This window comes from Embleya sp. NPDC050154 (assembly GCF_044460165.1).
Classification (GTDB): Bacteria; Actinomycetota; Actinomycetes; order Streptomycetales; family Streptomycetaceae; genus Embleya.
In genome coordinates this window covers 112,847-170,039 of the sequence record NZ_JBITJP010000020.1, presented here as the reverse complement: position 1 = coordinate 170,039, position 57,193 = coordinate 112,847, and the positions used below count along the sequence as shown (strand labels likewise).

Sequence of the window (57,193 nt, the reverse complement as noted above, 5' to 3'; positions counted from 1 at the left end):
GGGCTGCCCTCGGCCCACGCGGTCGCCGGGTCGCCGTCGAAGGCGTTCACCGGGTCGTACTGCGGCAGATGGAAGAGCCAGTTGCCGCTGCTGGACGCGGTCACCGACGCGGCCCCGCGCAGCACGGCGGTGCTCTGGTGGGCGGCCCCGTCGACGGGCAGGATCTGCTTCGGCGCGGATCCGGGGTTCTGCGTGCTGTCCGGCGGGTTCCGCTCGCCGGCGGTGTACGGGTAGGACGTGTTGGAGTTGACCAGGCCGAAGCGGGTGTCCGCGCGGCGCAGTCCGTCCGCGACGAACTGCGTGCCGGGCCGGTCGATGCCGGGGTGGGCGTCGCCGGTGAGCACGGTGGGTCGGTCGCGTAGACCGGGATCGGCGGACAGTTGCAGCAGCGCCTCCGGGCCGCCGCTGAGCAGCGCGGTGTCGGCGACCGCCCGACCGCCGACCCGTCCGGGCCGAGGCGTGCCCGGGGCGGGCTCGTAGATCTCGACGGCCTGCAGGCGGGTGAACAGCCCCTGCACCTGGACCGGCGTGCCCTCGGGGATTCGACCGCCGGTGATCAACGGCCCGAAACCGGTGACCCGGTGGTAGCCGGAGGCCTCCAGGGTGCGCTTGACGGTGACCGGCGGCACGTAGCCGATCTGGTCCGGGTCCAGGTCGTTGCGGACCACCACCGCGTACAGGCCGGCCCGGGACAGGAAGTCCGCCAGCCCGGGCACTTGGCCGCCGGTGAGCAGGGCCTGTTCCACCGCGTCCGTCATCCGCCGCGCGCCGGGCGTGCCGAACGGGACGAAGTCCCGCTGCGCCCAGGGCGAATCGGCCAACGGATCGAGTGGCTGGTCGATCGGCGAACCCCAGGTGTACAGCCCGTGGGCGGTCGCGGGGACCACCAGTGCCCGGCTGTCCGGGGAGTGTTTGTCCAGCCAGTCGGCGGTGTGCCGCCAGTGGTCGGGCAGCTTGGTGAAGGCACCCGATTGCAGCACCGTGCCGTTGAGGTACGGCCAGGCCAGGCCGGGCAGGATCAGCAGCGCGGCGAGCGCGGGCGCGAACCGGCGGGCGGGTCGGGGCAGCGCCGGTTCGTTCGCGCTCACCGTGCCCACCAGATGGGTCAGCCCGAGCACCAGCGCCAGGGCCAGTCCGGGTTCGAACTTGTAGATGTTGCGGAACGGACGCAGCCACCCGTCGAGCCAGTCGCGGGCCGTGCCGTGGAACGGCGCGCCGAACGAACCGCCGTAGCCGGCAAGGGCGATCAGCGCCACGATCAGCACGGTCAGGATCAGCCAGCGGCGCTCGGGAAGGTCGCGACGGGCCAGCCCGGCCAGGCCGAGCGCGGCGGCGAACGCCGAGCAGAGCACGGTGACCACGGCGGTGGCCACGGTCCAGCCGGCCGGCAACCACGGTTCACCGAAGTTGAGATAGGCGACCCAGTCGCCCGCGCCGCGCAGCAGTTCGGTCGCGGACATCGTGCTCGTGGTGGTCTCGGCCTGCTCGATGTACGGCATGAAGTTCTCGCCGTACACGCCGAGCAACAGCAGCGGGATCACCCACCACGCGGTGGCCAGCAGCACCCCGGGAATCCACCAGCCGATCAGTGCCCACTTGCGCGGCCCGGCCGGGCGGGTGAGCAGATACAGCCCCACCGGCAGCAGCGCGGCCAGCGTGGAGGCGGCGTTGACCCCGCCCATGAACGGGATCAGCAGTGCCGAACGGGCCGCGGCCGTACGCGGGTTCAGGTGTGGCGAGGTCAGCGGCAGCAGCACCCACGGCAGCAGGGCGCCGGGCAACACCGCGGCCGAGGTGGAACCGATCACGATGGTGAAGGTCGGCCACAGCGCGTACGCCACCGCGCCCAGCAGTCGGCTGCGCGCGGTGCCCACGCGCAGCCGCTCGGCCAGCCGCAGCGCGCCCCAGAACGCGGCCGTGACGATCAGCGAGAGCCACAACCGCTCGGCGAGCCAGATCGGCAGGTGGATCAGGTCGGCGAGAGCGTAGAACGGCAGGATCGGGAACGCGTAGCCGATGTACTGGTCGGCGATGCCGCCGAAGCCGGCCCGGTCGTGCCACAGGTTGCCCAGGTCGCCGATGAAACCCCACGGATCGGTGACCACGCCCAGCTTGGTCTCGAAGGTCATCTTTCCCGGCGACACGGCCAGGAACGCGACGAAGACGACTGCCCAGAAGGCCGGCAGCCGGATCCGCCGGCGCGACCGGTCGGCCGGTGGTTCGGCCGGCGCCGGCTCGGCGGGCGGCCGGCCGGGCCGGGCCGGGGGGAGGGACAGGGTCGTCTCAGTCACGAGTGCCTCCTGCGGAGCGCGCGCGATGCCCGGGGGCCGGGACGCCGGCGGCGGGATCGAGGAACGCGTCGGGCGATGGCGCCGTCACGGGCACCGCCGAAGAATGAGGAGCAGGTTCCAGGTGATGACCTCGCGCAACCCGGGAACGCGGGTGACCGCGCCGGGCAGAAACGGCCAGTAGCGCGAGCGGGCCGACGCCACCACCACGTCCGGACGGGCCCGGACGTGGCGCAGGGTGGGCCCGATGTGCACGGCGAACAGGTTCTCGCCCAGGGTGTGCTTGGCGGCCCGCCCGGTGCGCCGCGCGTACCGGGTACGGGCGCGTTCGGCGCCCAGATAGTGCCAGGGCGCCCACTCGTGACCGCCCCACGGGGAGTACCAGTTGGTGAAGGAGACGTAGATCAACCCGCCCGGGCGGGTGACCCGGACCAGTTCGCTCAGGAAGGTCTGCGGATCCGCCACGTGCTCCAGCACATTGGACGAGAAGCACACGTCGGCGACCCCGTCCGCCAGCGGCAGCAGGTACCCGTCGGCGACCACGGCACCCACGGGCGGGGTGCCCCGCGCGGCCAGCTCCGCGGGGTCGGGTTCGAACAGGTACGCGTTGGCGCCGCGTCGGCGGAACTCGCGGGTGAAGTGCCCGCTGCCGCCGCCCACGTCGACCACCACCCGACCGCGGAGCCGCATGTGCCGTTCGACCTGATCGGCGGCGTCGCGGGCGAGCAGTCCGTAGCACCGGTCCGGGTCCTGCGGCTCCTGCCGAAAGGCGCGAAAAAGCGCGATCGACCGGCGCAGGGACGGGTCCTTCACGCGGTCACCACCCAGTGCCGCGTCCGGGGACCGGGGCGGGCGCGGCCTCGGCGGCCACGGCCCGGAACCGGTGGACCGTGCGGGCCCAGCGAAACCGGGCGGCGCGCAGTCCGGCGGCGGCACTCATCGCCGCGCGGCGCTCGGGGCTGAGCGCCAGCGCGCACCACGCGGCGGCGAACGAGCTCTCGCCGCGGGCCAGCACGCCGGTGACCCCGTCGTCGATCGAGTCGCGCAGGCCCGGGATGTCGAAACCGATGGCCGGCGTGTGCCGGGCCGCGGCCTCGGTGACCACCAGACCCCAGCCCTCGACCAGCGAGGGATGCAGCAACAGCCAGGCCGCGCACAGCAGTCGGTGCTTCTCGGTCTCGGACACCCGGCCGGCGAAATGTACGCCCGGCCCGGCCGAGGCGCGCAGCCGATCGCCTTCCGGCCCGTCGCCGACGATGACCAGCCGGCCACCGGTGACCGGCCGGACCCGATCCCACAGGCGCAGGAGCAGGTCGATGCGCTTGTACTCGACCAGGCGCCCCACCGCCACGAACAACGGCTCGGGCGACTTGGGAACCCTGGGGGCGGGTTCCTCGACGCCGTTGTGCACGACCCGGATGCGATCCGGCGGCACGCCGATCGCCCGCAGCGCGGCGGCGGTCGAGCCGGACACCGCGACGATCAGATTGTCCCGATGCGCGCCGGCCAGCCCCCAACGCTCCAGCCGTCGGCCCAGCCGCGCGGCGGGGCTCGGAAACCGCATGCCCCACAGGTCGGTATGGACGTGGTTGACCAGGCACAGGGTGGGGCCCCGGTGCCACAGCGGAGCCAGGTACGGCATGCCGTTGCAGACCTCGACCAGCAGGTCGCAACCGCCGACCCGACGGTCGAGGGCGCGGTGCGCGCGCAGGTAGTGGTCGGCGTCGCCGCCGGCCGAGACCACGCGGTAGTCGCGGTCGGCGGCCGGTCCGCCGCAGACCAGGGTCACCTGGTGACCCCGGGCGGTGAGACCGTCCGCCAATCGATCGACCAGCAGTTCGGAGCCGCCCGCGGCCGGGTTCGCCAGGTCGCGGCGGGCCAGGAAGACGATGCGGCGAGGGTGAGGGGTCCGGTCGGACGCGGAACCGCGCGGTGAGGAATGCAACGGTGCCGGGCCGGTCACCGGACGCAGCGCGGAAGGCACGTGCTGGGGCATGTGAGCTCCAACTCGTAGCGGGCCTGGAACGAACGCGGAAGGGTGCACGGGAAGTGCGGGATGTGCGGGGTGAGTTCGTAGTTTTCGCCACCAAGTGCGCCGAAGCTACTCACCCAGGTGACAACTTTGACGTTCCGCACGACCGGAGAATTGTCAGTTCGGTGCCGGTCTGCCCGAGTCGCGCCGCCGGATCGGCCCGGTACGGCGGTGCGGCAACCAACGGAAACGGGCGCGCCGGTGTGGATCGGCACCCGGCTCGTGCCCCGGCTCGGCGTCGGGTTCGGGGCGGGGACGGGTGCCGGCTCCGCGGACCAGGAGCAGCACTCCCAGCGCCGTGAGCAGGGCCCCGAGCGCGCTCGCGGCCAGTGGGGCGGTCTCGCCGACCAGTTCCAGTTTGGCGCCGTCCTCCTCGGCCGAGTCCACCTGCCGGCGCCGGGTCTCCTCGGTGAACCGGATGTTGTCGCTGTCCAGCAGCACCACCGAGGCGGAGTTCGCCCCGGGTGCGCGCAGGGTCTTGCGCGGGGCGATTTTGGCGTCGATCACCCGGCCGGTGCGCGGGTCGACGACCAGGTCGACGCCGGCGTTGGCGTACCACTCCTCGGCGAGCACCTGCGGCTGCGCGGGCAGGCCGACCAGGGTGCCCGGCACCTGCCGGCCGCCGACCCGGGTGTCCTGGACGACGCCGGTGAAGCGATAGCCGCGGTGCCCGCGGACCTTCACCGTGCCGCGGTAGTCCAGCGGTACCGCCGCCCCCAATGTCTCGTCCCACCAGCGGTATCGGCGCTTCTCCAGGTCGAACGGGAACTTCAGGAACGCCTCGCCCTGGATCGCGGGCGTCTCCCCGCAGCAGTGCACGGGCGCGTTGGTACGCCGGTCGGTCACCCAGCGGGCCAGCGTCCACTGGAAGGACCGACGCGGGTCGTGCGCGGCCAGCGTGGCCGGAGTGTCGATCGTCGTCGACACGTCCCACACCGCCCGACCGCTGCGCTCGGCAGCCGCGACATCGCCCACCACGCGGCGGGTCACGGTGAGCGTCTCGCCGTGCACCGGCCGCAGCGAGCCGGTGTCGAAATAGCTTCCGGTACCGGCGAACACGACGGTGTCGTCGATGTCGACGGGGGTGCGTTTGGCGTGCGGCTCGACGTACCAGGCCAGCATCGCGGCCAGCACGAGCAGGAAGACCCCGGCTCCGAGCAGAGCCAGGGAGAGGATCGAGGAACGGGAGGAAATGGCGCGGCGCATCCGGCACTCCTGACGGCAAAGGGCCTCGGGGACGTGCACGTCTGTCTCAGGCCGGGAACCGTAGGCGCACCCTTGACGGAGTGTCAATACACCTCGCACACTGTGCTGATATAGAGCCGGTGCATGGGAACGGGCGGGGTGCCCTCCGATCGAGAGGCTCGTCGAAGCATGCGCAGACTGCTCGCCGCCGGCTTGACCGCGATCGTTGCCGCCGCCCTCGCCGTGGCCGCCGCGCTCGGCATCGTCGCCGCGTTGAACGCCACGCCCGACCAACCCAACGTCCCACTCGTGTCCTTCCGCACCGACCCGACGGCGCCGAACGCGCAGCCCTGATGCCGGCGCCGCCGGCAGGCAAACGGGTCCGGTCACGGGCGCACGGCCCCGGCGACGGTGTCGAGCGCCGGCCGCGAGGGAAAGGCGACATGACGGTGCGCACCGCCTGGCGGGACGTGCCTCGGCCGCGACTGTGTCGGTTCGCCGATCTGGCCATGGCCGAGATCCCCGACCTGGCGCAGGACATCCTGCGCGACATCCGGGTCGAGTACCCGGGACTGCCGCTCGTGCCCGACGAGTCCGGCGAGCCGATGGCGCTGGTCGCCATCCGGCGCGCCCTGGTCGACTTCGTCGAGCACCTGCTGGACACCGACGACCGGCAGCACGAACGCCTGGAGCTGTTCGAGCTGTTCGGCCGCGTCGAGGTGCTCCAGGGCCGAAGCCTGGATTCGCTCCAGGCCGTCTACCGGCTCGGCGTACGACTCGCGTGGCGGCGACTGGCCGAGATCGGCCAGCAGGTGGAGATCCCGCCGCCCGCGATGTACGAACTCGCCGAGGCCGGATTCGAATACCTGGACGGCCTGGTCGCCCAGTCCGTGCACGGCTACGCCGAGGCCGCCGCCCGGCAGGTCGGCGAACGCCTGTGGGCGCAGAAGCGATTGATCAAGATGATGCTCACCGAATACGGCACCGAACCCGCGAGCGCACTGGCCGAGCACGCCGCCCGGATCGGCTGGCCACTACCCGAACAGGTGGCCGTGGGCGTGCTGTTGCGTCCCGCACCGGACGCGGTTGCCCCGGCGGTGGGCCGGGACGTACTCCTGGACATGGAGTGCGAACGACCCCGGATGATCGTGCCCGACCCGGACGCGGCCGGCCGGCCCGAACTGCTGCGCCGGGCGATGACCGGCTGGACCGGCGCGATCGGCCCGTCCGTCCCGCTCGCCGACGCGGCCAAGTCGCTGCACTGGGCCTGCACCGCACTGCGCCTGATGGAGCGCGGGCACCTGCCGGACGGGCGGGTGATCCGCTGTACCGAGCACACCGAGGCATTGGTGCTGCTGCCGCCGGAGGAGCTGATCGAGGATCTGGCCCGGCGCTGCCTGGCACCGCTGGACAACTGCTCGCCCACGCACGCCCGGCGACTGGCCGAGACGCTGCTCGCGTGGCTGGAGACGCGCGGCGGCGCACCGGAGATCGCGGCCCGGATCGGGGTGCACGCGCAGACCGTGCGGTATCGGCTGCGGCAGATCCGCGAACTGCTGGGCGACGAGATGGACGAGCCCGATCGCCGCTTCGAACTGGAACTGGTGCTGAGGGCACGTCGGTTGCGTGACGAGCAGGAGGGCCTGGACCGGAACTGAGGCTCTGCGAAATGGAGTTCGATGGCCACGCGCCGATTCGGGGCGGGCGCCGTCGGAGGTCACGGGCTCGTGGGGCGCGCCGAAGCGGTTGCCGACGCCGAGGTCGGGACTGCGGTCGGCGACGAGGACGGAGCCGACGTCGACCACGGTGTCGGCGGGCGCCACTCCCGGACGTCCGGCCGGCTCTCATGCGGATTCGGTGAGGCGAACGGGCCCGCGCGCTTGTTCATCGGGGCCGGCGCGACCACGACGAGGATCACGGTGAGCACGGTCAGTGCCAAGCCGATGGGGTCGCGGACGTTGTAGGTGTAGCGGTCCGTCCCCCACCTGTCCCGCTTGCACACCGGCTCGTCGTCGTCCCACACACCGGCCACCCTGCGCCGGGCAATCGAACGTCCGTACCGGCTCCCTCCGAGCTGCTTCGGCCCGTCGGCGATGCCCGGGATCCGTGGGGCGTCGCGCCGCGTCGGGTGCCGCCGACGCCCTCCCGGGCGACTCGGGACATCGGCCGGCGAATCGGGGCCGTGGGCTCATCCGCCCGGGACGGTGGGCGGCGCACCGTTGGCATGTGACCAACCAGCCGACGGACCACCCGGCAGCTCGTGAACCCGCTGCCGACCACGGCACTCCCGGAAGGACCAGGACCATGTGCCGGCATTCTCCCCCATGTCCCGCCGCATCGGCCTCCGACCACCTGGCGGCACACGTCGTACAGAGCCATCCCGAACAGGGCTGGAGCCTGCTGTGCAACGGCGTGGTGATCTTCGAGGACACCGGCGCGCTGCTGCCCGACGGTGCGATCGAGGCGCCGCATCGGGTGTGCGGTCCCCGGGCGATGTCGATGGAAGCCGCCGGATAGGCGGGCGGCCGGACGGCCGAGGCGCCGAGGCGCTTAAGGGCCGAAGGGCCGAAGAGCAGAAGCGCAGAAGCGCGGAAGCGCGGAAGCGCGGAAGCGCCGAACAGCGATCCGGGGGTCTTCGGGAGCCGACTCCCGAAGACCCCCGGATGTATCACCCCTCCGTAGCTCCGGATCCTCGCGAAGGCTCCGGACCAGGCAAGGAAGACAGCTCGTGAGTACTCTGTGCCGGCCCGCCGTGGCCGTCCCCGAAAACGTGATCACCATGGACGAGTCGCTCGACATCGCCCGGCGACTGCACGCGGACAACCCCCGGCTGCCGCTCGCGCTGCGGCTGATCGCGAACACCGGTGTCCGCCGACGACATCTCGTCCAGCCGATCGAGCGGACCCTGCGACACCCCGGCTTCGAGGCCCGCAACCTGCTCTATCAGGAACAGGCCAAGTTGCGCGTGCCGCCGGTGATCCGCCGGGCGCTCGCCAACGCGGAGGTGGAGATACGCGACATCGACCTGCTGATCTACGTCTCGTGCACCGGGTTCAGCATGCCGTCGATGACCGCCTGGCTGATCAACGAACTGGGCATGCGCTCCGATACCCGCCAACTGCCGATCGCCCAGCTCGGCTGCGCGGCCGGTGGCGCCGCGATCAATCGGGCGCACGACTTCTGTACCGCGTATCCCGAGCTCAACGCGCTGATCGTGGCGTGCGAGTTCTGCTCGCTGTGCTACCAGCCCGACGACGCCGACATCGGGTCGCTGCTCTCCGACGGCCTGTTCGGCGACGCGGTCGCCGCGGCCGTGGTGCGCGGAGCGGGCGGTACCGGCGTGCGGCTCGAACGCAACGGTTCGTACCTCATCCCACACACCCAGGACTGGATCTCCTACGCGGTCAAGGACACCGGATTCCACTTCCGCCTGGACAAGCGGGTGCCCACCACGATGGCGCCGCTCGCGCCGGTCATCGACGACCTGGTCGCCCGACACGAATGGGACGCCTCGGCGCTGGACTTCTACGTCGTACACGCCGGCGGGCCGCGGATCCTGGACGACCTGAGCAGGTTCCTCGGAGTGGTTCCCGAGGCGTTTCGACACAGCCGGGCGACCCTCACCGAGTACGGGAACATCGCGAGCGCGGTGGTCTTCGACGCCCTGGACCGGTTGTACGCGGCGGGCGGACCCGCCGTCGGCGGACGCGGCATCGTGGCCGGTTTCGGCCCCGGGATCACCGCGGAGATGGCCCTCGGCACCTGGGTCGCCGGCGAACCGGCCGGCGTCGGGGTCCGGCGGCCGACGAACGAGGAGGTGCCGTCATGGTCGACGGCCTGATCATGCCGCCCGGAGCGGGTCGACGACTGGTCACCGCCGCGCAGGAGGTCACCTACAAGGTGACCGGCGCGCATGCCCGACACACCTCGACCTTCGAGGTGGTCGTGCCACCCGGCTTCGACGTCGGCGCGCACGTGCACGCGCGGGGCGAGGAGTTCTTCTACGTCCTCGACGGCGAACTCGACGTGCTCGCCTTCGAACCCCGCCGGCGCACCCGCGACGACTGGCGCGGCTGGCGCTCGGAAACCGGCCGGGGACCGGTCCGGGCCGGGGCCGGGAGCTGCATGTTCGTACCGCCGGGCTGCCCGCACGCGTTCGCCAACCCGACCGCACGGCCGGCCAGGATGTTGTTCCAGTCGACGCCGGCGCCCGACCACGAACGCTACTTCGAGGAACTGATCGAGATCTTCGGCGCGGGGGAGCGGGTCGACTCCGAGCGCGTGGCCCGACTGCGCGAGAACTACGACGTCCAACAGATCACCCCACTGCGGCACGCGTCGCCGAGGGCCGGCGGCATCGCCGGTCCCGGGTCGGGCGCCGGACCCGGTGCCGGTTCGAGGGCCGGATCGGGGGCCGGACCCGGTACCGGATCGAGCGCCGCGCCGCACCCGGACCAGGGGAGACCGCGATGAACACCGCTTCCGTACCCGCCGCCGAGCAGCCGGCGCCGGCCGACTGGCTGGCCTGTCCGAGCTGCCGGGCGCTGGTCTACCGCAAACGTTTCGAGCGCGCCGACCGGGTGTGTCCCGGCTGCGGCACGCACACCCCGCTGGACGCGGGCCGGCGGCTCGACGCGCTGCTCGACCCGGGCAGTGCCCGACCGCTGACCCCGACCGAGACCGTGCACGACCCCCTGCGCTTCGAGGATCTCAAGCCGTACCCGGACCGCCTGGCCGCCGCCCGGGTGGCGACCGGACACGACGACGCGGTCCGGGTGGCGCTCGGCACCGTGGTCGGGCACCCGGTGGTGCTGGCCGTGATGGACTTCGCCTTCATGGGCGGCAGCCTGGGCGTGGCCGCGGGCGAGGCGGTCACCACGGCCGCGGACGCCGCTTTGGCCCGGCGGGTACCGCTGATCCTGGTCACCTCCTCCGGCGGGGCCCGGATGCAGGAGGGCGCGCTGGCCCTGATGCAGATGGCCAAGACCTCGGCGGCGATGGCCGAACTGGACGAGGCCGGCATCCTGACCGTCACCGTCGTCGCCGACCCGACCTACGGCGGCGTGGCCGCGTCGTTCGCCACGCTGGCCGATGTGGTGGTGTGCGAACCGGGTGCGCGGATGGGCTTCGCCGGACCGCGGGTGATCGAGGAGACCATCGGGGAGCGGCTGCCGGAGGGTTTCCAGACGGCGGAGTTCCTGCTGCGACACGGCCTGGTGGACGCGGTCCGCCCGCGTGGCGAGCTACGCCGCACGCTCGCGGTCCTGCTGGCGTCGGCACGGGGGGCGGACGGGGCGGAGCGGGCCGGCGGGGGCGATGGGGCCGGCGAACGCGAAGGAGCGGGTGCACCCGAGCGGGTCGAGGCGGAGGAACGGTCGGGCGTGCCCGATCGGGCCGAGGTCTTCGACGGGTCGGGTGGGTCGGATGGGTCGGGTGGGCCGGGTAAGGCGGATGGGGCGGATGCGTGCGATCGATCCGACGGGACCGGGACCGGGTCGCCCTCTGCGACCCTCGCGTGCCGTCGGATCGACCCGGCGCGCGGCGCCCCGTCGACGCCGATGTCGGGTCCCGCGCCCGTCGAGCCGCCCGTTCGTCCGGCGCACGAGGTGGTCGCCGCCGCGCGGGACCTCGGTCGGCCCACCACGCGTGACCATCTCGCGTATTGGATGGACGCGTTCGTCGAGCTGCGCGGCGACCGGGCGGGTGGCGACTGCCCGGCGATCGTCGGCGGCCTGGGCCTGGTGGACGGCCGCGCGATGCTGGTGCTCGGGCACCAGAAGGGCCATACCACCGCCGACCTGGTCCGGGCCAACTTCGCGATGGCCTCGCCGGCCGGCTACCGCAAGGTGGTCCGGCTCGCGCGTCTGGCGGAGAAGCTCGGCGTGCCGTTGGTGACCCTGATCGACACGCCCGGTGCCCACCCGGGGATCGAGGCCGAACAGCAGGGCCAGGCCGGGGCGATCGCCGCATGCCTGCGCGTGCTCGCCGGACTGCGGGTGCCCGTGGTGGCCGTGGTCACCGGTGAGGGCGGCAGTGGCGGCGCGCTCGCGCTCGGTGTCGCCGACCGGGTGCTGATCAGCGCGAACGCGCTGTACTCGGTGATCAGTCCGGAGGGTTGCGCGGCGATTCTGTGGAAAACCCGGGAGCAGAGCCCGGCGGCTGCCCGCGCGCTCGGCCTGGACGCACGCTCGCTGCTCGAACTCGGCGTGGTGGACCGGGTGGTCCCCGAACCCGAGGGCGGCGCGCATACCGATCCGGCCGCCGCGAGCCTGGCCCTGCGGGACGCGGTCCTGGAGACGGTGGCCGAACTCGCGGCGGTCGAACCGGCCGAGCGCGTCGTGCTGCGCCGGCGGCGGTTTCGGGCCTTCGGGTTGCCCGCCGTGCGGCCGGCCGGCGCCGGCGACCCGGACGACGGCAACGCCTACGACTTCGAGGAGGAATCGGCATGACCGGCACCGACGGCGAAGGCCGCGCGGCAAGCCTGACCGCGCTGCGCAGCGCGCTGGGCCACGTCCTGAACGATGCCCCGCGACCGCCCACGCGGATCGTGGTGCGTTCCGGAGGGGAGAGTATCGAGGTCGCGTGGTCCGACCCGTCGGGCGCGCCCGGGCCGTCGCCGGCCGCGTCCGATTCCGAGCCCGTTGCCGTTGCCGCGAGGGCGGCCGAACCGGACCGGCCCGCGGAGACCGCGCCGGCGGGCCAATCCTCGGGCCATCTCGTCCGCGCCCCGCTGGTGGGCACCCTCTACCGCGCGCCGGAGCCCGGGGCGGCGGCGTTCGTCGAGGTCGGCGACGTGGTCCGGGCCGGCCAACAGGTGGCCATCATCGAGGCGATGAAGCTGATGAACCCGATCGAGGCGGACCGCGACGGCCGGGTCACCGCGGTGCTGGTCGAAAACGGCCAGGGCGTCGAGTACGACCAACCGCTGCTCGAACTCGAACCAGAACCCGATGCCGACTCCGACGTTGCGAGGTGACCCGCCGTGTTCGACACCGTACTGATCGCCAACCGCGGTGAGATCGCGCTCCGCGTGGTGCGAACCTGCCGGGACATGGGCATCGCCACCGTGGTGGTGCACTCCTGCGCGGACCGTGACTCGGCCGCCGTACGCGCGGCCGACCACCACGTGAACATCGGCCCCGCCGACCCGCATCGCAGCTATCTGTACGCGCCGGCGGTGATCGAGGCGGCCCGCAACACGGGCGCGCAGGCGATTCATCCCGGCTACGGATTCCTGTCCGAGGACCCCGACTTCGCCACCATCTGTGCGGAGAACGGGATCGTCTTCGTCGGTCCGGCCCCGGAGGTGATGGCCCGGCTCGGCGACAAGTCGACGGCCCGGCGGATCATGGCGGACGCGGGACTCCCGGTGCTGCCCGGCTCGCGCGAGCCGGTCGGCACGGCCGACGAGGCCGCCGAGGTGGCGCGGGCGATCGGGTTCCCGCTGATCGTCAAGGCGGTCGCGGGTGGCGGCGGCCGGGGCATGGCGGTGGTGCCGGACGCCGGCGCGCTCTTGCCCACCTTCCGCGCCACGCGCGCCACGGCCCAGGCGGCCTTCGGCGACAACCGCGTCTACCTGGAGCAGTACCTGGCCGGCGCCCGGCACATCGAGATCCAGATCCTTGCCGACGCGCACGGGAACGTGGTGCATCTCGGTGAGCGCGACTGCTCGGTACAGCGCCGACACCAAAAGCTCGTCGAGGAGTCGCCCGCCCCCCGCCTGCCCGCCGAACTGGCCGAACGGCTGGCCGCGCACGCGGTCGCCGGGGCCCGGGCGGTGGGGTATCGGGGAGCGGGCACCTTCGAGTTCCTGGTGCGTGGCGAGGACGCGGCGTTCATCGAGGTGAACTCGCGGATCCAGGTCGAGCATCCGGTGACCGAGACGGTGACCGGCATCGACATCGTCCGCGAGCAGCTGCTGATCGCCGCCGGCCGACCGCTGGACTTCGGTCAGGATCGGGTGCACCGCCGCGGGGTCTCGGTGGAGTGCCGGATCAACGCCGAGGACCCGGCGCGCGATTTCGCGCCCTGCCCGGGCACGCTCACCGCGTTCGAGGCGCCGGCCGGTCCGTTCGTCCGGGTGGACACCCACGCGTTTCCCGGAGCCCGGGCTCGGCCGGAGTACGACTCGCTGCTGGCCAAGATCGTCACGTGGGGGCCGGATCGCGACCAGGCGCTGGCCCGGATGCGGCGTGCGCTGCGCGAACTGCGGGTCGAGGGCCCGGGTGTGCACACCACCGCGCCGCTGCTGGCCGAGGTGCTGGACGAACCGGACTTCCGAGCCGGACGCCACGACACGACCCTGCTCGACCGCCGTACCGCACCCTGAAGAAAGGCGCGTGCCATGTCCGCTTTCGGGACCACTCCGATGCCCCCGTCGCCCGCCCGCGTGTTGGCGATCTCCGGTTCGCTGCGCGCGGAATCGGCCAACACCCGACTGCTGGCCGCGTTGCCCGCGCTCGCGCCACCGGGCATGTCCTTCGACGTCTATCCGACGCTGGGCGAACTGCCGTTGTACAACCAGGACTTGGACGTGCATCCGGCGCTGCCGGCGGTGCGGAGGTGGCGCACCGCGATCAGTCGGGCGGACGGGTTGGTGATCGCCACGCCGGAGTACAACCACTCGATTCCCGGGGTCCTGAAGAACGCGGTCGACTGGGCCTCGCGCCCGCGCGGCGACGCGTCCCTGTGCGGGAAGGGCATCGCCGTGATGGTGGTGACGGCCAGTCGGCTGCACGGGTTCCGCGGGTTGACCGACACGGTGCGGATCCTGACCGGGCTGGGCAACCTGGTGGTCCCCGATCCGGAGGTGGTGGTGGGCGGCGCGCCCGAGGCGCTGACCCGCGACGCCGACGGCTCGGTACGCCCGGCCGACCCGCTGGTCGCCGCCCGGATCCGCGTCCAACTACAGGCCCTCTCGGACGTCATCCGCACCGGCGCCGCGTCCGCAGCCCTGGTTGCCCCGGCTCACGACCGCCGAAGGGCGTGACCGCGCGCCGCGCCTCGGTCACCGTCCTGCGCGTACGGGTCGCCACGGCGGGTGGGCGTGATTGCATCGGCGCCGGATCCGCAGCCCTGGTTGCCCCGCATCGCCACCGCCGAAGGGCGTGACCGCGCGCCGCGCCTCGGTCACTGTCCTGCGCGTACAGGTCGCCACGGCGGGTGGGCATGATTGCACCGGCGCCGGATCCGCAGCCCTGGTTGCCCCGCATCGCCACCGCCGAAGGATGCGGTTGCGCTGCCGTGCCCGGGTTGCCGTCCGGTGGGTGCCACCGTCTTCGGATCGCCGCGAGCGGGCGGGCGGATGTGACCGGCACCGGCGCGGGGTCCGCTGCCGTGGTCGCCCCGGCCCGCCACCGCCGAGGCGCGTGGCCAACTACCGCCCCACTCGGGTCACACCACCCGGCGGCTGCCATCGTCCCCATACCGCCACGAGTGGGCGGTTGGGCGTAATGGGCACCGGCTGCGCATCCGCGGCCCGGGCCGACCCGCCCCGCCACCGTCGAAAACCGCGACCATCCGCCGGCCTCCCGGGTTGCCGTCCGGTGGGGGCTGCCGTCCGCGGCTTGCCGCGCGTGGGCGACCGGACGTGATCGGCAGCGGTGCTGCGCCGGTGGCCCTGGTCGGTCCGTTTCGTCGTTGCGAGGGGCATGACCACGCTGCCGTTCCGGGGTCGCCGTCCGATGGGTGGCGTCGTCTCCGAGTGGCTGCGAGGGGGTGATGGGACGTGACGAGCACCGGCTCGCATCCGCGACCCGGCCGGCCCGCCCCGCGTCCCCGCGCCCGCGCCCCGCGTCCCCGCGCCCGCGCACCGCGTCCCCGCGCCCGCGCCCCGCGTCCCCGCACCCGCGCCCCGAGTGCGCCCGGGTGTGCCGCCGCCCCCGCCGTCGGGGACGGTGGGGGCGGCGGGCCGATATGGGGTTGGGATCGCTTCAGGCGATCGGCGGGTGGTGGGTGTCCGGTTCTTCCGGGCGACCGGGACCGGGGGCGTCGGCCCGATGCGGCGGGTGGCCGCCGTCCGGGGCGTCCGGTTTCGGCGGAGCGGGCTCCACGCTGTCGCACGGATTGTTGGGCGGGTGGCAGCCGAGCGGCCGATCGGGGTCATGCGATCCCGGCGGCGGGTTGCCACCTTTCGGGCGTGGGTTCGTCGACATTTCGATCTCCGTGCTTCGAAGGGGACAAGGTGACCGTTTTCGATCACCGCTCCTCCACTCTCGCTCGGCCCGACCATGCCCGCATGTGGTCACGGTCCCGGGTTGGTCCCGGGTTGGTCCCGGGTGTCGGTCCCGGGCCGGGGGATGACCGCACGGACCGTGGTGCCGTGTTCGTCGCTGGTGGCGGTGAAGCTGCCGCCGAGTTCCTCGGCGCGTTCGGCCATCGAGGCCAGGCCGACACCGTCGGAGGCCGCGGTGCGGTCGCGGTCCCGGTGTCCGACGCCGTCGTCGACCACCTCCAGGGTGACCCGGGTGTCGGAGACCCGGACGCCGAGGGTGGCGTTTCGGGCCCGCGCGTGCCGGACGACGTTGTGCAGCGCCTCGCCGCAGATCCGGTAGACCGCGACCTCCAGGGCGGCGGGCAGCGGCGGCGGCGGGTCCGGGTCGAAGGTGACCCTGATCCGCGGGTGGGCGCCGTCGCCGCCGTCGAGCCGGGACGCGGACTCCCGGAGCGCGTCGGCGAGGCCGAGTCGGGCCAGTGCGGCGGGCGCGAGGCCGTCGGTGATCCGACGCAGTTCGGTGATCGCCTCGCCGATGCTGCGCGACGCGATGGCCAGGGTCCCCTCGGCCGGGGTGCCCACGGGTACGCAGGCCCGCGCGGTGTCGACCTGAAGCCGAGTGCCGGAGAGCGCGGGGCCCAGGCCGTCGTGCAGGTCGTGGCGCAACCGGCGGCGGGCCTCCTCACGGGCGAGCACGATGTGCTCGCGGGTCTCCTGGAGCTCCTCGTACAGGCGCAGCGACGCGATGGCGGGCGCCGCCTGGTCGGCGAGGAAGCGCAGTACCTCCAGATCCTGGCGGTCGAGCGTGTCCTGCCCGGCGCGCGGCGGCGCGGAGAGCCGGCCGATGACCACGCCCTCGTAGGTGAGCGGGAAGTCGACCCGGTCGGCGTCCGGGTCGCCGATCCGGGCGAGTTCGCGTTCGCCGTGCCGGGTGTCCACCACCACGCCGGCGCCGGGCAGGCCCAGGGTGTACACGACGGTCTGGCACAGCAGGGTCGGCGCCGCGCCCGGTGCCACCGCCCGGCTCAGCCGTTCGGACAGGTCGCGTACGACCTGATAGGGCCGGGCCCGTTCGCCGTAGTAGAAGCGGTCGACGACCCGCATCGCCCACCCGATGGTCGGCCGCAGCAGCGCGCCGATGACCAGCGCGCCGGCCGCCATCACCAACGCGCCGGCGGTGCGCGCGCCGGGCAGTACGGCGGACAGCGCGACGGCCACCGCGAAGTAGCCGCCCATCAGCACCGCGGCCAGCGAGAACGCGGCCAGCACCTTGCGCGTGGACCGGTCGAGGTGCCACTGCCGGTCCCGGGCGAAGGCGTACGCGAAGCAGAGCTGCCACACCAGCACGCCCGCGTAGAGGAGGAATTCATAGAGCAGATCCGAGAGTTCGAGGTGGTAGCCGAGGAAGAGCACGGCCAGCCACAACAGGTAGGGCAACAGCGGTAGGACTCGCATCGGCTGCGGCCCCGGCAGGCGCACCCAGCACACCGTCATCACGAGCAGACTGGCCAGGATCACCAGCGGCGGGATCAGCTCCAGGCGCGGGGTCAGCCACTCGTTCAGCCATCGCTGGACGGCGGCCCAGGCGCCGTGGCGCAGGAAGCTGGGCAGGCCGTACCAGGACGACTCGGCGTAGTCGTTGTAGGCGTGCAGGACACTCCACAGCGCCACGAGCACCGCGTACGCCCGTACGAACCAGGATTCGGGCAGCGTCCCGCGCGGCAGCCACAGCGGCAGCGCGTACATCCCGAACAGGAACACCGCGTCGGTGACCAGCCACAGCGAGATCGCGAAGGCGGCCCAGCCGGGGCCGGCCCCCGCGAACACGGCGGTGAACAACACCGCGCTCGACAGCGGATAGGCCAGGCCCGTCCACAACAACACCCAACCCAGGCCGGGCATCGAGCGCCGCGCGATCACGAACAGCCCGGAGAGCGCGAAGGCGATGCCCTGGAGCGTGGACACGCCGATCAGGGCGGGCCGCGGCGGCATCCGGGCATCGTCGAGGTGGGTGATCAGCAGGATCAGCGTGATCAGTCCGGCGACCAGCGAGATGCCGCATACCGCGTAGGCCCGGTCGAGGCCGGAGCGTTGCTCTCGGATGCCGATGGGCATGTGGCGCCTCCTCACGGGACGTCGTCGGACGACGGCGCGAACGAGTGGAGCCGGGGGGACCGAACCACGCCGGTGTGATCCCGGTGCGGACGGGCCGGCGCGGTTCGGACATCCAAGAATGGCCGGGGCCCGGTCCCGAGGGCACGAGGCACCGGTCCCATCGAGGTCCTGAAGCGGACCCGGACGGTGTCCCGAGTTGGGCTCGGGGCGGGTCCGCTCGGGGCGCGCCGCGCGGCCGGCTCGGCGGCCGGCTCAGTCGGCACCCAGGCCGAAGTCGCGGGCGTGGGCCACCGCCTCCGCGCGAGTGCCGACATGCAACTTCTCGAAGATGTGCGTGATGTGGTTGCGCACCGTCTTCTCGGCGAGGAACAGCCGACGGGCGATGTTCCGGTTGTCCAGGCCGCGGGCGAGCAGGTCGAGCACCTCGCACTCGCGATCGGTCAACTCGGGAAAGACCCGTTCTGCACCGCGTGGCGCGCCGCTCGCCAGCAACGCGGTCAGGCGGGGCACGGTCTGTGCGCCGAACACCGCGCCGCCGGCGGCGACCGTGCGCACCGCGTGCAGGACCTCGTCCCGCCCGGCGCCCTTGACCAGATAGCCGCCCGCCCCGGCGCGCATAGCCGCGAGCAGGCTGCCGTCGTCGTCGGACATGGTCAGCACCAGGACCGGTACGCGGGGCGTGTCGGCGGCGATCCGGCGGGTGGCCTCGATCCCCGAGCCGTCCGGCAGGGACAGGTCCATCACGACCAGATCGGGACGCCGCTCGGCGATCACCTCGGGCACCGCGGCGGCCGTCTCGACCTCCGCCACCACCGAGATGTCGCCGGCACTCTCCAGGGCGGCCCGCAAACCCGCCCGAAACAACGGATGGTCGTCGACGATCACGACACGCACTACCTCGGACCCGCTCTCCCCAACCACGCGGTACATACTACGCGTGATCCACCGGCTACTTCAGGTGAATTCGGCGCGCGCCGAGGTATGTTGTCCGCGCCCACTTCCCCGCGTCGAGGCGGGTGGGGCGTGCGGCGGGTCGAACGCGAGACCGGTCGTGTGAGGCGGGTGGGGCGCGGTGCGGGTCGGGTGCGCAGTGGGTGGGTCGGGCGCTGGGTCGGGCGCGAGACGGATGGGGTGTGTGTCGCACCGGGCGCGAGGCGGGTCCGGCGTGCGGCGGATCGAGGGCGAGGTGGGCTCGTGCGCGGCGGGCTCCGGTGTGCGGCGGGCCGGGCGGGCCATGCGGGTCGTGCGGGCGGGAGACGGGCGGATCGACGCAGGGCGGGTGGAGAGCGGGTGGGGCGCGCGGCAGGTCGGGTCAGTCGCGCCGGCCGGGGGTGCGGCCCGGGCCGGGTGGTCCGGCGTAGGCCTGGGTGATGCCCAGCCAGCGAGTGGCCTCGGCGCCGTGCGCCCGGACCGCCAGGTCGTCCGGGTGCCGGCGCCGGGTGACCAGGAGACAGAAGTCGAGCAGCGGTCCCGTCACCCGCTCGGCCGCGTCCTCGGGGCCGTACGTCCATGGGCCGCCGACTTCGGGCCCGCCGGTCAGCTCCACCCGGAACTCCCGCTCGGGTGGCCGCAGACCGTGCACGGCGTAGGCGTAGTCGCGGGCCCGTACGCCGATGCGGGCGACGTATCGGAGTCGGGCGGTGGGCGGGCGGCGCACGTCGAGCGTGTCGGCGACGTCCTGGCCGTGCGCCCAAGTCTCCATGATCCGGGCGCCGGCCATCGACGCGGCGCTCATCGGCGGGCCGTACCAGGGCAACCGCCGTCCCGTCGGGAGCGCGGCCAGCGCGGCGGACACGGTGCGGCGACCGGCTCGCCAGCCGGCCAGGATGCGCTGGGGCGGTGCCGCCGCGGCGCGGTTCGCCGCGCGGTCGACGAAGCCGTCCGGGTCGGCCGCGGCGTCCGCGACGGCGAACGCGAAGCCGTCCGGATCGGTCGCCGCCGACACGACCTGGTCGTCGGTCCAGGCCAGGTGGGCGATCTGGTGGGCGATGGTCCACCCGGGCGCGGGGGTGGGTGCGGCCCACGCGTCCGACGTCAGCTCGCCGACGAGCCGGTCCAACGCGGCGCCCTCCGCGTCGAGATCGGCCAGGACGGCCCCGAGATCCACCATCGTCCCCGTCCTTCCGCCATGGACGGCACCGGCACCGGCACCGCTCCGACACCACACACCCCGGCAGCGTTCCATCGGCCCCCATCCACACACAAGCCCACCACGCCGCCCGGCGACCGCCACCGGCGCGTGCCGCTCCTCGGGGTGAGGCAATTGGTCCAGACCTATTGACAGTTCGCTCGCCTCGGCGGTCAACTCGTCCTGCACACAGGCACCCCCGGCACCCTCGGGTGCGCCCGGACGGCCTGCGCACGCCCTGCGCCGAGGCAGCCTGACGTCCCATCAGGCGATGCGGTGCCGACCCGGGTCCACCCTCCCTTCCAGGCACGCCCATGCCCGCAGGCACTCGCCCGGGCCGGTACGGGAGGAACACCCCACGATGGCACCGAAACGTCCCCCGAACACCCGCGCGGCGCAGGCCGTTCCGCGCGGCAGGCGCACCCCGCGCCGCTTCGTCACCGCCCTGCTCACCGCGTGCGCGATGGCCTCGGCCGGTCTGATCGCGCTCGCCGCGCCCGCGCCCGCCGCCGCCGAACTCGTGGTGAACGGCGGCTTCGAGTCCGGCCTGTCCGGCTGGACCTGCTCCGGCGGCACCGGCAGCCCCGTCACCAGCCCCGTGCACAGCGGTACCGGCGCGCTCAAGGCCACCCCGGTCGGCGGCGACAACGCCCGATGCAGCCAGACCGTCGCGGTGCAACCCGACTCCGAGTACACCGAGACCGCGTGGGTCCAGGGCTCGTACATCCACCTCGGCGCGACCGGCACCGGCACCACCGACGTCTCCACCTGGACGTCCTCCGCCGCAGGCTGGCAAAAACTCACCACCACGTTCCGCACCGGCGCCCGCACCACCAGCGTCACCATCCACCTCAACGGCTGGTACGGACAGCCCGCGTACCTCGCGGACGACGTCTCGCTGGTCGGCCCGGGCGGGAGCACCACCATCCCGGCCGTACCCACCGGACTGGCCGTGACCGGCACCACCGCACGCGGCGTCTCGCTCGGCTGGACCGCGGTGCCCGGTGCGACCGCGTACGACGTCTACCGCGCCGACACCAAGGTGGCCACGGTCACCGGCAGCACGGCCGAGATCCCGGGCCTGACCCCCGAGACCACCTACACCTTCTCCGTCGCCGCCGGCAACAGCGCCGGGACGTCCGCGCGTTCCGCCCCGGTCACCGCCACCACCGGTCCCGACGGCCCCACCGGCCAGGACCCGACCGGCCTGCCCAAACGGGTGATGACCGGCTACTGGCACAACTTCGTCAACGGCTCCACGAACCTGCGCCTGCGTGATGTCCCCACGTCCTACAACCTGGTCGCGGTGGCGTTCGCCGAGGCCGACCGCACCCGCTGGGGCGCGGTCACCTTCGGAGTGGACCCGGGCCTGTCGACCGCACTCGGCGGGTACACCAATGCCGACCTCAAGGCCGACATCGCGACCATGCACGCCCGCGGCCAGAAGGTGATCCTGTCGGTCGGCGGCGAACTGGGCGCGGTCTGGGTCGGCGACAACGCCTCCGCGGCCATGTTCGCGAGCACGACCACCGCACTGCTGCGCGAATACGGGTTCGACGGCGTCGACATCGACCTGGAGAACGGTGTCAGCCCGACCTACATGGCGACCGCGCTGCGCGCCATCCGGGCGCAGATCGGCACGAGCCTGATCATCACGATGGCCCCGCAGACGCTGGACATGCAGTCGAACCAGGCGGCGTACTTCCAACTCGCCCTGGGGATCAAGGACATCCTGACCATCGTGCACATGCAGTACTACAACTCCGGAACCATGTTCGGCTGCGACCAGAAGTTGTACGCGCAGGGCGGCGTCGACTTCCTCACGGCGCAGGCCTGCATGCAACTCCAGGGCGGGCTGCGCCCCGATCAGGTGGCCCTGGGCGTCCCGGCCACCGGGCGCGCGGCGGGCAGCGGGTACGTCCCGCCCGGCGTGGTGAACAACGCGCTGGACTGCCTGGCCCTGGGCAACAATTGCGGGAGCTACCGGCCCACCACCACTTGGCCCGGCATCCGGGGCGCGATGACGTGGTCGGTCAACTGGGACGCGACCGCGGGCTATGGCCTGGCCAACTCCATCTCGGCGCACTTGCGCACGATGCCCTGACGCCGTCCGTCCGCACACCGGGTCACTCCCTTCGAGGACCACGGCAACTCGGCACCACGCCACTACAGCTACAGCGGACGAAGGTCCGCCCACAGCGCGACCGCACCGGTCGCGAGCGGCGCCGTCGGCACGGCGGCGCCGCTCGCCCACCACAACCCCTGCCCGGCCCGCAACGTCGGCGCGGGCGCGTCTCCTGCCGGCGTGTCGGGCGCGTCCGGTGCGGACAGCACGTACAGCACACCGGCGTGACCGGCGGGTGCCGCCACCGGCGCGGCGATCCGGTGCACCCGCGCGGCCCATCGCCCACGCCGGGTCATGATGTTGAGCACTCGGGTACCGGCGCCGAGCACGGTGGCCCGAACGGCCGACTCGCCGGAGAACGCGAAGGGTTCGCCGGTTCGGTCCAGCCGGTGGTCGAGTCCGTCGTCCCCGACCAGCCGCACGCCGCCGCCCGCGAGGAGGGTGATCGTCCGGTCCACGCCGGGGAAGGCGGAGAACGGTCCGTCGGCGGAGATCGTCGCGATGCTCGCGCGCCAGTCGAAGTCCGCCGGGTCGGCCGCGGCCTGCGTGGCGATCTCGCGGGTGTCGCCGCCGCCGTTGCGCCACCGGCCGACCGGTAGCGACTCGACGTCGAAGAGGTTGCTCACGCGGGTGCCTGTCTTCCGGTCGGGGGCGATGCGGCACCGCCATGATGCCGGCGCGCCGTCCGCTGTCCGGCCGCGCATTCCGTGCCCGGCGGCCCGCAGCCCCGGGACGTGCGGATCCGCGGGGTTCAGTCGCGTTTGGCCACGGTGAGCAGCACCGCCGAGTCCTCCAACGCCTCGAGGCTGTGTCGCGCCTTCGGGGCGACCAGGAAATCGCCGGAGCGTCCCTCCCACGACGTTTCGCCGGCGATCAGTCGGACCCGCCCGCGAAGCACCACCATGGTCGCCTCCCCGGGATTCTCGTGTTCGGCCAGCGCGGTGCCCGTCGTCAGCACGATCAGGGTCTGCCGGAGCATGTGCTCGTGGCCGCCGTACACGGTATGGGCACTACGCCCCGTCGACGCGGCTGCGGCGAGCTTGAGCAGTTCGCGGACCTGAGCATCCAAGGAGAGCTTTTCCATGCTCACAGTGTGCACACGCCCCCTCACCAAAACCCCGAACGACCCAACCGGATCGCCGCCGGACCGTCCCACACCGCTGACCATGGCTACTGTTCGGGCCATCCGCCGGCCTCCCGTCGGTGGCGGCGGGAGTGGAGCGGGCATGCGGGTGGCGGTGCTGATCGGGCTTCAGGCCGCGGGCAAGTCGAGTTTTCATCGGGCCGTCCTGGCCGGGACGCATGTGCACGTGAGCAAGGACCACTTTCCCCGCGCGCGGAACCGGCAGCGCCGCCAACAACGGCTGATCGAGGAGGCGTTGGCGGCCGGGCGGGATGTCGCCGTGGACAACACCAACCCCGCGCCGGAGGATCGGCGGCCGATCGTCGAACTCGCGCACGCCTGGGGGGCCGAGGTGGTCGCCTATTGGTTTCCGCCCGATCCGGTCGGATCGTTGGAGCGCAATGCCGTGCGGGAGGGGAAAACCCGTGTCCCGGAGGTGGGGGTTCGTGCCACGCTGGCCCGGCTGCGAGCGCCCGGCCCGGACGAGGGGTTCGATGCCCGGTACGTCGTGCGGTTCGACGGCGCCGGCGGGTTCGTGGTCCAGACGCTGAGCGAGGGGTGATTCGGGATGGATGCCGACCGGTTCGAGGCGAGCCAACGGTCGCGTGAGTGGTTCCACTCGCTGGTGCTGCTGCCCGGCGCGTGGACCGTGATCCGGGTGGACGGCCGGTCCTTCTCCCGCTTCACCGAGCAGCACTTCGACAAGCCCTTCGACGAGCGCTTCGCCGCGCTCATGGGCGAGACCGCGCAGGCCCTGTTCACGGAGCTGGACGCCCGCTACGCGTACACCGAGAGCGACGAGATATCGATCCTGCTGGACCCGTCCTTCGACATGTTCGGCCGTGAGGTGGAGAAGCTGGTCTCGGTGACCGCCGGGATCGCGTCGGCGACGTTCACCCACCGCGCGGGGATCCCGGCCCACTTCGACAGCCGGATCTGGATGGGGACGGGTGTCTCCGATGTGGTCGACTACTTCTCCTGGCGCCAGGCCGACGCGGCCCGTTGCGCGCTCAACGGCTGGTGCTACTGGACGCTGCGCAAGGACGGCAGGTCTGCCCGGGCGGCCACCCACGATTTGGCGCGGTTGTCGAAGGCGGACAAGAACGAACTGCTCTTCGCGCACGGCGTCAACTTCGACAAGCTGCCCGCGTGGCAGCGACGCGGGGTCGGGGTCTGGTGGGAGAGCTTCGAGCGGATCGGCTACGACCCGGTCCGCGAGATCGAGGTCTCGGCCACCCGGCGGCGTGTGCGGGTGGAGCGGGAGTTGCCGATGAAGGACGAGTACCGCGCGCTGATCGCCGCGCTCGCCGATCCCACCCCCTGAGCCGGCCGAGAGCGTGTCTTCGATCCCCCGTCGTGGAGCTCGGCGGGGGATCGAAGACCCTAGCGGCCCCCGCACCGCCTTGCTCGGACGTCAGGCCGGTTCGGCCGGCGCCAGGGTGGCCGGAGTCGGCGCCTGCGTCGACTCCGGCGACCGCCGGCGCCGCTCCACTCGGTCCAGGTTCAGCCGCAGCAGCATTGTGACCAGTGCGGCGAGCGCGAAGCCGGCCCCGACCCAGGCGAGCCCGCGCGGCCCCGCCGCACCGAGCAGCCGGCCGCCGATGGTGGTGCCCACGGTGATGCCCAGGTTCGAGAAGGAGATGAACAGGCTGTTGCCGAACTCCGGGAAATCCCGGGCTTCGCGGCTCAGCCAGTACTGACTGACGATCAGGCCGCCGGAGTGCACCGCACCCCAGATCGGTACCGCCACCACCATCACCGCGGCGTACGGGCCGACCGCGTAGAGCAGCACGTAGACGGCCAGACACAGGACCGGGAACAGCAACACCGTGCGGATCGCGGCACGGCGCAGCAGCGCGCCGAACGCGAAGTTGCCGAGGATCATCACGATGCCGAAGGCCATCAGCAGCGCGCTGATCCAGGAGCCGTCCAGGCCGGTGACCTCACCCAGGAACTCGGCGAAGTAGCCGTAGACCGAGAACATCGCCGCGAAGACGAGGACCACCGACAGGATGGTCAGCCACATCCGGCCGCTGCGCAGCACATCGACCTGGGCGCCGTAGGTGTGTCGTCGCTCCACCGGCATGGCCGGGAGGTAGCGCAGGATGCCCAGGAACGCGATCAGGTTGACCGCGGCCCCGAACCAGAACGCCGCCTGGAGCGACAGGTGCTCGGCGAGGTATGAGGTCAACGGCACGCCGAGGGCGAAGCCGACGGTGACGCCGGCGAACACCCGGGTCGTGGCCCGGGTCGCGTCGCGTGAGGGCACCAGTCGGGCCGCGGTGGCCAGGGCGACCGAGAAGAACACCGGGTGGAACACGGCGGGGATGATCCGGAAGGCGAACATCACCTCGAACCGGGTGGTCAGCGCATATACGGCGTTGGACACGGCGAACACGGCGATGGCCGTCGCCAACACGGTCTTGCGGTTGATCCCCGACGCGAGCAGCGTCATGAACGGCCCGGATCCCGCGATCACCAGGGCGAAGACGCCGACGAGCAGGCCGGCGGTCGAGGGGCTGACGTCGAGTTCGGCCGCGACCTGGGGCAGGACGCCGACGATGCCCATCTCGGTGGTGATGATCCCGAACACGCCCAGGGCGAGGGTCGTGATCGTGAGGGAGGTGTTCTTCATCGTCGCCTTTCGGGGTCCGGCCGGGGCGGGCCCGCCGAACCGTCTGTGATACATATCGAGATATGTAGATGCATCGAGGCGTGGGGACGCCCCGTGTGGGCGTGGGCCGGCCCAAGCCGAACCGCGTCCGGTCCCGGTTGGTCGGAGCCCGGGCCCGGTCCGCTCGGAGCCGGAGTCCGGTCCGGTCAGAGCTCCGTGCGGACGTATTCGGCGAAGTCGGCGATCGCCTGTTCGTTGCGGCGGTAGTACGTCCACTTGCCGATGCGCTCGGAGTCGAGCAGCCCCGCGTCCTTGAGCGTTTGGAGATAGCCGGAGACCACCGACTGGGCGAGTCCGGCCCGCGCCTGGATGTCACCGACGCAGACGCCGATATGGAAGCCCAGGCCCTGCTGCCGGTAGGAGTCCTCGTCGAAGTACTTCGCCGGGTCCTTCAGCCAGCGCATGAACCGGAGCCTGGCCGGATTGGCGAGTGCCTTGTGTACGGCCAGCGGGTCCACGGGGCTGCCTTCCCGGGGTGTGCGAAGCCCCTGTGTGGTGCGAACACGGCGCGGATGCGGTGCGAATCGGATCTAGTTTTCTAGATATGTGAGGACCGTGTCAACCCGCGATCGGATCGGGCGCACAGTCGGAGAAATATGCGGTAAATATTCGGGAATATGCGGGTTAGTCACAGGTGCGACGGCTATCAACCAAGGGACCGCGATTCCTTGGAAAGAGGGTGGTGGACGTGTCCTCGTCGACAGCGCCATCGATTGAAAAGCACCCCGACCTCATGGACCTGCGAGCTCGCTCCGAGCGGGCCACTACCGGCCCGGTGGCGCAGGTGGCGGAAGCACTCGGTGTCCTGTGCGGTGTCTACCTGGCGGCCTCCCCGTGGATCGTCGGGTTCAACAACTTCACGACCCTGGCGACGGCCAACCTGATCACCGGTGTCGCGCTCGCGTTCCTGATGGGCGGCTTCGTCTCCGCCTATGAACGCACGCACGCGATGAGCTGGGCCGCGTTCTGCATCGGCGCCTGGACGATCGTCGCGCCGTGGGCCGTGACCGGCGCCGTCGACACCACCCGCACCATCACCAGCAACGTGATCGTGGGTGGCGTGGCGTGCCTGATGGCACTCATCCTCGCCCTGCGAGGTGTCGTCGGGTTGCGCCGCTTGTAACGATCCGAATCCGAGCAATTCGAACCAGCGATCCGATCAATCAGTGATCCGATCCGAGTCATCCGAAGTCTGAGTGATCCGAACCCAAGACCGGGCCGCCGGTCGGTCCCACCGGCGAACGGTTCGCCTCGGTGGATATCGCCCGGCGCACCTCGCCTCTCGGCCCCGTTCCGCGGTCCCGGGTGGGAGGTGGACGTCGTGGACGGACCGTCGCTTTCGGGACGGGAACGCCGCACCCTCGCGCGACTGGAGGAATCCCTCGCGGAGGACGAGCAGTTGGCCGAACTGCTGCGCGTCTTCGAGGACCCGATACCGCAACCGGATCGGCGCCGCCGTCGCGTCGGTATCCGCGCACCCGATTGGACGGCGATATCGAAGTGGACAGCCGTGGGCCTGTCCGGCGCCGCGCTCGGACTGTTGGTCGCCGCAGTGCTCGGGGGAGACCTGACCGTCGCGTCGGCCGCCATCTACGTCACGGTGGCGGCGCTGTCGGTGATCGGGGTTTTCGCCTATCTGCGGTGGTGGCGCCGGGACGGTGCGGGCGCCGGGCATGTGCCGCACCGGGCGCATCCCACCCACGTACACGGGTGGACCCGTGCGTACCATCCTCGGGCCACCGACGCTCCCGACCATCGAGCCATCGATCCGGACGACCCGGGACGGGAGCGGTGATCGAGGCGGCGGAGGCGGCCGAGGGGGCCGACGGGTGATCGAGCCGGTGCCGCCGGGCCGGGTGACCGAACCGCCGTGTCGGCCTATCCGAGCACCCGGATCGGCCGGCCGGAGCGGAACGCGGCGATGTCCTCGACCGCGTCGCGGTAGAAGATCTCGTACAACTCGCGGGTGACATAGCCGATGTGCGGGGTGAGTACGACGTTGTCCAGGTCGCGTAGCGGGTGATCGGCGGGCAGCGGTTCGGTGTCGTACACGTCCAGCGCCGCGGCGGCGATCGATCTCGCGCGCAGCGCGGCCACGAGCGCGGCCTCGTCCACGACGGGTCCGCGCGAGGTGTTGACCAGGATCGACGAGGGCTTCATCAGGGCCAGTTCGGCGGCGCCGACCAGGCCCTGGGTACGGCGGCTGAGCACCGTGTGCACGGAGAGCACGTCGGCGCGGGCGAACAACTGCTCTCGCCCCACCGCGGTCACGCCGTGTTCGCCGGCCCGGTCGGCGGTGAGGTTGTGGCTCCAGGCCACACACTCCATCCCGAACGCCTGCCCGATCCGAGCCACCTCCGTGCCCAGCCGGCCCAGGCCCAGCAGGCCGAGCACCTTGCCGCGCAGCCCGACACCCAGGCCCACCTGCCAGCCGCCCGCGCGCATCGAGCCCCACTCGGCCGGAAGGTTGCGGGCGGCGGCCAGGATCAGCGCCCAGGTCAGCTCGGCGGTCGGATACGCCACGTATCCGGTCCCGCACACCACCACGCCCAGCTCACGCGCGGCGGCCACGTCGATGGCCGCGTTCACCGGTCCGGTGGTCACCAGGAGCCGAAGGCCGGTCAGTCCTGCCAATACCCGTGCCGGAAACCGGGTGCGCTCGCGCATCGCGACGATCACCTCGAAGCCGGCCAGCGCCTCGACCACCTCCGCCTCGCCCGCGAACGGCTCGGTGAACACGCGGATCTCGGCACCCAACGAATCCCAGTCCGCCAGGCCCCGGGCCACGTCTTGGTAGTCGTCGAGGACGGCGATCTTCATGGTGCTCCCGAGGGGATCGAGCCGCGCGGCTGCGGCGATGGGCCCAGGGGGCGAGGCTATCGGGGCAGTCGGCCGATGCCGCCGACCGACAGGTGGCCCTCGGGGGTGAGCGGCTCGGTCACCGGCGCGTCCGGACGCCACAGCGGCAGCAGCACCACGCCGGGCTCGATCAGTTCCAGGCCCTCGAAGTACCCCTCGATCTCCTCCAGGGCGCGGAAGCGTCCGCTGCCCAGCCGGGTCAGGAAGATCTTCTCCAGGGCGCGTCCCTGGGGTGTGGAGTCGCAGAAGTGGGTGATGAAGATGTGACTGCCCGGCGGCAGCGCGTCACGGTAGGCGCGGACCACACCGGCCGGGTCCTCGTGGTCGCCGAGGTGGTGCAGGACGCCCACCAGGAGCAGGCCGACGGGCCGCTTCAGGTCCACGAGTTCGCGCAGCTCCCGGCGGGCGAGCACGTCCGCCGGGTCGCGCAGGTCGGCGGTGACCACGCGGGTGCGGTGGTTCTCCGCGAGCAGCGCGCGGCCGTGGGCGAGCACGATCGGGTCGTTGTCCACGTAGACGACCGAGGCGTCCGGGTTGACCGACTGAGCCACCTCGTGCGTGTTCTGCACGGTCGGCAGCCCGGATCCGAGGTCGACGAACTGGTCGATGCCCTCGGCGGCCATGTAGCGCACACCCCGAGCCAGGATGTGCCGGTTGGCCCAGGCGCCCTCGTTGGTCAGGTCCTGGAGCGCCTCGTCGGCGATCGCCCGGTCCACCGCGAAGTTGTTCTTGCCACCCAGGATGGCGTCGTAGACCCGGGCGACACTGGGCACCGTGACATCGATGCCGGTGGGCGCCCAATCCTCCGGCGACTCGCCCGCCGGCGGGGCCGAAAAGCCCCACTCGTCCTGCTCGCGCTCACCCACGGCTGCCCCTCGATCGCGGTGTCGTGGAGTCACCCGCTGTGACATCCGTGTGCGCCGACCCTATCCGAGCCTTCCTTGATTTCCGGCAACATCCGTTCCCTACCCATGAGTTCGATTCGCAGCGAACCGCTCTTCGGGAGGGAATCGGTGGATTGGTCCAGACCTTCCGAAGGCGGGCGGTACCCGGGCTCGCAGGGCCCGGGGCGAGGGTCGTACCCGGACCTGCCGGGCCTGCTCACGGGAATCACCAAGTGTTGCCGAGTCCCTTGGCAGATGTTGCCGATTCCGTGGCATGGCGCTGCGAAGTTGAATCGCTGTCAGCAGCCGGGCGACCCGCCCTCCGCGAACGCGATTTCCCTGCCCCTTCCGATTGGAGCGCGCTGATGACGCCTGCCGCGACGGCGGGACCCCGCCGACGGATCCGGATCGGTATCGACACCGGCGGAACCTTCACCGACGTGGTCGCCCTGGACGAGGAGTCCGGCGAGCTCGTCACCACCAAGACGCCGTCCACTCCCGCCGACCCGGCGGACGGCTTCATGAACGGCATCGACAAGGTACTGGGCCTGCTCGGTTGCACGGGAGCCGACGTCACCGCCGTCGCGCACGGCACCACGGTGGCCACCAACCAGCTCCTCGAGGACAAGATCGACCGCCTCGGGTTCATCACCACCGAGGGCTACGAGTACATTCTGGAGATCGCCCGCCAAGCGGTCCCGGACGGCTACGGCAACTCCTACTTCTGGGTCAAGCCGGACCGGATCGTGCCGGTCGACCTGGTGCACACGGTCGGCGGCCGGTTCGACCACAAGGGCAACGAGGTCCGCCCGTTCGACGAGGAGGGCGCCCGGGTCGCCGCCCGTCGGCTGCGTGACCAGGGCATCCTCACCATCGGCGTCTGTCTGCTGCACTCCTACGCGAACTCGGCGCACGAGGAGCGCATGCGCGAGATCCTGCGCGAGGAGCACCCCGACGCGATCGTGTCGATCAGCTCCGAGGTGTTGCGCGAGTACCGCGAGTACGAGCGTTCGATGACCACCCTCGTCGACGCCGCCGTCAAGCCGCGCGTGGCCCGCTACGTCGGCGGCATCCGTCGCCGCCTGGACGCGTTCACCACCGACGGCGAGGCCGCGCGCCGCGTCCCGTTCGCGATCATGAAGTCCAACGGCGGCGTGCTCTCCGCCGAGGAGGTCGTGCACCAGCCGATCACCACGGTCTTGTCCGGCCCGGCCGCCGGCGCCCTCGGCGCCGCGCTGATCGCCCAGAAGGCCGGCTTCGACAAGGTCCTCACCTGCGACGGCGGCGGCACCTCCACCGACGTCTCGGTGGTCCTGGGCGGCGAGCCGACGCTGACCACCGAGGGCTCGATCGGCCGCTTCCCGTCCAAGATCCCGATGATCGACGTGGTCACCGTCGGCGCCGGCGGCGGCTCGATCGCCTGGATCTCGCCCGAGGGCACGCTCAAGGTCGGGCCCCGTTCGGCCGGCGCCGACCCCGGCCCGCTGTGCTACGGCAAGGGCGGCACGGAGCCGACCATCACCGACGCGCACGTGCTGCTCGGCCGGATCCCCCCGCACCTGCTCGGCGGCGAGATTCCGCTGGACGTGGACGCGGCTCGCGAGGGCCTGACCAAGTTCGCCGCCGAACTGGGCATCGGCGTCGAGCAGTGCGCCACCGGCATCCTGGAGATCTCCGCCTGGAACCAGGCCAACGCGCTGCGCCAGATCACCGTCAAGCGCGGTCTGGACGTCCGCGACTTCACGATGGCCACCTTCGGCGGCTCCGGCTCGCTGCTCCTGTGCCGCCTGATCGACATCCTCGGCCTCGCCGGCGTCATCGTGCCGCGCGACCCGGGCAACGTCTCGGCGTTCGGCCTGCTCACCGTCGACGTGCGCTGCGACTACGTGCAGACCGCCGTCGGCGGGCACCCGGATCTCGACCACGCCAAGGTGGCGGGCATCTTCGCCGAACTGGCGGGCAAGGCGGGCGAGGCCCTGGACAAGGAGGGCTTCGCGGCCGAGGACCACCGCTACGTGCGCACCGCCGACCTGCGCTACTTCGGCCAGGCCTTCGAGGTGCGCGTGCCGGTGCCGGACGGCCCGTTCGACGCCGCGCTCGCGGACACCGTCGCCGAGTCGTTCCACGCCGCGCACGAACAGCTGTACGGCTACAACTTCCGCGGCGACGCGAGCCAGCCCGTGGAATGGGTGAACCTGCGGGTCACCGGCGTCGGCCCGATCCGCCGCCCGGAACTGCGCGAGTTGCCCGCCCGCGACAGGGACGTCGAGCGGGCCCGGACCGGCACCCGCCCGGTCTGCTTCGTGGACCGCGACGGCTACGTGGACACCGCCGTGTACGCCCGTGCCGAACTGGCTCCGGGCGACCTGGTCGCCGGCCCGGCGATCATCGAGGAGTTCGGCTCCACCATCCCGATCCACCCGGGCTTCGCCGCCCGCGTGGACGCCTACGGCAACGTCGTGGTCACCCGCGACACCACCTCGAAGGGGGCCTGACATGAGCGCCGGTACCGCCACCACCCCGCAGGACGCGCTGCACGGTGTGGACCCCGTGCTCCTGGAGATCGTCGAGGGCACGCTCGCCTCGGTCGAGATGGAGGTCGAGACCGCGATCGGTCGCACCTCCCGCTCGCCGATGATCCGCGACGCGCACGACTTCCGCGCCGGAATCCACGACCGCAAGTTGCGCAAGCTCACCGGCCGTTCGTACTCGGCGTTGGTACACCCGGTGGCCCGCGACTTCCCGCTGGAGACGATGCGTCCCGGAGACGTGTTCTTCCACAACGACGTCTACGAGTCGGAGGGCGGCATCGGCCACCTGCCCGACCTGTGCGTCACCGTCCCGGTCTTCGCGGACGGGCAAGTGGTCGCCTTCGTGCAGGCGTTCGGTCACCACGACGACATCGGTGGTTGTTGCCCCGGATCGATGCCCTCGGGCGCGACCAGTGTGTACGAAGAGGGCCTGATGGTCCCGCCGATCAAGCTGTGGGACCAGGGCGTGCCGAACCAGGCCGCGCTGCGCATCATGACCCGCAACTCCCGGATGCCCGACTCGCTCGCCGCCGACCTGGACGCCGAGTGCTCGGCGTGCCTGATGGGCTCGCGACGACTGGGTGAACTCTTCGAGCGCTACGGCCGGGAGACGGTCGAGGCGTGCTTCGACGCGATCCTGGACAAGACCACCGAGACCTACCGGCGCGAGATCCTCGCCAAGATCCCGGACGGCGAGTACGTGTGGGAGGACTACGCCGAACACGACGGCGTGGACGAGCCGATGCTGCACACGCAGCGGATCACCCTGACCAAGACGCCCGAGAAGATCGTCATCGACTTCACCGGCACGTCCAAGCAGGCCAAGGGCCCGATCAACCACTGTGGCGACTACGCGGACGGCAACTTCCTCAAGAAGTGGCTCGCGCCGATCCTGCGCAACCTCGCGGACACCCCCGAGCGGATGGCCGAACTCGACGTCAACGAGGGCGTGGTGCCGCTGATCGAGATGAAGTTCCCGGAGAAGGGCACGCTGCTCACGCCGATCTTCCCGGCTCCGACCAACGCCCGTACGTTCGTCATCCTGCGCCTGCTCGGCGTGCTCTCCGGCGTGCTGGCCAAGGCGGTGGACGGCAAGATGCCCGCCGACCAGGAGACGATCCGCTACACCGGCGTGTACGGGCACGACGCGGACGGCCGCTCGTACCTGATGCGTGAGGTGCTCGGCGGCGGCTCGGGTGGGCGCTACTACGCGGACGGCGAGGACACCATCCACGTGGTGCCCGACTCGCGCAACCTGCCCACCGAGTTCACCGAGTCGCGCTTCCCGTTCCTGGTCGAGCGGCTGGGTCTGGCCACCGACTCGGGCGGCCCCGGACAGTTCCGCGGCGGCCTGGGCTACGAGAAGCACATCCGGATGTTGCTCGACGCGTCCTTCATGTCCATCGCGGACCGCTCGATCCTGTCCTGCTGGGGTGTCAAGGGCGGCAAGGCCGGGCGCTCCTTCCAGGTGGTGATCGACCCGGGCGGCCCGAACGAGCGGGAGATGGACGGCCTGGTCGACGACGAACCGGTCAAGGCCGGCGAGGTGATCCGGATCCGGACCACCGGCGGTGGCGGCTGGGGCGACCCGCTGGACCGCAAGACCGAGTCGGTACTGCGTGACGTGCGCTGGGGCAAGGTCTCGCGCGGCGCGGCGACCGACGACTACGGCGTCGTGCTCACCGGCGAGGGCGACGACCTCGCGGTGGACGAGGCGGCGACCGCCGCACTGCGGGCGTCGGTGCGCGCGGCGCGGCCCGAGGTCGAGCCGTTCTTCGACCGGGGTCCCGGCTACGCGCGGTTGTCCGGCGGGGAGGCCTACCCGGCGGTGGACCTGCTGTAGCGGCACACGAACCGGCCGCGCCTCCCTCGCGATCGGGAGGCGCGGCCTTTCGTCGTGTGCCGTCGGTGGTTCGGGTGTGTCCTCAGCGGCGGGTGAAGTCGACGTCCTCGGGCGCGCGGTTCGGCCAGGTCAGCCGGGTCGGCGCGGCGGGGGTCTCGGCGACCACGCGGCCTCGGGAGATCACGTGGCTCGGACGCACCTGGCGGCGCAGGACGTCGAAGGGCGAATCGGCGGGCAGCAGCAGGAAGTCGGCCGGACGACCGACGGCCAGGCCGTACCGCTCGCCCAGGTTCAGCACCCGGGCGGCCCGCTCGGTGACCATCGCGAACGCCTCGTCCATCTCGTCCTGCCCGGAGAGTTGCGCGGCCAGGACGCCGGCGTGCGCGACCTGGATCGGGTTGGCCGTGCCGAGCGGGAACCACGGATCCATCACGTCGTCGTGGCCGAACGCGACGTTGACCCCGGCCGCCAGCATCTCCTTGACCTGGGTGAGGCCGCGTCGTTTGGGATAGTCGTCGAAGCGGCCCTGCAGGGTCAGGTTCACCATCGGGTTGCAGACCAGGTGGATGCCCGAACGGGCCACGATCCGGCGGAGCTTGCGACTGTAGGCGCCGTTGTACGAGCCCATCGCGGTGGTGTGGCTGGCGGTCACCCGGCCGGCCAGCCCGGTGCGGTGCGCCAGGGTGGCGACCACCTCGACGAAGCGGGACTGCTCGTCGTCGATCTCGTCGCAGTGCACATCCACCAACAGGCCGTGCCGCTCGGCCAGTTCGAAGAGAATCCGCAACGAGCGCACACCGTCCTCGCGGGTGTCCTCGAAGTGCGGAATCGCGCCCAGGACGTCGGCGCCGGCGTCGACGGCACGGGCCATCAGGCGCTCACCGCCGGCACAGGAGACGATGCCCTCCTGCGGGAATGCCACGATCTGCAGGTCGAGCACGTCCCGCACCCGCTCGCGCAACTCGACCAGTGCGTGCAGGGCGGTCAGTTCGGGATCGGTGACGTCGCAGTGGCTGCGCACGTGCAGTACGCCGTGCGCCACCTGCCAGCGCAACACCTGCTCGGCACGGGCCAGTACGTCCTCGCGGGTGAGCAGGGCCCGGCGCTCGGCCCACCGTTCGATGCCCTCCCACAGCGTGCCGGAGATGTTCCAGCGGGGTTGTCCGGCGGTCAGCGCGGTGTCGAGGTGGATGTGCGGCTCGACGTAGGGCGGGGTGGCCAGGGCGCCGGCCGCGTCCAGCACGGGTCCGACCGGGGGAGTGGCTCCGGTGGGGGTGATGCGGGTGACGACGCCGGCGTCGACCGCGATGTCCACGGGTTCGGTGCGGCCGGGAATCCGGCAGTCGGTCACGGTGAGGGTGTTGTCCTGCATGTCGGATCGCTCCAGGAGTTCAGCGTTCGGCGGGATTCGGTTGGCGCGCTGCTCGTTCGCGGCGGCCGAGCAGCAGGTACAGGCCGCCCGCGACCAGTGCGCCGGCCAGCCAGGACAGGTCCACATTGCCGATCGCCCGGGCTCCCGGGCCGCGCAGCGCCTGCGGCACGCCGTACTCGAAGCACCAGGTGGCGACCATTCCGCACACCAGTGCGACGATCGCCGACCAGCGCACGTCGGCGAACAGGCCGCGACGGGGCTCGGCGTACAGGGCGGGCACGTCGATGCGCTGCCGGGCGAACACGTAGAAGTGCACCAGCATCACCGCCGCCCACGGCGCGACCCACGTGACCATGCCCGCGAGCCAGGTGTCGAGGGTGTGCGCCAGGCTCGCCCGGAACACCAGGAACAGCGTGAAGACCGTGGCGAACGCGCCCACCAGACAGGACAACACGCGCCGGGAGACCTTGATGTCCAGGGTCTGGGCACACAACGAACAGCTGTACAGGTTCAGGATGTTCGTGGCGATCGGTCCGTGCAGGACGAGCAGCAGCACCGGGATGGCCAGGCCGCCGAACGAGTCGACGATCAGCCGTCCCGGGTCGGCCTTGGCGTTCACCGTGGCCAGCGAGGCGCCGAGCACGCCGAGCCAGACCACCGGGAGGAACTGGCCGAGCACGCTGGCCGCGTACAACCTGCGTCGTGAGGTGGCGCGGGGCACGAAGCGGGAGTAGTCCGACGCGTAGGCGAACCAGGTGATGCCCCAGCCGACGCCGATCGCGGTCATCACCGTGCTCATCGCCGACCAGCGGTCACCGCCGCTCAACGTGCTCGCGTGGCCCCAGTCGATGTCCAGCCGGGTCCAGGCCACCACGGTCATCGCGGCCAGCACCACCAGGGTCGCGGGCACAGTCCAGCGCTCGAAGTCGGCGATCGCGCCGAAGCCGGACGCGGCGATCGCGATCTGGGTGGCCATCACCACCAGCACGACCACGACCTTGGTGCCGTTGCCGCCGACGTAGCCGACGCTGTCCAGCAAAGCCATCACCAGGTCCAGCACGATCCAGGTGTTGATCGCGCACCAGCCGGCCGAGATCACCCCCTGGACGGCGGCGGGCAGATACGCGCCGCGCCGGCCGAAGGCGGCCCGGGCCAGCACCATCTGGGTCACCCCGGTGCGCTGGCCCATCAGCACGAACAGGCCGAAGACGCCCATGCCCACCAGATTGCCCACGACCAGGACCAGGACGGTGTCGAGCAGACCGAGGCCGAGCACGATACCCAGCGCGCCGAGCACCCAGTTGATCGGTGCGATGTTGGCGCCCGCCCAGATCCAGAACTGGTGCGCGGGGGTCGAGTCGCGGGCCTCGTCGGGCACGGGTTCCAGGGATTGGGTGTGGTCGACGGCTGGTGTGGGTCGGGCCGGTTGCGCGGGTTCTTCGAGGATTGCCACGGAGACCTCCGGTGGGGCGGAGCGGAGCACGGCGGTGGGCTGGAGTGGGGCGGTGTCGAGGATGGGACGGGTCGGTGATGTGGGGTGATCACCGAAGGTTCCTCGGCCCGGGAGGTCGTGACAACGGACACGGTGACCGGGATACTGGCGCATCTTCCGGACGGAGTGTCCATGACCTTGGGACTACGAGAGGTCCTCGACCACCCGGTGATGCGCCGAGCCGACCCGGTCGTGCCGGACCCGGGGGCGGATCTGGAGCGGCCGGTGCGCTGGGTGCACTCCAGCGAGATCTACGAGATCGCGCCGCTGCTGCGAGGCGACGAGCTGCTGCTCACCACCGGTCTGGGCCTGGCCGGGCGGGACGCCGGCGAGCGCCGGCGCTATGTCGTCGACCTCGCGCAGGCGGGGGTCGCGGGGGTGGCGCTGGAGGTCGGACGTACGTTCGGTGAGGTGCCGGCGGACGTGTTGCGGGTGGCCGCCGAGGTGGGACTGCCGCTGGTCGTGCTCCGCGGGATCGTGCCGTTCGTGGAGATCGCCGAGGCGGTCAACGCGGCCATCCTGGACTCGGCGGTGACCCGGCTGCGGCACGTCAACGAGATCGTCCGGGTGTTGTCCGGCGTGCTCGCGCGCGGCGCGGGCGTGGACGAACTGACCCGCACCCTGGCCCGGCTCACCGACCGACCGGTGGTGCTCGCGGGCATCGACGGCACGATCACCGCGTGGGCGGGCACCGACACCCCGGGTCACGTGGCGGCGAGGCCGGCGGCGAGCGCCGGCGTCGAACTGCGCGGGTCGTTGTGGGGGCGGTTGTTGCTGGGGCCGACCGGATCCGGCGCGGCGGCGTGGACGGGTGTCGCTCCCCAGGCCGGCGGTGCCGCGGGGGTGACCGGCGACGATGCCGAGGACCGCGCGTCCGTCCGGTCGTGGTCGGGCGCGGCCATCGGGCTCGCGGACGAGGTGGCCGAGCACGCGGCGCGGGTGTTCGCGCCGGCGCTGTTGCGGCTGGCCGATCGGGACGGGTGGGTCGGGCGCGAGCGGCGCGAACTCGTGGAGGGACTGCTGCGGGACGCGTTGCCGCCGCGCGAGGTGGCGGCGCGACTGACGGTGTGCGGCCTGGTCCCGGCCGGTACGGCGGCCTGGGCGAGCGTCGCGCTGAAACTGCCGGATCCGGTGCGTGCGGTGACGGTGCTGTACGAGGGGCTGCGCGCGTGCGGCGGCCGGGGGCTGGTCAGCGACGGGCCGGACGGTGCGTACGCGCTGATCGCGCTGGACCGGGACACGCACGTGGCCGAACTCGCCGCCCGCCTGGGTCTGCCCGCGGCCACGGGGGACGAGCCGACCGCCGCGCTGGGGCCGCTGGTGCGCGATGTCGCCCGGGTCGGGCACAGCCTGCGGGCCGCGCGGGACACCCTGCGGCTGGCCCGGCGGGTCCGGTCGGTGCGCCCCGAGCCCGTCGCCGACACCGTGCTCGCCGACGCCTGGGCGCTGGAGCGGGTGCTGGACCGGCTCACCCCCGAGGACCTCGCCGACCTGGTCGAGGACCAACTCGGCCCCCTCCTGGCCTCGGACTCCGCACGCGGCACGGGCCTGGTGGACACCCTCGAGGCGTACCTGCGCTGCGGCTGCTCCAAGACCGAAACCGCCGGCGTCCTGTTCCTGCGCCGCCAGTCGGTACACCAACGCCTGGCCCTGATCGAATCCCTCCTCCGGGTCAGCCCCGACGCCCCCGACCGCCAGGGCCCCCTGCGCGCGGCTCTCACCGCCCGAGCCCTCCTGACCACCCGAGGCCCGCACCCGACCTGACCGACCCGGCGTGTCGCGGTGCTCGCCGGCCGGCTGCCTACAGGAGGTCTTTCATGAATTCGGTGGGCCAGGCCGCGGAAAAGGGTTTCGGAAGCCAGACCGGTTCGCCGACCCGGAAGACGGCGGGTTCGGGGTAGACGCCGTTGGTCGCGTCCCGGAAGAGCAGCACCTCGGCTTTGCGACGGTCGACGACCAGGTACAGCGGGATCCCGCCGGCGGCGTACTGGCGTGGTTTGGCGGCCGGGTCGTCACGGTCGAGATCTTCGCGCCGGGTGGAGTTCGTCGTCACCTCGGCCAGCAGGAGGATCCCGGTGGTGGACATGGCCCTGCGGCTCTGACCAGGACGCGACGGGAGGGATCGAACACGACCAGGTCCGGGGTGCGCTCTGACGCACCGACTTCCACCGAGGTGTTCTCGCGCAACGCCCAGGCGGTGGTGCCGTGTCTGGGCAGGCCGGTGAGAAAGGTGCGCAGGTCGTCCAGAATGTCACCGTGCGGCGCGTCGGGAGCGGTCATCATCACGATGCCGTGCGGCGTCGACTCGAAGGTCACCGGTTCGGACAACGCGGCAAGCTCCGGCACCTCGCGTACGTGGTCGAGAATGCGGCCGGCGACGAAGGCGATGTAGTCGGGGTCGTGGACGTCGGGAGCATGTCCGGATTCGCCGGGATCCATGTGCGCAGTCTAGTGATCCGGTCCGGGATTCCCTGGCTGTAAGGGTTCACTTGGCGATCGACGGCGTGAGGGGCGCGGGCGTTGTGCTCGACTCGCTGGGGGACTCTGCCTTCGGCAGGATGTGCCCGATTTCGGGGGTGGGTGTTGGCGAGGGCGGACGGTGATGGGGGTGGGTCGGCTGCCTAGCGTGAGTGCATGATCGTGATCACTGGTGCGGCGGGGAAGACCGGGCGGGCGCTGACCTGGGCGTTGGCGGAGCGTGGGGCTCGGGTGCGGGCGTTCGTGCGGCGGCCGGAGCAGGTCGCGGTGGCGGTCGCGGCCGGGGCGAGCGAGATCGTGGTGGGCGATGTGGGCGAGCCGGCGGATCTGGACGAGGCGTTGCGTGGGTGTTCGGCGATCTACCACATCGCGCCGAACGTACATCCGGACGAACCCGCCATCGGCCGGGCGGTGATCGCGGCGGCGCAGCGGGCCGGCGTGGAGCGATTCGTCTTCCATTCCGTGCTGCGCCCGCAACTGCGCGCGATGCCGCATCACGAGGCGAAGGCGCGGGTCGAGGAGGCGCTGTTCGAGTCGGGCCTGGCGGTGACCGTGCTGCAGCCGGGGCCGTACCAGCAGAACACGCTCGACGCGCGCGAGGCGATCGTGCGGATCGGCGACTTCGCCGTGCCGTATCGGGTGGACGCGCCGTTCGCCGCCGTCGACCTGCGCGATGTCGCGCAGGCGGCGGCCGTGGTGTTGTGCGAGGACGGCCACGAGGACGCGGTGTACGAACTGGCCGGCCCGGAGGCGTTGACCCCTCGGTTGATCGCCGGGCACCTGGCCGAGGTGCTGGGTCGCCCGGTGACCGCGCGCCGGATCGACCCGCGGGACTGGTACGAGGAGGCCCGTGCCGGCGGATTGTCCGGCTACCCGCTCGAGACCCTCACCGCGATGTTCGCGTTCTACGACCGGCACGGCCTGACCGGCAACCCGCGCACCCTCGCCGCGCTGCTCGATCGTGCGCCGACCCGCTTCGCGGACTTCGCCCGCCGGGTGTTCGGGCCCGACGACGCGCACTACGCGCCGGGCTTCCAACGCCAAGTATTGCCAAGTGAGCGCGATTCGTTGGGCAGTAACTGACGGCGAGCAACGCCCGCGAGCGGCCTAGCTTGGACGCATTCGGAGTCGGAGCGCAGATCGCACCGCGCCCCACGCTCGGCCATACGTACCGCACACCCGCCTCGCGCACACGCACCGCACACACCGCATACACGCACCGACATACGCACTGCCACCACGCGTCACGCACCACACCCGTACACCGCACGGATGCCCGGATGGACGGACGCGCAACGCCGCATACCTGCAGAAAGGGGTGTTTCGACGTGAGCGGACCGCTCTGCGACCTCGTCGTGCTCGACCTCTCCCGCGCCCTCGCCGGCCCGCACGCCGCGATGATGCTCGGCGACATGGGGGCCCGTGTCATCAAGGTGGAGAACCCGGACGGTGGGGACGACACCCGCGGCTGGGGTCCGCCGTTCGTGGGGGCCGAGGACGCACGGGAGTCGACGTACTTCCTGTCCTGCAATCGCAACAAGGAGTCGATCGTCCTCGACCTGAAGACCGAGGAGGGCCGGCGGACGCTGGCCCGATTGATCCGGCACAGCGACGTGCTCGTGGAGAACTTCCGCACCGGCGTGCTCGATCGACTCGGCTTCCCGATGGAGGAGCTGACCCGGCTCAACCCGCGCCTGGTGGTGCTGTCCATCACCGGTTTCGGCCACGACGGCCCGCAGGGCGGCCGGCCCGGCTACGACCAGATAGCCCAGGGCGAGGCCGGTCTGATGAGCCTGACCGGCCCCGGCCCCGACGACCCCACCCGGATCGGCGTGCCGATCGGTGACCTGCTGGCCGGGATGTACGGCGCCTACGGCGTGGTCGCCGCGCTGCACGAGCGCGAGCGCACCGGCCTGGGCCGGGTCGTGCGCACCTCGCTGCTCGCCGCGATCGTCGGTGTACACGCCTTCCAGGGCACCAACTACACCGTGGCCGGCCAGGTCGGGCACGCGCAGGGCAACCTGCACCCCTCGCTCCAGCCGTACGGCTCCTACCGCTGCGCGGACGCGATCATCCAGGTCGCGGTGGGCAGCGAGAAGTTGTGGGCCAAGTTCGCGCCGATGGTCGGCCTGGCCGTGGACGACCCGCGCTTCGCGGTCAACGCCGACCGGGTGGTCAATCGGGCCGAACTCGCGGACGCGATCAACGCCGCGTTCGGCGAGCGCGCCGTGGACGAGCTGCTTCCGGAACTGGCCGCCGCCGGCATACCGGCCGGCGAGGTGCGCACGATCGACCGGGTCTACGAGTGGGACCAGACCAAGTCGCAGGGTCTGCTGCTCGACGTCATGCACAGCACCCTCGGTCCGATCACGCTGCCCGGCCCGCCGATTCGGCTGGACGGAGCGGGCGACACGGCGGACGGCGGTCGGCGCCGGCACGAGGCGCCGCCGACGCTGGGCCAGCACACGGACAGCGTGCAGGCGTGGCTCGACGCCGAGGACGCCCGCGCCCTGCACGCCGCGCGGCGCGCATGAGCACCGCGCCCGTGCCGGCGACCGCGTCCACGCCCGCACCGGTACCCGCACCGACCCGCCGCACCCGCGTCGGCGCGCACGCGCTGATCGGCCTGGTCCTGGACCCCGACACCTGGACGAGCTGGGACACCGCACCGCATCGCCCGGAGCGCCTGGACGCGGGCTACGTCGACGAACTGCGCGCCGCCGAAGCCAAGAGCGGCGTGGACGAGTCGGTGGTCACCGGTGAGGGACGCATCCAGGGCCGCCGAGTGGCGGTCGTGGCCTGCGAATTCGACTTCCTGGCCGGCTCGATCGGGGTGGCCGCGTCCTCGCGCCTGGTCGCCGCGGTCGAACGCGCCACGGCCGAGCGGCTGCCGCTCGTCGCGTCGCCGACCTCCGGCGGCACCCGGATGCAGGAGGGCACCGTCGCCTTCCTCCAGATGGTCCGGATCAGTGCCGCGGTCGCCGCGCACAAGAGCGCCGGTCTGCCGTATCTGGTCTACCTGCGCGGGCCCACCACCGGTGGTGTGCTCGCCTCGTGGGGCTCGCTGGGCCACGTCACCGCCGCCGAACCCGGCGCGTTGATCGGTTTCCTCGGCCCGCGCGTGTACGAGGCTCTGCACGGGCAACCCTTCCCCGAGGGTGTCCAGGTCGCGGAGAACCTGTACGCGCACGGTCTGGTGGACGCCGTCGTCGAGCCCGATCGGCTCGGCGAAGTGGCCGCACGCGTCCTCGACATCGTCACCGCGCCGCGCGAACACCTGCCCGACGTCGCACCGTTGCCGGTCGAGGATCTGGCCGACGTTCCGGCGTGGACCTCGGTCGAACTCTCCCGTCGCGCCGAACGCCCGGGTGCCCGCGCCTTGTTGCGCCACGCGGCGAGCGCGGTGGTGCCGCTGCACGGCACCGGTCAAGGTGAGAGCGACCCGGGTCTGTTGCTCGCGCTGGCCCGATTCGGCGGCGCGCCGTGCGTGGTCCTGGCCCAGGACCGGGCCCGGCAATCCAGTCACGGCCCGTTCGGCCCGGCCGGTCTGCGGGTGGCCCGACGCGGCATGCGGCTGGCCGCCGAGCTCGACCTGCCGCTGGTCAGCGTGGTGGACACCGGCGGCGCGGCACTCAGCCGCGAGGCCGAGGAGGGTGGGCTGGCCGGCGAGATAGCCCGGTGCCTGGCCGAACTGGTCACCCTGCCCACGCCGACGCTGTGCCTGCTGCTCGGGCAGGGCGCGGGCGGCGGCGCGATGGCCCTGCTGCCCGCCGACCGGGTGTTGTGCGCCCAGCACGGCTGGTTGTCCCCGCTGCCGCCCGAGGGCGCGTCGGCGCTGCGCTATCGCACCCCCACCCGGGGTGCGGAGATCGCCGCCGCGCAGGGCATCCGGTCGCTGGACCTGCTGCGTGACGGGGTGGTGGACCGGATCGTGGCCGAGCGGCCGGACGCGGCCGACGAGCCGGTCGCGTTCCTGGCCCGACTGGCCCAGGTGTTGGAGTACGAATTGGTCGGACTGTTGCGCCGACCGACGGCCGAGCGGCGTGCGGCACGGCTGGAACGGTACGCGCGGCTGGGCTGCTGAGGCCCGCGGGCGGTACGTACCGCTCGGCAAGTTCTGCCAGATCGATTGGGTTTTGTGGTCAACAAGCTCCCAAGCCATCGACCTGGTCACCCGCTTAGAGTCCCAAGTCCCGGACGGGACGGCCGGGACTCCCGCGTACGACAGGAACAGGAGAGTTCGACACATGCCAACTCCCCGCACCGGGAGAGTACTCATCGCCCTCGGCGGAAACGCCATGACGGGACCCGATGGGAGTGCCACTCCCGACGCCCAGCGGGCCGCCGTCGCGGTGGCGATGGAAGCGGTGGCCGACCTGATCGCCTCCGGCGTCGAGGTGGTGCTCACCCACGGCAACGGACCACAGGTGGGCAACCTGCTGGTCAAGAACGAACTCACCGCGCACGTCGTGCCCCCGGTGTCCCTGGACTGGTGCGGCGCGCAGACGCAGGGCACCCTCGGCTTCACCATCGTCTCCGCGTTGGAGGCCGCGCTGCGCCGCCGCGGGCAGGCGGCGCCGGTGGCCGCCGTGGTCACCCGCACGCTCGTGGACGCCGCCGACCCGGCGTTCGAGCACCCCACCAAGCCGGTCGGCCGGCATCTGCCGCAGGCCGAGGCGGAACGCTTCGTCGCGCTCGGCCAGCACTGGGAGGACCGGGGCGCGAAGGGCTGGCGACGGGTCGTACCCTCGCCCGATCCGCTGGAGGTGGTCGACGCGCCGGCCATCTCGACCCTGGTCGCGGCGGGCTTCGTCACGGTCGCGGCCGGTGGCGGCGGCATCCCGGTGGTGCGCGACGCGGACGGCGCCGAGCGCGGCGTGGAGGCGGTCCTGGACAAGGACCTCACCGCGGCCCTGCTCGCGGCGTCGGTGGACGCGGACGTGCTGGTGATCGCCACGGACGTGCCCAACGCGATGCTCGACTACGGCACCGCGAACGAGCGGGTGATCGGCCGGGTCACCCCCGAGGAACTGCGCGCGCACGCCGCGGCCGGCCAGTTCGCCGGTGGCAGCATGGGGCCCAAGGTCGAGGCGGCGGTGCGCTTCGTCGAGAAGGGCGGCCGGCGCTCGGTGATCACGTCGTTGGATCGCATCACCGCCGCGGTGGCGGGCGAGTCCGGGACGGTCGTGGAGCCGGGCGCCTGACGGGGCGTCGGCGGTTTCCGACGTGGTCGACGAAGTACAAAGAACTCAACGAACTCCAATGAACGAGGTGGAACGAGTGCCCAGGCCGATCGAGGTTCACAAGGTCGCCATCGAGAGCGTCACCGACGCGTCCGGATTGGCCAAGCTCATCGACGACGGCGTGTTCGCCGCGGATGATGTGCTCGCCGTCATCGGGAAGACCGAGGGCAACGGCGGGGTCAACGACTACACCCGCATTCTGGCCGACCGCGCCTTCCGCGAGGTGCTGGTCGCCAAGGGCAAGCGCTCGGCCGAGGAGGCGCAGCAGGTCCCGCTGGTGTGGTCCGGTGGCACCGACGGCGTGATCTCCCCCCACGCGACGGTCTTCGCGTACGCGCCGGAGAACCGCTACCAGCCCACCGACGAGCCGCGCGTGTCGGTCGGCGTCGCGATGAGCGAGCAGATCCTGCCCGAGGACATCGGCCGTGTGCCGATGGTGGAGAAGGTCGCCGCGGGCGTACGCAAGGCGATGGCCGTCGCGGGCATCACCGACCCGGCCGACGTGCACTACGTGCAGACCAAGACGCCGCTGCTGGTGCTGGACACCATCAACGACGCCAAGGCGCGCGGGTTCGACGTGTGGACCGAGGACACCCTCAAGTCCATGGACGTCTCCAACTCCACCACCGCGCTGGGCATCGCCGTGGCGCTCGGCGAGATCGAGCTGCCGACCGCCGAGCAGATCCACCGCGACCTGTCGCTGTACTCGTCGGTGGCGTCCTGCTCCTCCGGCGTCGAGCTGGACTGCGCGCAGATCGTGGTGGTCGGCAACGTGCGCGGCGTCGGCGGTCCGTTCCGGGTCGGCCACGACGTGATGAAGGACGCGCTGGACGCGGACGGCATCTGGTCCGCGATCCGCTCGGCCGGCATCGACCTGCCGGAGCGCCCGCACACCTCGGACCTCGGCGACCGGCTGGTCAACGTGTTCCTCAAGTGCGAGGCGGACCCGAGCGGCAGCGTGCGCGGGCGGCGCAACATCATGCTCGACGACTCGGACGTGCACTGGCACCGGCAGATCAAGGCCACCGTCGGCGGCGTGACCGCGTCCGTCACCGGCGACCCGGCCGTGTTCGTCTCGGTCGCCGCCGTTCACCAGGGCCCCTCCGGCGGCGGGCCGGTCGCGGCCATCGTGCGGATGGACTGACCCACCCCGCAACCCCTCCACCGGCCACCGCCCCCTCGTCCCGGGGCGGTGGCCGGCGGCATGTGGCGAGCGTCGGCGCCGACCTCGGCCTCGGCACCGGACCGCTCGACCGGAGCGACGGACCCCGGACTCGGACGGGGCCTAGTCCTCCGAGCGGCCGCCGAAGCACCAGTCGTGGACTTCGATGCCCCGGTACAGGCCGGCCCGCGCGTACGGTCCCTGGGCCAACAGGTCCTCCGCGGCGGCGCGGTCCGGTAGTTCGGCCAGGATCGCGGTGCCCAGCCAGTCCTGGGCGTCGTCGTCGGAGAGCAACGGCCCACAGACGATCAGGTTTTCCCGGTAGTCGCCGTGGAGTAGCCGGCGGAGTTGCTCCGCCCGCAGTCGGTCACGGGTCGCGGTCATGCCCGCCTTGGCGTGGCCGAGGATCAGGAATCGCGGGTGGCGCTCCGAACTCCCTTCGAAATCCCACATTTTCCGGCCGAGCGTGTTGTGCCAACGCCGGATCAGCACCTCTGCCTCGTACACGCCCGCCCGGTGGTTCGGCTCCGCGAACGCGAACACACGCGCGGCCTCGGCGTCCGGCAGGTCGACGATGTGGACGCTGCCGGTCACCGTCTCCCCGTCGGGGGCGAACGTCGGCCCGCGGGCGATCATCCCCTCGGCGTACTCGTCCATGAACGACCAATGGGCTTCCTGAAGTTCGTCACGCAGGGCCCTGGTTCCCGGCTTGTCGCGACAATAGAAGAGGTACTCCATGTCGATCCCCCATGAGTCACGCCGTCGTCGGCACGCACAGTACGGGAGCCCGCCCGCCCTGTCGATCAACCCGTGCCGCCCTCGACCCGGTGCACGGCATCGACCCCACGGCTGCCTCGGGACGCTTATCCCGTCACGGCGAGTCATTGCCGCGCAGGGAATCATGGGGATATTTCTACGCTTATACGCCGACTCCTTCCTTCAGGGTGGTTCCCGAATGCTTTCCGAGTGGCTCCCGGGCGAGGTGATCATTTTGCGCTGTCATGCAGCTGCAAGATCGCTCAAAACTCGTCGTATCCACACGGGAAAGCAGGAGTATGAGCAGATTCGGGTTTGCGAAAACCGCATCGGCCATCGCGTTGACGACTTCGGGGTTGCTTCTGGCCGCGAGCGGCACGGCCCGGGCGGAAGCCAACTACGACCAGATCACCATGCTGAAGCAGGAGAAGAGCCAGTGGTGCTGGGTCGCCTCCGGGCTCACCATCGCCAAGTACCAGGGCTACGGCACCACCCAAACGGACTTCTGCACTCGGGCCGCCGGGCGTAACAGCAATCTGAGCTGCGACAACCAGCCCGCGACGCTCCAGGACATGGCGAACGGCTGGGCGAGCCTGGGCATGAAGCAGACCGGCATCGGCCTCTCCAGCGCCGCCTCGTTCAACCAGGTGAGCACCGACGTCAAGGCGGCCCGGCCGATCGGCGCCCGCATCGGGTGGGCGTCCGGCGGTGGCCACATGAACGTCGTCTACGGCTACGACACGTCGAACAACACCATCGCCGTCGGCGACCCGTGGCCGAACACCACCACCTACACGTGGTGGAACTACAACGACTACGTGAGCAACAACTCGTTCAAGTGGACCCACTCCCGGATCAACATCTCCCAGTAGAAGGCGGGCGACATGCAAAACCGAGGCACGTCCACCACTCGGGAGAGAAATCGTTTCTCCCGCCTGTCCACCGTTGTGGCGGTGAGCGCATCCGCACTGCTCACCGCCATCGGCCCGGCCGGCGCGGTCGACATCCCCGATCAGCAGGCCGCGCTCGATCTGGTGAAGTCGGCCGGCGTGCACGACGCCGTCTGTCGCTTCCTCGGCGTGCCGCTGCCCGAGGGCGGCCCCGGGGCGGCGCCGGTGACGATTCCGGACAAGGCCGATCCCTGCGAGGGCCTGCCGGCGTTCACGGTGAAGGACCCTCTGGTGGTGAACCAGATCACGCCGGGCTTCGTCGCGGGAACGGCCCTGCCGATCGCCACCCAGGCGATCGCGCTGAGCCATCTCGTGTCCTCGCTGGATGTCACCGTCAACGGCCGCAATGCCACCGTCATGCTCGCCCCGACCCAGGGCGGCGGCTGGCACCTGGCGGCCGTCCGCGACGGCGACAGCGACACCACGTACGCCGGTAAGGCCGGCGTCGGAGCCCTGGTGTTCACCGAGCCCCAGCTGCAGGCGTGGTACCGGCTCAAGGTCACCACCGTCGAGCCACTCAACGACCAGGCCAAGGAGGGTCTGGGCGGGCAGTCCTCACTCTCGCTCGGCGACTACCAGAAGCTGGTCAAGGCCCGCTACGCCGACAAGTTGCCCGGCTCGGACTACGACACCAACGGCGTGTCCAGCGGTTACACCACCGCCGACACGGCGGACGACTCGTCGTCGGCGACGCCACTGATCGTCGGCGGTTCGAGCGCGGCACTCGTACTCGCGGGCGGTGCCGTCGTCCTCCGCCGCCGGCGGCGCGAGAACACCGGCTGAACGCGGTCCCTTCGCCCCGGCGCCCCGGCACAGGCGGGGCGCCGGGGCGAAGCCGCTCCTGCGACACGGCGGCCCGGAGCGGCGACCGGTGTGCAAGTGGCCCGAGTGGTAAAGCCGTTGAGCGCGCTCGCCGACCCGGTGAGAACGTCCCTGGTAGGGTCCGCCGAGGGTTTTGCCACGCGATGGAGATGGTGCATGAAGCTGCTCCCGCTGTTCCTGCGGCGGCCGATCGAAGCGGTGTACGAACGCCGACTGGCCGCCACCCTGATAGGTCTGCCGCGCCCACGGCACGTCGGGATCATGCTCGACGGCAACCGGCGCTGGGCCCGAAAGGCGGGGCACGCGGACGTCCGGGAGGGGTACCGGGCGGGTGGCGCCAAGGCGACCGAGTTCCTGGGGTGGTGCACCGCCGCGGGAATCGAGCACGTGACCCTCTTCATGCTCTCCGACGACAACCTCGGCCGACCCGCGGAAGAGCTCGGCCCGCTGATCGAGATCATCGAGGAGACCGTCCGGGACATCACGGCCGAAGGCCGGCCCTGGGAAGTGCGGGTGATCGGCTCGCTCGACATGCTGCCCGGTGCCGCCGCCCGGGTGCTCAAGACGGCCACCGCCGCGACGAAGGGGCGCGGTGGGCTGAGAGTGGACGTCGCGGTCGGCTACGGCGGCCGACGCGAGATCGTCGACGCGGTGAAGAGCGCCTTCGAGGCACACATCGCGGCCGGTGGGGACCCGGCCGAACTGGTCGAACGGTTCGATATCGAGGACATCTCCCGGCATTTGTACTCGCCGACCGCCGCGCACACCGACTTCATCATCCGCACCTCGGGAGAGCAGCGGCTGTCCGGTTTCCTGCTCTGGCAATCCGCGTACGCCGAGATGCACTGGGTGGACTGCTACTGGCCGGCGTTCCGGCACGTGGACTTCCTGCGCGCGCTGCGCTCGTACGCGAGTCGCGAACGGCGATTCGGCAAGTAGCCGCCGTCGGCGCCGGGCGGCACACCCGGGCGAGCGGCCGGGTGAGCGCGCGGCACCGCGTGCACGATGCCCCGGCCCGATCCGCCGGGCCGGGGCATCGTGTTCGTGCGGTGATCAGCCGTGCGGGAACGTGGTCTTCGCCGGACGGACCAGGTCGTCCGCGTAGTTGGCGATCAGGTCCAGGTTGCGGTCGGCCAGGTGGTCGAAGACCTGGGGCACGTTCGACCCCGGGGTCAGCGACGCCAACGCCCGCTCCGGGTCCAGACGAGCGGAGACCCAACCCTCGTGCGAGGAGCCGCGCGCGATCACCTCGGCGCCCGGGGTGACGATCATCGAGTTGCCGAAGTACAGCACACCGGCCGGGTCGCTGCCGGTGGCGTTGGCGCCGATCACGTAGACGTGGTTGTCGTACGCCCGTGCCCGGCAGGTGAGTTCCCACAGGTCGGCGGAGCGCAGCAGGGCCGACGGGCGGCAGATCACCTCGGCACCGTGCACCGCCTGGATCCGGCTCAGCTCCGGGTAGTCGCCGTCGAAGCAGATGATCATGCCGATCCGACCGAGGTCGGTCTCCACCACGCTGACGTACTCGCCCGGCGTGACCCACCCGCCGCGCGACCGCAGTTCGGGCCCGAACGGGTGGGTCTTGCGGTAGACGCCGAGCACCCGACCGTCCGGCCCGGCCAGCACGGACGAGTTGTACACGACCCCGCGGTCGTCCCCGCGTTCGTAGGTGCCCCACACCAGATGCACGCCCAACTCCCGGGCCCGCTCCTGGAACGGCTCGGTGAGCGCGCCCGGGACGTCGTCGACCAGGTCCCACAACTCCTCGGCGCTCAGCGCCGGGGTGAAGCCGGTGGTCACGCTCTCCGGCAGTACGACCAACTCGGCACCGGTGGACTCGACGCAGCGGGTGACCCAGTCCAGCGCGTGGGCGATGTTCGCCTCGACCACCGCCGCCGTGAGCGGTCCCGGCCGGGGCACGACCTGGACGGCCGCCGCCGTGAACGCACGCATGGTAACTCCCTTTCCCGATCGGTTCGCGATCGGTTCCCGATCAGTGGATCAGCGACGACGGGCGATCACGCCGCCGACGATCGCGCCGAGCAGCGCCACCGCGGCGCCGAACAGCGCACCCTTGGCGAAGTCGGCGCCGCCGAACGACGAGGCCGCCGCCGGGGCCGCGTACCCGCCGGCCGGCGCGGCCGCGACGGTGCCATCGGCCTGCGCCACCACGGCGGTTCCGTTGACCGCCGCGGGCACCGGGGTGAGCGGCGTCTGCCCGGTCAGGATCTTGTCGACCGACTTGAAGAACTCGCCCGCCGTCTTCTTGGCGACACCCGTCAGCATGCGCTGCCCGACCCCGCCGATCACCCCGCCCACCACGGCCTCGGCGTCGTACTCCAGCCGGGTCCGCCCGCCGTCGATGTCCTCCAGGGTGACCTTGACCTCGGCGCTGACCGTGCCCGGGCCGCCCGAGCCGGACGCCTTGAGCATGAACGAGCCGGGCGGCACCTGGTCGGTGAGCTGCACGTTGCCCAGGTAGGTGCCCTTGATCGAGGCGACGCCCATCGTCACCGTCATCCGGTACGCGTCGGGGCCGGTCTCCTCGAGCTTCTCGCAGCCGGGGATGGTGCGGGTGAGCACGGCCGGGTCGTTCAGCGCCGCCCAGACCTTGTCGGCCGGCGCGTTCAGGATGGCGTTTCCTTGGACCTTCATGGTGCGACGTGCTCCTTAACGGTGGGTGCCGGCGGCATGGTCGGCGCCGCGGCGCAGGGCCGGGATCTCGCCGGCGGCGAACCGCTTGCGCAGGTGGAAGAGTTCGGACGGCTGGATCGGCATCCGCACGATCGGGAAGCCCTCGGCGTCCTCGATCGCGGAGGCGAACACGGCCGCCGCGGGGATCACGCCCGCCTCCCCGGCACCCTTGATGCCGAGCGGGTTGAGCGGGGAGGGCGTCTCCAGGTGGTCGATCTCGATCTTGGGGACCTCGCTGGCGTACGGCATCAGGAAGTCCATGAACGAGGCGTTGACCAACTGCCCGTGCTCGTCGTACTCCATGCGCTCGTACAGCGCGCCACCGACGCCCTGCGCGACGCCGCCGTGCACCTGGCCCTCGACGATCATCGGATTGATCAGGTGCCCGCAGTCGTGCACGACGCAGTAGCGCAGGATGCGGATCTCGGCGGTGTCGGGGTCGGTCTCCACGATCACCGCGTGCATGCCGTTGGCGAAGGTGGCGGTCGGCGGCGAGTAGTAGTCGCGGCCCTCCAGGCCCGGTTCCTCGCCCTCGGGGACCGGCAGCTTGGAGAAGTCGGCGGCGCCGGTGAGCTGGGTGGCCGCCTGGGACGCCTCGTCGAAGGCGTAGCGCAGCGGGTTGGACAACACCGCGACGGTGCCGAGCGCGACCGAGGAGCCCGGGCTGCCCTTGACCCGCACCCGACCGTCGACGATCTCCAGGTCGCGCGGATCGGCCTCCAGCGCCTCGCCCGCGATCCGCAGCGCCTTGGCCTTGACGTTGCGCGCGGCGAGCGCGATGGCGTTGCCGCTCATCACCGCCGCCCGCGACGCGAACGTGCCTACCGCGTACGGGAATCGGCGGGTGTCACCGGTCGTCACCGTGACGTCCTCGAGCGGTACGCCCAGTTCGTCGGCGACGATCTGCGCGAACACCGTCTGGTGGCCCTGGCCCTGGCTGGTCAACCCGGTGGCGACGTTGACCTTGCCGGTGGTCTCGATCTGGACGTGACCACCCTCGTACGGACCCACGCCGGTGCCCTCGACGTAGCACGCGACGCCGATTCCGACCCGGCGGCCCTCGGCCCGCGCCTGCGCGCGGTACGCCTCGAACTCGTCCCAGCCGACCAGCTTCTTCAGCGCCTCCAACGACCCGGGGAAGTCGCCCGAGTCGTAGATCAGCGGTCGGCCGTCCTGGAAAAGCAGGCCGTGGTCGTAGGGCATCTCCTCGGGCTTGATGAAGTTGACCGCGCGCACCTCGGTGCGATCGCGACCCAGGTGGTCGGCGATCGCGTCCATCGCGCGCTCCATCGCGAACACACCCTGCGGACGCCCGGCGCCGCGGTAGGGGGTCACTATCACCGTGTTGGTGTACAGGCTGCGGAAGTCCACCCGGTAGGCGCCGGGCTTGTACGGGCCGAGCAACTGGGTGGAGGTGATGATCGGCACGATGATCCCGTACGGCGTGTAGGCGCCGTTGTCGTGCAGGATCTCCACGTCCAGGCCGAGCAGTCGGCCGTCGTCGTCGAAGCCGACCCGTACGGTCTGCAACTGCCCGCGCTCGTGCGCGGCGGAGATGAAGTGCTCGCGGCGGTCCTCGGTCCACTTGACCTCGTGGTCGAGCAGTCGGGCCGCCCACGGGACGAGGATCTCCTCCGGCCACGGGTGCACGATCTTGACGCCGAAGCCGCCACCGACGTCGGGGGTGACGCACTCGACCCGGTCCAGCGGCAGGTCCAGCTTGGCCGCGACGGCCGCGCGCACGCCGGTGGAGGTCTGCGTGGAGGTGTACACGCGCAGGCTCGCGTCGGCGGCGTCCCAGCGGGCGTAGACCCCGCGGCCCTCCATCGGCATGCACGCGCTGCGCTCGATGTCGAGCTTCAACTCCAGCCGGTTCGGCGCGGCGGCGATCGCCGCGGGCGCGTCGCCGACCTCCTGGACGAAGTGCGCCGCGCAGTTGCCGGGCACGTCCTCGTGCACCAGGCGGTCGGCGCGGAAGGCGTTCTCGATGCCGACCACGGGCGGCAGCGGTTCGTACTCGACGGTGATCCGCTCGCAGGCGTCCTCGGCCAGGTAGCGGTCCCGGGCGACGACCATCACGACGGCCTCGCCGACGTGGTTGACGAACTCCTTGGCCAGCGGGTACGCGGTACGGCCGTGGGTGAGCGCGGGGTGCGGGATGAGCAGCGGGAGCGGCTCGGCGACCCGGCCGGTCAGGTCCTCGTAGGTGTAGATGGCGACCAGGCCGTCGACGTCGAGCGCGCCGGTGACGTCGATCCCGGTGATCCTGGCGCGGGCGTGCGGGCTGCGTACGAACGCGGCCTCGTAGGAGCCCTCGCCCAGGTCGTCGAGATAGCGGCCGTTGCCGACCAACAGGCGCAGGTCCTCGGTGCGTTGCACGGGTGCGCCGAACATCTTGGTGGTCATCGGGCGTCCCCCTCGGACTGCTCGTCGGCCCGGCGTTCGCTGGTGATCTCGGCGGCGCGCAGCACCGACTTCACGATGTTCTGGTACCCGGTACAGCGACACAGGTTGCCCGAGATCGCCTCGCGCGCCTCCTCCTCGGTCGGCGTCGGGTTCTCCTCCAGGAAGGCGGAGACGACGGTGAGGAAGCCGGGTGTACAGAACCCGCACTGGAGTCCGTGGCACTCGCGGAAGGCCTGCTGCACGGGGTGCATGGTGCCGTCGGCGTCGGCCAGTCCCTCGACCGTGGTGATCTCGTGGCCCTGCGCGCTGACGGCGAACATCAGGCAACCACGCATCGGCTTGCCGTCGACCTGGATGGTGCACGCGCCGCACACGCCGTGCTCGCAGCCCACGTGGGTGCCGGTCAGGCCCAGGTCGTGGCGCAGGCAGTCGGAGAGCAGTCGGCGCGGGGTGACGGTGGTGGTGTGCAGCACGCCGTTCACGCTGAGCCGGATGTCGAGGCGTTGTTCGGTGGGGATCTGCGTCTCGGTCATCGGGCGCTCCGCTCGTTGGTGCCGGTGTCGCGTGCTGCGTTGGGGTTCGGGTCGACCAGGGCCGCGCGTTCGGTGGCGGTGCGCAGCGCACGGACGGTGAGTACGCCGGCCAACTGCGCGCGGTACTCGGCGGTGGCGTGGATGTCCGGCTCGGGTTCCAGACTCGAGGACGCGAGGGTCGCCGCGTCCTGCCAGGCGGCGGTGTCGGCGGTACGGCCGATCAGCGCGTCGGTCAGGTCGAGCACGAGCGGCACCGGCGAGAGCGAGAGGTAGGCGGCCCGGGCGGAGACGATCCGCAGGTCGTCGTCGACGGTGACCGCCGCCGCGACGCCGCACATCGCGTAGTCGCCGTGTCGGCGGGCGATCTCCACGAACTCGGTGCCGGTACGGCCCGGCAGCCGGGGGAAGTAGGCGGCCACGGCCAGCTCGCCCGCCTCGATGCACGCCTCCAGCGGCCCGACGAAGAAGTCCTCGGCGGGCACGGTGCGGGTGGCCCCCTTGCGGGCCAGCGTCATCGAGCCGCCGAGCAGGGCCAGTACGGCGGTCATCTCACCGGAGGGGTCGGCGTGCGCGAGGCTGCCCACGGTGGTGCCCCGGTTGCGGATCACCGGGTGGGCGACCAGGCGCAGGCCCTGGCGCAGCAGCGGGACGACCGCGTGTGCGGCCTCGTCCGCCTCGACCTCGGCGTGCCGGGCGAGCGCGCCCACCGCGACGCCGCCGGGGTCGGTGCGGACATAGGAGAGTTCGGCGAGCCCGTTGATGTCGACCAGGTTGGCCGGGGCCGCGAGTCTCATGTTCAGCATCGGGATCAGACTCTGGCCGCCGGCGAGGACCTTTCCGTCGTGGCCGACGCCGTCGAGGACGTCGAGGGCTTCGGCCAGATCGGTCGGTGCGTGATATCGGAATGCCGGCGGCTTCACGGTGTCGTCTCCTCCTGGTGTCGCGTGCGGTGGTGCGCCTCGTGTGTCGGCGTCAGCTGGACGGTGTCTTCGGCGGCGGAGCGGCGGCGGTGGAGCCGGTCAACGGCTGCTCCGCGGGCCGGTGTTCCTCCACGGTGCCCAGGGACAGCGCGGTGCCGCCCTCGAGTTCGACGTCGGCGGGGGCCTTGGGGTCGCGCATGTGCGAGGGGGCCAGGGCGTGCAGGGCGTGGTATATCACCAGGGTGACGATGGTGCCCAGCGCGATGCCCTCGATGGTGAAGTCGTCGTTGAACTTGATCGCGACGCCGCCGATGCCGATCACCACGCCGGCCGCGACCGGGACCAGGTTGATCGGGTTGGCGAAGTCGACCTTGTTCTCGATCCAGATCTTGGCGCCGAGCAGGCCGATCATGCCGTAGAGCACGACGGTGATGCCGCCGAGCACGCCGCCGGGGGTGGCCGCGATCAGCGCGCCGAACTTGGGACACAGGCCGAACAACACGGCGACGGCGGCCGCCACGTAGTAGGCGGCGGTGGAGTAGACCCGGGTGGCCGCCATGACGCCGATGTTCTCGGCGTAGGTGGTGGTGGGCGAGCCGCCCACCGCGCTGGCCATCACGGTACCCAGGCCGTCCGCGGTGATCGCCTTGCCCAGGCTGCCGTCCAGGTCGGCGCCGGTCATCTCGGAGACCGCCTTGACGTGGCCGGCGTTCTCCGCGATCAGCGCGATCACGGCGGGCAGCGCGACCAGGATCGCCGAGGTCTTGAAGTCCGGGGCGTGCGTGGAGGGCAGCCCGAACCAGTCGGCGGAGGTGACACCGGAGAAGTCGACCCGGTCGTGCGCGAACTCCTTGCCGTCGTGCTGACCGGGCTGGGCCGAGGTGATCTGCCCGAAGCCCTTGTCGAACAGCCAGGACATCGCGTAGCCGAAGACCAGGCCGAGGAAGATCGCGATCCGGGACCAGAAGCCGCGCAGCAGCACGGTCATCGCGATCACCGCGGTCATCGTCAGGATGGCGATCCACTGGTCCTGCGGCCAGTACACCTCGGCCACCACGGGCGCCAGGTTGAAGCCGATCAACAGCACCACGGCGCCGGTGACCACCGGCGGCAGCGCCTTGTTGACGAGTTCGGCGCCGAGCAGGTGGATCAGCACGCCGGCGAGCGCGAGTACCGCGCCGGCGACCAGGATCGCTCCGGTCACCGTCGCGCTGGAGCCGCCGGAGGCGCGGATGGTGGCGACCGCGCCGACGAACGCGGCGCTGGTGCCGAGGTAGCTGGGGATCTTCCCCTGCACGATGAGCAGGAAGACCACCGTGGCCAGACCCGACATCATGATCGCCAGGTTGGGGTCCAGACCCATGACCACCGGGAATACGAATGTCGCGCCGAACATCGCGACGATGTGCTGTGCGCCCAGACCGATGGTCCGACCCCACGAGAGTCGTTCGTCGGGGCGTACGACCTCACCCGGAGGTGGGGTGCTGCCGTCCCCGTAGAGCTTCCATCCCAAGCCGAGTGCCATGTTCAGCCGCCTTCCAGGCGTAGGGGGGTGCGAGGGCGATTCGTTGTCGCACGACCCGGCACGGTGAGCGCGATCCGGTGATGTTCGCCGTTCTCGCCACGAGGTTGGGGGAAGGTTATGGACGGGTCGGACACTGCGGCTTGGGTGATAGCTGACAGATCCGGCCTGGTGGTGTTGTGAAATTCACCCAAGGTTTGTTGCCGACTCGTCTCGGCGTATGGATGAACAACCAAGGGTCTCTCCGTACGTGCGCGCTACGCTACAGCCCGCGCATGCGGCGCACCTGGAGCGCCAGCATGATGTTGAGCCGTAGATGCGAATCCGTGGTGAACGCGCCGAGCAACCGTTCGAGCTTGCCGATCCGGTAGCGCAGCGTGTTGTAGTGGAAGTGCAGGATCCGGGCCGTCTCGGCCACGTTCAGGTTGGTGTCGAGCAGCACCTCCAGGGTGGTGCGCAGATCGGTGGTCTCCTCGTCCTCGCGGCTCGCGAGTTCGCCGAGGGTCTCCCGCATGAAGCTGGTCAGTTCGGCCGAGTCGGGGACCAGGCTGAGCAGGCGGTACACGCCCAGGCTGTCGAAGTCGGCGATGCCGCCCGGACCGTGCATCTGCCGGCCGACCTTGGCCGCGCGGCGCGCCTGTTCGTAGGCCTCGGGCAGCAGTGCGGGGTCGGTGACCACGCGGCTGACCCCGGTGGAGAACGAGCGGCGCCCGCCGCCGCCGTCGCCGGAGACCTGGGCGACCATGTGCCGGACCAACTCGCCTGGCGGGGTGCGCTCCGAGGCGCCCATCACCACCACGACCTCCTGGCTGTAGCCGACCACGGCCGCGCGCGGATCGCGTT

General features: G+C 71.7%; 50 protein-coding genes and 1 pseudogene (2 of these 51 cut by a window edge). 25 read left to right on the top strand and 26 right to left on the bottom strand.

Features of this window, described 5'->3' with window-relative positions:
- The 4 genes from ACIBSV_RS34875 to ACIBSV_RS34860 all read right to left on the bottom strand — a co-directional run.
- On the bottom strand, window positions 1-2,291 hold the 5' portion of the coding sequence (locus ACIBSV_RS34875) for an alpha-(1->3)-arabinofuranosyltransferase family protein (RefSeq protein WP_395870263.1). 2,155 nt of this gene lie to the left of the window's left edge; the window shows 2,291 of its 4,446 coding nt (coding positions 1-2,291); it begins with the start codon at window positions 2,289-2,291; the stop codon falls past the left edge of the window.
- A gap of 84 nt (window positions 2,292-2,375) precedes the next feature.
- A complete protein-coding gene (locus ACIBSV_RS34870) occupies window positions 2,376-3,101 on the bottom strand; it encodes a class I SAM-dependent methyltransferase (RefSeq protein WP_395870261.1) in 726 nt (241 codons plus the stop codon).
- Between the two features lie 4 nt (window positions 3,102-3,105).
- Window positions 3,106-4,284 (bottom strand): glycosyltransferase family 4 protein, encoded by a 1,179-nt coding sequence (locus ACIBSV_RS34865; RefSeq protein ID WP_395870259.1) that lies wholly within the window; start codon window positions 4,282-4,284, stop codon window positions 3,106-3,108.
- A 153-nt stretch (window positions 4,285-4,437) separates the two neighbouring features.
- Window positions 4,438-5,526, bottom strand: coding sequence for a DUF3068 domain-containing protein (locus ACIBSV_RS34860; RefSeq protein ID WP_395870257.1), 1,089 nt, complete (start codon window positions 5,524-5,526; stop codon window positions 4,438-4,440).
- A gap of 168 nt (window positions 5,527-5,694) precedes the next feature.
- Here ACIBSV_RS34860 and ACIBSV_RS34855 point away from each other — a divergent pair, with 168 nt between their 5' ends.
- Window positions 5,695-5,859 carry a hypothetical protein gene (locus ACIBSV_RS34855; RefSeq protein ID WP_395870255.1) on the top strand — a complete coding sequence of 55 codons (165 nt, stop codon included), beginning with the start codon at window positions 5,695-5,697 and terminating at the stop codon, window positions 5,857-5,859.
- 89 nt (window positions 5,860-5,948) lie between these two features.
- Entirely contained in the window at window positions 5,949-7,163 is a 1,215-nt protein-coding gene (locus ACIBSV_RS34850; protein ID WP_395870253.1) for a helix-turn-helix domain-containing protein, read from the top strand.
- Window positions 7,164-7,222: 59 nt separating this feature from the next.
- On the opposite strand, the gene ACIBSV_RS34845 is transcribed toward ACIBSV_RS34850, so the two are convergent.
- Window positions 7,223-7,528 (bottom strand): hypothetical protein, encoded by a 306-nt coding sequence (locus ACIBSV_RS34845; RefSeq protein WP_395870251.1) that lies wholly within the window; start codon window positions 7,526-7,528, stop codon window positions 7,223-7,225.
- 281 nt (window positions 7,529-7,809) lie between these two features.
- Between ACIBSV_RS34845 and ACIBSV_RS34840 the strand changes: the two genes are divergently transcribed.
- From ACIBSV_RS34840 to ACIBSV_RS34810, 7 genes and pseudogenes are all read left to right on the top strand, one after another.
- Entirely contained in the window at window positions 7,810-8,022 is a 213-nt protein-coding gene (locus tag ACIBSV_RS34840; protein ID WP_331770600.1) for a DUF5999 family protein, read from the top strand.
- Between the two features lie 211 nt (window positions 8,023-8,233).
- Complete coding sequence (locus ACIBSV_RS34835; RefSeq protein WP_395870249.1) at window positions 8,234-9,346, top strand: type III polyketide synthase; 1,113 nt, start codon at window positions 8,234-8,236, stop codon at window positions 9,344-9,346.
- Window positions 9,331-9,840, top strand: a pseudogene (locus tag ACIBSV_RS34830) (cupin domain-containing protein); the annotation flags it as partial. The gene ACIBSV_RS34835 and the pseudogene ACIBSV_RS34830, both read left to right, overlap by 16 nt.
- Before the next feature lie 134 nt (window positions 9,841-9,974).
- Window positions 9,975-11,954 (top strand): acetyl-CoA carboxylase, carboxyltransferase subunit beta, encoded by a 1,980-nt coding sequence (accD, locus tag ACIBSV_RS34825; protein WP_395870248.1) that lies wholly within the window; start codon window positions 9,975-9,977, stop codon window positions 11,952-11,954.
- Complete coding sequence (gene accB / locus ACIBSV_RS34820) at window positions 11,951-12,481, top strand: acetyl-CoA carboxylase biotin carboxyl carrier protein (protein ID WP_395870246.1); 531 nt, start codon at window positions 11,951-11,953, stop codon at window positions 12,479-12,481. Before accD ends, accB begins: the two co-directional genes overlap by 4 nt.
- A gap of 6 nt (window positions 12,482-12,487) precedes the next feature.
- Entirely contained in the window at window positions 12,488-13,834 is a 1,347-nt protein-coding gene (locus ACIBSV_RS34815) for an acetyl/propionyl/methylcrotonyl-CoA carboxylase subunit alpha (RefSeq protein WP_395870244.1), read from the top strand.
- Between the two features lie 15 nt (window positions 13,835-13,849).
- A complete protein-coding gene (locus tag ACIBSV_RS34810) occupies window positions 13,850-14,494 on the top strand; it encodes an NADPH-dependent FMN reductase (RefSeq protein WP_395870242.1) in 645 nt (214 codons plus the stop codon).
- A 1,254-nt stretch (window positions 14,495-15,748) separates the two neighbouring features.
- On the opposite strand, the gene ACIBSV_RS34805 is transcribed toward ACIBSV_RS34810, so the two are convergent.
- From ACIBSV_RS34805 to ACIBSV_RS34795, 3 genes are all read right to left on the bottom strand, one after another.
- Window positions 15,749-17,833, bottom strand: a complete 2,085-nt coding sequence (locus ACIBSV_RS34805; RefSeq protein ID WP_395870240.1) for a GAF domain-containing sensor histidine kinase — start codon at window positions 17,831-17,833, stop codon at window positions 15,749-15,751.
- Between the two features lie 252 nt (window positions 17,834-18,085).
- Window positions 18,086-18,727 carry a response regulator gene (locus tag ACIBSV_RS34800; protein ID WP_395870336.1) on the bottom strand — a complete coding sequence of 214 codons (642 nt, stop codon included), beginning with the start codon at window positions 18,725-18,727 and terminating at the stop codon, window positions 18,086-18,088.
- A gap of 418 nt (window positions 18,728-19,145) precedes the next feature.
- A complete protein-coding gene (locus tag ACIBSV_RS34795; protein ID WP_395870238.1) occupies window positions 19,146-19,943 on the bottom strand; it encodes a TIGR03084 family metal-binding protein in 798 nt (265 codons plus the stop codon).
- A 379-nt stretch (window positions 19,944-20,322) separates the two neighbouring features.
- Here ACIBSV_RS34795 and ACIBSV_RS34790 point away from each other — a divergent pair, with 379 nt between their 5' ends.
- On the top strand, window positions 20,323-22,065 hold the full coding sequence (locus ACIBSV_RS34790; protein ID WP_395870237.1) for a chitinase: 1,743 nt from the start codon (window positions 20,323-20,325) through the stop codon (window positions 22,063-22,065).
- A 68-nt stretch (window positions 22,066-22,133) separates the two neighbouring features.
- Here the strand turns inward: ACIBSV_RS34790 and ACIBSV_RS34785 are convergent, their stop codons facing one another.
- Both ACIBSV_RS34785 and ACIBSV_RS34780 read right to left on the bottom strand, forming a co-directional pair.
- Complete coding sequence (locus tag ACIBSV_RS34785; protein WP_395870235.1) at window positions 22,134-22,712, bottom strand: HutD family protein; 579 nt, start codon at window positions 22,710-22,712, stop codon at window positions 22,134-22,136.
- A gap of 125 nt (window positions 22,713-22,837) precedes the next feature.
- Window positions 22,838-23,170 (bottom strand): cupin domain-containing protein, encoded by a 333-nt coding sequence (locus ACIBSV_RS34780; protein WP_395870233.1) that lies wholly within the window; start codon window positions 23,168-23,170, stop codon window positions 22,838-22,840.
- A 142-nt stretch (window positions 23,171-23,312) separates the two neighbouring features.
- Here ACIBSV_RS34780 and ACIBSV_RS34775 point away from each other — a divergent pair, with 142 nt between their 5' ends.
- Window positions 23,313-23,771 (top strand): AAA family ATPase, encoded by a 459-nt coding sequence (locus ACIBSV_RS34775; RefSeq protein WP_395870231.1) that lies wholly within the window; start codon window positions 23,313-23,315, stop codon window positions 23,769-23,771.
- 6 nt (window positions 23,772-23,777) lie between these two features.
- Window positions 23,778-24,533, top strand: a complete 756-nt coding sequence (locus ACIBSV_RS34770; protein ID WP_395870229.1) for a tRNA(His) guanylyltransferase Thg1 family protein — start codon at window positions 23,778-23,780, stop codon at window positions 24,531-24,533.
- A gap of 90 nt (window positions 24,534-24,623) precedes the next feature.
- Here ACIBSV_RS34770 and ACIBSV_RS34765 read toward each other — a convergent pair whose 3' ends face one another.
- Both ACIBSV_RS34765 and ACIBSV_RS34760 read right to left on the bottom strand, forming a co-directional pair.
- Entirely contained in the window at window positions 24,624-25,844 is a 1,221-nt protein-coding gene (locus ACIBSV_RS34765) for an MFS transporter (RefSeq protein ID WP_395870227.1), read from the bottom strand.
- 185 nt (window positions 25,845-26,029) lie between these two features.
- Window positions 26,030-26,341, bottom strand: a complete 312-nt coding sequence (locus ACIBSV_RS34760) for an ArsR/SmtB family transcription factor (RefSeq protein ID WP_395870226.1) — start codon at window positions 26,339-26,341, stop codon at window positions 26,030-26,032.
- Window positions 26,342-26,616: 275 nt separating this feature from the next.
- On the opposite strand from ACIBSV_RS34760, the gene ACIBSV_RS34755 reads away from it, so the two are divergent.
- On the top strand, window positions 26,617-27,006 hold the full coding sequence (locus ACIBSV_RS34755) for an SPW repeat protein (protein ID WP_395870224.1): 390 nt from the start codon (window positions 26,617-26,619) through the stop codon (window positions 27,004-27,006).
- A 198-nt stretch (window positions 27,007-27,204) separates the two neighbouring features.
- Window positions 27,205-27,678 (top strand): hypothetical protein, encoded by a 474-nt coding sequence (locus ACIBSV_RS34750; RefSeq protein WP_395870222.1) that lies wholly within the window; start codon window positions 27,205-27,207, stop codon window positions 27,676-27,678.
- An 83-nt stretch (window positions 27,679-27,761) separates the two neighbouring features.
- Here the strand turns inward: ACIBSV_RS34750 and ACIBSV_RS34745 are convergent, their stop codons facing one another.
- Window positions 27,762-28,703 (bottom strand): D-2-hydroxyacid dehydrogenase family protein, encoded by a 942-nt coding sequence (locus ACIBSV_RS34745; RefSeq protein ID WP_395870220.1) that lies wholly within the window; start codon window positions 28,701-28,703, stop codon window positions 27,762-27,764.
- Window positions 28,704-28,759: 56 nt separating this feature from the next.
- Window positions 28,760-29,608, bottom strand: coding sequence for an SAM-dependent methyltransferase (locus tag ACIBSV_RS34740; RefSeq protein WP_395870218.1), 849 nt, complete (start codon window positions 29,606-29,608; stop codon window positions 28,760-28,762).
- A 383-nt stretch (window positions 29,609-29,991) separates the two neighbouring features.
- Between ACIBSV_RS34740 and ACIBSV_RS34735 the strand changes: the two genes are divergently transcribed.
- Both ACIBSV_RS34735 and ACIBSV_RS34730 read left to right on the top strand, forming a co-directional pair.
- Window positions 29,992-32,121, top strand: a complete 2,130-nt coding sequence (locus tag ACIBSV_RS34735) for a hydantoinase/oxoprolinase family protein (RefSeq protein WP_395870216.1) — start codon at window positions 29,992-29,994, stop codon at window positions 32,119-32,121.
- A gap of 1 nt (window position 32,122) precedes the next feature.
- A complete protein-coding gene (locus tag ACIBSV_RS34730; RefSeq protein ID WP_331770580.1) occupies window positions 32,123-34,000 on the top strand; it encodes a hydantoinase B/oxoprolinase family protein in 1,878 nt (625 codons plus the stop codon).
- An 82-nt stretch (window positions 34,001-34,082) separates the two neighbouring features.
- Here the strand turns inward: ACIBSV_RS34730 and codA are convergent, their stop codons facing one another.
- A complete protein-coding gene (gene codA / locus ACIBSV_RS34725; RefSeq protein WP_395870215.1) occupies window positions 34,083-35,372 on the bottom strand; it encodes a cytosine deaminase in 1,290 nt (429 codons plus the stop codon).
- Window positions 35,373-35,391: 19 nt separating this feature from the next.
- Window positions 35,392-36,825, bottom strand: a complete 1,434-nt coding sequence (locus ACIBSV_RS34720) for a purine-cytosine permease family protein (RefSeq protein ID WP_395870213.1) — start codon at window positions 36,823-36,825, stop codon at window positions 35,392-35,394.
- Between the two features lie 171 nt (window positions 36,826-36,996).
- Between ACIBSV_RS34720 and ACIBSV_RS34715 the strand changes: the two genes are divergently transcribed.
- A complete protein-coding gene (locus ACIBSV_RS34715) occupies window positions 36,997-38,628 on the top strand; it encodes a PucR family transcriptional regulator (RefSeq protein ID WP_395870211.1) in 1,632 nt (543 codons plus the stop codon).
- Between the two features lie 37 nt (window positions 38,629-38,665).
- Here ACIBSV_RS34715 and ACIBSV_RS34710 read toward each other — a convergent pair whose 3' ends face one another.
- Together ACIBSV_RS34710 and ACIBSV_RS34705 are read right to left on the bottom strand one after the other, a co-directional pair.
- On the bottom strand, window positions 38,666-38,950 hold the full coding sequence (locus ACIBSV_RS34710; RefSeq protein ID WP_395870209.1) for a Uma2 family endonuclease: 285 nt from the start codon (window positions 38,948-38,950) through the stop codon (window positions 38,666-38,668).
- Window positions 38,914-39,303, bottom strand: a complete 390-nt coding sequence (locus tag ACIBSV_RS34705) for a hypothetical protein (protein WP_395870208.1) — start codon at window positions 39,301-39,303, stop codon at window positions 38,914-38,916. The genes ACIBSV_RS34710 and ACIBSV_RS34705 overlap by 37 nt, the downstream gene beginning before the upstream one ends.
- Before the next feature lie 195 nt (window positions 39,304-39,498).
- Here ACIBSV_RS34705 and ACIBSV_RS34700 point away from each other — a divergent pair, with 195 nt between their 5' ends.
- From ACIBSV_RS34700 to ACIBSV_RS34680, 5 genes are all read left to right on the top strand, one after another.
- On the top strand, window positions 39,499-40,425 hold the full coding sequence (locus ACIBSV_RS34700; RefSeq protein ID WP_395870207.1) for an SDR family oxidoreductase: 927 nt from the start codon (window positions 39,499-39,501) through the stop codon (window positions 40,423-40,425).
- 245 nt (window positions 40,426-40,670) lie between these two features.
- Complete coding sequence (locus ACIBSV_RS34695; protein WP_395870206.1) at window positions 40,671-41,876, top strand: CaiB/BaiF CoA transferase family protein; 1,206 nt, start codon at window positions 40,671-40,673, stop codon at window positions 41,874-41,876.
- The gene (locus ACIBSV_RS34690) at window positions 41,873-43,426 is read left to right on the top strand and encodes a carboxyl transferase domain-containing protein (protein WP_395870204.1); all 1,554 of its coding nucleotides are present in this window, start codon (window positions 41,873-41,875) and stop codon (window positions 43,424-43,426) included. The genes ACIBSV_RS34695 and ACIBSV_RS34690 overlap by 4 nt, the downstream gene beginning before the upstream one ends.
- Before the next feature lie 163 nt (window positions 43,427-43,589).
- On the top strand, window positions 43,590-44,546 hold the full coding sequence (locus ACIBSV_RS34685) for a carbamate kinase (RefSeq protein WP_395870202.1): 957 nt from the start codon (window positions 43,590-43,592) through the stop codon (window positions 44,544-44,546).
- A 58-nt stretch (window positions 44,547-44,604) separates the two neighbouring features.
- The gene (locus ACIBSV_RS34680; protein ID WP_395870200.1) at window positions 44,605-45,729 is read left to right on the top strand and encodes a ring-opening amidohydrolase; all 1,125 of its coding nucleotides are present in this window, start codon (window positions 44,605-44,607) and stop codon (window positions 45,727-45,729) included.
- 141 nt (window positions 45,730-45,870) lie between these two features.
- On the opposite strand, the gene ACIBSV_RS34675 is transcribed toward ACIBSV_RS34680, so the two are convergent.
- Entirely contained in the window at window positions 45,871-46,485 is a 615-nt protein-coding gene (locus ACIBSV_RS34675) for a YciI family protein (RefSeq protein WP_395870198.1), read from the bottom strand.
- A 317-nt stretch (window positions 46,486-46,802) separates the two neighbouring features.
- On the opposite strand from ACIBSV_RS34675, the gene ACIBSV_RS34670 reads away from it, so the two are divergent.
- The 3 genes from ACIBSV_RS34670 (at window position 46,803) to ACIBSV_RS34660 (ending at window position 49,214) form a co-directional block, all read left to right on the top strand.
- Window positions 46,803-47,375 (top strand): papain-like cysteine protease family protein, encoded by a 573-nt coding sequence (locus ACIBSV_RS34670; protein WP_395870196.1) that lies wholly within the window; start codon window positions 46,803-46,805, stop codon window positions 47,373-47,375.
- Window positions 47,376-47,456: 81 nt separating this feature from the next.
- Window positions 47,457-48,236 (top strand): LPXTG cell wall anchor domain-containing protein, encoded by a 780-nt coding sequence (locus ACIBSV_RS34665; protein WP_395870194.1) that lies wholly within the window; start codon window positions 47,457-47,459, stop codon window positions 48,234-48,236.
- Between the two features lie 195 nt (window positions 48,237-48,431).
- A complete protein-coding gene (locus ACIBSV_RS34660; RefSeq protein WP_395870192.1) occupies window positions 48,432-49,214 on the top strand; it encodes an isoprenyl transferase in 783 nt (260 codons plus the stop codon).
- Between the two features lie 114 nt (window positions 49,215-49,328).
- On the opposite strand, the gene ACIBSV_RS34655 is transcribed toward ACIBSV_RS34660, so the two are convergent.
- The 7 genes from ACIBSV_RS34655 to ACIBSV_RS34625 all read right to left on the bottom strand — a co-directional run.
- Entirely contained in the window at window positions 49,329-50,228 is a 900-nt protein-coding gene (locus tag ACIBSV_RS34655; RefSeq protein ID WP_395870190.1) for a carbon-nitrogen hydrolase family protein, read from the bottom strand.
- A gap of 48 nt (window positions 50,229-50,276) precedes the next feature.
- The gene (locus tag ACIBSV_RS34650) at window positions 50,277-50,930 is read right to left on the bottom strand and encodes a carbon monoxide dehydrogenase subunit G (RefSeq protein ID WP_395870188.1); all 654 of its coding nucleotides are present in this window, start codon (window positions 50,928-50,930) and stop codon (window positions 50,277-50,279) included.
- A 15-nt stretch (window positions 50,931-50,945) separates the two neighbouring features.
- The gene (cutA, locus tag ACIBSV_RS34645) at window positions 50,946-53,375 is read right to left on the bottom strand and encodes an aerobic carbon-monoxide dehydrogenase large subunit (RefSeq protein ID WP_395870186.1); all 2,430 of its coding nucleotides are present in this window, start codon (window positions 53,373-53,375) and stop codon (window positions 50,946-50,948) included.
- Complete coding sequence (locus ACIBSV_RS34640; RefSeq protein ID WP_395870185.1) at window positions 53,372-53,908, bottom strand: (2Fe-2S)-binding protein; 537 nt, start codon at window positions 53,906-53,908, stop codon at window positions 53,372-53,374. Before ACIBSV_RS34640 ends, cutA begins: the two co-directional genes overlap by 4 nt.
- Entirely contained in the window at window positions 53,905-54,828 is a 924-nt protein-coding gene (locus ACIBSV_RS34635) for an FAD binding domain-containing protein (RefSeq protein ID WP_395870183.1), read from the bottom strand. Before ACIBSV_RS34635 ends, ACIBSV_RS34640 begins: the two co-directional genes overlap by 4 nt.
- Before the next feature lie 52 nt (window positions 54,829-54,880).
- Window positions 54,881-56,353: a uracil-xanthine permease family protein gene (locus ACIBSV_RS34630; RefSeq protein ID WP_395870181.1), complete on the bottom strand. Its 1,473-nt coding sequence runs from the start codon at window positions 56,351-56,353 to the stop codon at window positions 54,881-54,883.
- Between the two features lie 259 nt (window positions 56,354-56,612).
- Window positions 56,613-57,193, bottom strand: the 3' portion of a protein-coding gene (locus tag ACIBSV_RS34625) for a PucR family transcriptional regulator ligand-binding domain-containing protein (protein ID WP_331770560.1). The gene runs 1,075 nt beyond the window's last position; only the last 581 of its 1,656 coding nucleotides appear in the window; the start codon falls outside the window, past its right edge; its stop codon occupies window positions 56,613-56,615.

Bases quoted from the DNA above. Each gene is read 5' to 3' on its own strand.
- ACIBSV_RS34865 (WP_395870259.1), bottom strand. From the start codon at position 4,284: ATGCCCCAGCACGTGCCTTCCGCGCTGCGTCCGGTGACCGGCCCGGCA.
- ACIBSV_RS34860 (WP_395870257.1), bottom strand. From the start codon at position 5,526: ATGCGCCGCGCCATTTCCTCCCGTTCCTCGATCCTCTCCCTGGCTCTG.
- ACIBSV_RS34855 (WP_395870255.1), top strand. From the start codon at position 5,695: ATGCGCAGACTGCTCGCCGCCGGCTTGACCGCGATCGTTGCCGCCGCC.
- ACIBSV_RS34850 (WP_395870253.1), top strand. From the start codon at position 5,949: ATGACGGTGCGCACCGCCTGGCGGGACGTGCCTCGGCCGCGACTGTGT.
- ACIBSV_RS34840 (WP_331770600.1), top strand. From the start codon at position 7,810: ATGTGCCGGCATTCTCCCCCATGTCCCGCCGCATCGGCCTCCGACCAC.
- accD (WP_395870248.1), top strand. From the start codon at position 9,975: ATGAACACCGCTTCCGTACCCGCCGCCGAGCAGCCGGCGCCGGCCGAC.
- accB (WP_395870246.1), top strand. From the start codon at position 11,951: ATGACCGGCACCGACGGCGAAGGCCGCGCGGCAAGCCTGACCGCGCTG.
- ACIBSV_RS34810 (WP_395870242.1), top strand. From the start codon at position 13,850: ATGTCCGCTTTCGGGACCACTCCGATGCCCCCGTCGCCCGCCCGCGTG.
- ACIBSV_RS34805 (WP_395870240.1), bottom strand. From the start codon at position 17,833: ATGCCCATCGGCATCCGAGAGCAACGCTCCGGCCTCGACCGGGCCTAC.
- ACIBSV_RS34795 (WP_395870238.1), bottom strand. From the start codon at position 19,943: ATGGTGGATCTCGGGGCCGTCCTGGCCGATCTCGACGCGGAGGGCGCC.
- ACIBSV_RS34790 (WP_395870237.1), top strand. From the start codon at position 20,323: ATGGCACCGAAACGTCCCCCGAACACCCGCGCGGCGCAGGCCGTTCCG.
- ACIBSV_RS34780 (WP_395870233.1), bottom strand. From the start codon at position 23,170: ATGGAAAAGCTCTCCTTGGATGCTCAGGTCCGCGAACTGCTCAAGCTC.
- ACIBSV_RS34775 (WP_395870231.1), top strand. From the start codon at position 23,313: ATGCGGGTGGCGGTGCTGATCGGGCTTCAGGCCGCGGGCAAGTCGAGT.
- ACIBSV_RS34770 (WP_395870229.1), top strand. From the start codon at position 23,778: ATGGATGCCGACCGGTTCGAGGCGAGCCAACGGTCGCGTGAGTGGTTC.
- ACIBSV_RS34765 (WP_395870227.1), bottom strand. From the start codon at position 25,844: ATGAAGAACACCTCCCTCACGATCACGACCCTCGCCCTGGGCGTGTTC.
- ACIBSV_RS34755 (WP_395870224.1), top strand. From the start codon at position 26,617: ATGGACCTGCGAGCTCGCTCCGAGCGGGCCACTACCGGCCCGGTGGCG.
- ACIBSV_RS34745 (WP_395870220.1), bottom strand. From the start codon at position 28,703: ATGAAGATCGCCGTCCTCGACGACTACCAAGACGTGGCCCGGGGCCTG.
- ACIBSV_RS34735 (WP_395870216.1), top strand. From the start codon at position 29,992: ATGACGCCTGCCGCGACGGCGGGACCCCGCCGACGGATCCGGATCGGT.
- ACIBSV_RS34730 (WP_331770580.1), top strand. From the start codon at position 32,123: ATGAGCGCCGGTACCGCCACCACCCCGCAGGACGCGCTGCACGGTGTG.
- codA (WP_395870215.1), bottom strand. From the start codon at position 35,372: ATGCAGGACAACACCCTCACCGTGACCGACTGCCGGATTCCCGGCCGC.
- ACIBSV_RS34715 (WP_395870211.1), top strand. From the start codon at position 36,997: ATGACCTTGGGACTACGAGAGGTCCTCGACCACCCGGTGATGCGCCGA.
- ACIBSV_RS34710 (WP_395870209.1), bottom strand. From the start codon at position 38,950: ATGTCCACCACCGGGATCCTCCTGCTGGCCGAGGTGACGACGAACTCC.
- ACIBSV_RS34705 (WP_395870208.1), bottom strand. From the start codon at position 39,303: ATGGATCCCGGCGAATCCGGACATGCTCCCGACGTCCACGACCCCGAC.
- ACIBSV_RS34700 (WP_395870207.1), top strand. From the start codon at position 39,499: ATGATCGTGATCACTGGTGCGGCGGGGAAGACCGGGCGGGCGCTGACC.
- ACIBSV_RS34690 (WP_395870204.1), top strand. From the start codon at position 41,873: ATGAGCACCGCGCCCGTGCCGGCGACCGCGTCCACGCCCGCACCGGTA.
- ACIBSV_RS34685 (WP_395870202.1), top strand. From the start codon at position 43,590: ATGCCAACTCCCCGCACCGGGAGAGTACTCATCGCCCTCGGCGGAAAC.
- ACIBSV_RS34680 (WP_395870200.1), top strand. From the start codon at position 44,605: ATGAACGAGGTGGAACGAGTGCCCAGGCCGATCGAGGTTCACAAGGTC.
- ACIBSV_RS34675 (WP_395870198.1), bottom strand. From the start codon at position 46,485: ATGGAGTACCTCTTCTATTGTCGCGACAAGCCGGGAACCAGGGCCCTG.
- ACIBSV_RS34670 (WP_395870196.1), top strand. From the start codon at position 46,803: ATGAGCAGATTCGGGTTTGCGAAAACCGCATCGGCCATCGCGTTGACG.
- ACIBSV_RS34660 (WP_395870192.1), top strand. From the start codon at position 48,432: ATGAAGCTGCTCCCGCTGTTCCTGCGGCGGCCGATCGAAGCGGTGTAC.
- ACIBSV_RS34655 (WP_395870190.1), bottom strand. From the start codon at position 50,228: ATGCGTGCGTTCACGGCGGCGGCCGTCCAGGTCGTGCCCCGGCCGGGA.
- ACIBSV_RS34650 (WP_395870188.1), bottom strand. From the start codon at position 50,930: ATGAAGGTCCAAGGAAACGCCATCCTGAACGCGCCGGCCGACAAGGTC.
- cutA (WP_395870186.1), bottom strand. From the start codon at position 53,375: ATGACCACCAAGATGTTCGGCGCACCCGTGCAACGCACCGAGGACCTG.
- ACIBSV_RS34640 (WP_395870185.1), bottom strand. From the start codon at position 53,908: ATGACCGAGACGCAGATCCCCACCGAACAACGCCTCGACATCCGGCTC.
- ACIBSV_RS34630 (WP_395870181.1), bottom strand. From the start codon at position 56,353: ATGGCACTCGGCTTGGGATGGAAGCTCTACGGGGACGGCAGCACCCCA.